This is a genomic window from Paenibacillus sp. A3, assembly GCF_001399685.1.
Lineage (GTDB): Bacteria > Bacillota > Bacilli > Paenibacillales > NBRC-103111 > Paenibacillus_G.
In genome coordinates this window covers 1-46,391 of the sequence record NZ_JTHN01000090.1, presented here as the reverse complement: position 1 = coordinate 46,391, position 46,391 = coordinate 1, and the positions used below count along the sequence as shown (strand labels likewise).

Annotated in this window: 49 protein-coding genes; 7 read left to right on the top strand and 42 right to left on the bottom strand. The window is 53.8% G+C overall.

The annotated features are described in order from the left end of the window. The 16 genes from QJ48_RS14145 to QJ48_RS14075 form a co-directional block, all read right to left on the bottom strand. Positions 1-215 (bottom strand): KH domain-containing protein (locus QJ48_RS14145; RefSeq protein ID WP_054974210.1); only part of this gene is annotated, 215 nt, incomplete at its 3' end. A 22-nt stretch (positions 216-237) separates the two neighbouring features. Further along, positions 238-510 (bottom strand): 30S ribosomal protein S16, encoded by a 273-nt coding sequence (gene rpsP, locus QJ48_RS14140; protein ID WP_010501096.1) that lies wholly within the window; start codon positions 508-510, stop codon positions 238-240. Positions 511-548: 38 nt separating this feature from the next. Continuing rightward, positions 549-1,916 carry a signal recognition particle protein gene (ffh, locus tag QJ48_RS14135; RefSeq protein ID WP_054974209.1) on the bottom strand — a complete coding sequence of 456 codons (1,368 nt, stop codon included), beginning with the start codon at positions 1,914-1,916 and terminating at the stop codon, positions 549-551. Between the two features lie 30 nt (positions 1,917-1,946). Continuing rightward, on the bottom strand, positions 1,947-2,297 hold the full coding sequence (locus tag QJ48_RS14130; RefSeq protein ID WP_054974208.1) for a putative DNA-binding protein: 351 nt from the start codon (positions 2,295-2,297) through the stop codon (positions 1,947-1,949). A gap of 168 nt (positions 2,298-2,465) precedes the next feature. Further along, positions 2,466-3,470, bottom strand: a complete 1,005-nt coding sequence (gene ftsY / locus QJ48_RS14125) for a signal recognition particle-docking protein FtsY (RefSeq protein WP_054974207.1) — start codon at positions 3,468-3,470, stop codon at positions 2,466-2,468. A gap of 32 nt (positions 3,471-3,502) precedes the next feature. Further along, the gene (smc, locus tag QJ48_RS14120; RefSeq protein ID WP_054974206.1) at positions 3,503-7,078 is read right to left on the bottom strand and encodes a chromosome segregation protein SMC; all 3,576 of its coding nucleotides are present in this window, start codon (positions 7,076-7,078) and stop codon (positions 3,503-3,505) included. 209 nt (positions 7,079-7,287) lie between these two features. Then, complete coding sequence (gene rnc, locus QJ48_RS14115) at positions 7,288-7,992, bottom strand: ribonuclease III (protein WP_054974205.1); 705 nt, start codon at positions 7,990-7,992, stop codon at positions 7,288-7,290. 106 nt (positions 7,993-8,098) lie between these two features. Next, positions 8,099-9,337, bottom strand: coding sequence for a beta-ketoacyl-ACP synthase II (gene fabF / locus QJ48_RS14110; RefSeq protein WP_054974204.1), 1,239 nt, complete (start codon positions 9,335-9,337; stop codon positions 8,099-8,101). A 134-nt stretch (positions 9,338-9,471) separates the two neighbouring features. After that, the gene (gene acpP / locus QJ48_RS14105) at positions 9,472-9,705 is read right to left on the bottom strand and encodes an acyl carrier protein (protein WP_010501107.1); all 234 of its coding nucleotides are present in this window, start codon (positions 9,703-9,705) and stop codon (positions 9,472-9,474) included. Positions 9,706-9,875: 170 nt separating this feature from the next. Continuing rightward, positions 9,876-10,616, bottom strand: a complete 741-nt coding sequence (gene fabG / locus QJ48_RS14100) for a 3-oxoacyl-[acyl-carrier-protein] reductase (RefSeq protein ID WP_054974203.1) — start codon at positions 10,614-10,616, stop codon at positions 9,876-9,878. A gap of 27 nt (positions 10,617-10,643) precedes the next feature. Then, positions 10,644-11,585: an ACP S-malonyltransferase gene (fabD, locus tag QJ48_RS14095; RefSeq protein ID WP_054974202.1), complete on the bottom strand. Its 942-nt coding sequence runs from the start codon at positions 11,583-11,585 to the stop codon at positions 10,644-10,646. A 104-nt stretch (positions 11,586-11,689) separates the two neighbouring features. Continuing rightward, complete coding sequence (locus QJ48_RS14090) at positions 11,690-12,682, bottom strand: beta-ketoacyl-ACP synthase III (RefSeq protein ID WP_054974201.1); 993 nt, start codon at positions 12,680-12,682, stop codon at positions 11,690-11,692. 2 nt (positions 12,683-12,684) lie between these two features. Continuing rightward, complete coding sequence (gene plsX, locus QJ48_RS14085; RefSeq protein WP_054974200.1) at positions 12,685-13,680, bottom strand: phosphate acyltransferase PlsX; 996 nt, start codon at positions 13,678-13,680, stop codon at positions 12,685-12,687. Continuing rightward, positions 13,664-14,272, bottom strand: a complete 609-nt coding sequence (fapR, locus tag QJ48_RS14080; protein ID WP_010501116.1) for a transcription factor FapR — start codon at positions 14,270-14,272, stop codon at positions 13,664-13,666. Before fapR ends, plsX begins: the two co-directional genes overlap by 17 nt. Positions 14,273-14,450: 178 nt before the next feature. After that, the gene (gene rpmF, locus QJ48_RS35915; protein WP_010501119.1) at positions 14,451-14,624 is read right to left on the bottom strand and encodes a 50S ribosomal protein L32; all 174 of its coding nucleotides are present in this window, start codon (positions 14,622-14,624) and stop codon (positions 14,451-14,453) included. 40 nt (positions 14,625-14,664) lie between these two features. Further along, complete coding sequence (locus tag QJ48_RS14075; RefSeq protein ID WP_054974199.1) at positions 14,665-15,192, bottom strand: DUF177 domain-containing protein; 528 nt, start codon at positions 15,190-15,192, stop codon at positions 14,665-14,667. Positions 15,193-15,333: 141 nt separating this feature from the next. Between QJ48_RS14075 and QJ48_RS14070 the strand changes: the two genes are divergently transcribed. Beyond that, positions 15,334-16,569: a nucleotidyltransferase gene (locus QJ48_RS14070; protein ID WP_054974198.1), complete on the top strand. Its 1,236-nt coding sequence runs from the start codon at positions 15,334-15,336 to the stop codon at positions 16,567-16,569. Positions 16,570-16,572: 3 nt separating this feature from the next. On the opposite strand, the gene QJ48_RS14065 is transcribed toward QJ48_RS14070, so the two are convergent. Continuing rightward, positions 16,573-17,658: a SepM family pheromone-processing serine protease gene (locus QJ48_RS14065; RefSeq protein ID WP_237762910.1), complete on the bottom strand. Its 1,086-nt coding sequence runs from the start codon at positions 17,656-17,658 to the stop codon at positions 16,573-16,575. A gap of 144 nt (positions 17,659-17,802) precedes the next feature. Here QJ48_RS14065 and QJ48_RS14060 point away from each other — a divergent pair, with 144 nt between their 5' ends. Further along, on the top strand, positions 17,803-19,071 hold the full coding sequence (locus QJ48_RS14060) for a nucleoside recognition domain-containing protein (RefSeq protein ID WP_054974196.1): 1,269 nt from the start codon (positions 17,803-17,805) through the stop codon (positions 19,069-19,071). A gap of 19 nt (positions 19,072-19,090) precedes the next feature. Here the strand turns inward: QJ48_RS14060 and coaD are convergent, their stop codons facing one another. The 3 genes from coaD to QJ48_RS14045 form a co-directional block, all read right to left on the bottom strand. Further along, positions 19,091-19,615, bottom strand: coding sequence for a pantetheine-phosphate adenylyltransferase (gene coaD, locus QJ48_RS14055; protein WP_054974195.1), 525 nt, complete (start codon positions 19,613-19,615; stop codon positions 19,091-19,093). Between the two features lie 30 nt (positions 19,616-19,645). Further along, entirely contained in the window at positions 19,646-20,215 is a 570-nt protein-coding gene (gene rsmD, locus QJ48_RS14050) for a 16S rRNA (guanine(966)-N(2))-methyltransferase RsmD (protein WP_054974194.1), read from the bottom strand. A 917-nt stretch (positions 20,216-21,132) separates the two neighbouring features. Next, a complete protein-coding gene (locus tag QJ48_RS14045) occupies positions 21,133-21,603 on the bottom strand; it encodes a hypothetical protein (protein ID WP_054974193.1) in 471 nt (156 codons plus the stop codon). Between the two features lie 340 nt (positions 21,604-21,943). On the opposite strand from QJ48_RS14045, the gene QJ48_RS14040 reads away from it, so the two are divergent. Continuing rightward, on the top strand, positions 21,944-22,180 hold the full coding sequence (locus QJ48_RS14040; protein ID WP_054974192.1) for a hypothetical protein: 237 nt from the start codon (positions 21,944-21,946) through the stop codon (positions 22,178-22,180). Positions 22,181-22,276: 96 nt separating this feature from the next. Here QJ48_RS14040 and QJ48_RS14035 read toward each other — a convergent pair whose 3' ends face one another. The 4 genes from QJ48_RS14035 to QJ48_RS14015 all read right to left on the bottom strand — a co-directional run bounded on the left by QJ48_RS14035 (position 22,277) and on the right by QJ48_RS14015 (position 25,596). Next, a complete protein-coding gene (locus QJ48_RS14035) occupies positions 22,277-22,918 on the bottom strand; it encodes a phospholipase D-like domain-containing protein (RefSeq protein ID WP_054974191.1) in 642 nt (213 codons plus the stop codon). 104 nt (positions 22,919-23,022) lie between these two features. After that, entirely contained in the window at positions 23,023-23,292 is a 270-nt protein-coding gene (locus QJ48_RS14030) for a YolD-like family protein (protein WP_054974190.1), read from the bottom strand. Positions 23,293-23,663: 371 nt separating this feature from the next. Further along, positions 23,664-23,864 carry a hypothetical protein gene (locus QJ48_RS14020; protein ID WP_054974188.1) on the bottom strand — a complete coding sequence of 67 codons (201 nt, stop codon included), beginning with the start codon at positions 23,862-23,864 and terminating at the stop codon, positions 23,664-23,666. Positions 23,865-24,249: 385 nt separating this feature from the next. Continuing rightward, entirely contained in the window at positions 24,250-25,596 is a 1,347-nt protein-coding gene (locus QJ48_RS14015; RefSeq protein WP_054974187.1) for a lytic polysaccharide monooxygenase, read from the bottom strand. Between the two features lie 679 nt (positions 25,597-26,275). Between QJ48_RS14015 and QJ48_RS14010 the strand changes: the two genes are divergently transcribed. Continuing rightward, positions 26,276-26,485 (top strand): YrzA family protein, encoded by a 210-nt coding sequence (locus tag QJ48_RS14010; RefSeq protein ID WP_054974186.1) that lies wholly within the window; start codon positions 26,276-26,278, stop codon positions 26,483-26,485. Between the two features lie 414 nt (positions 26,486-26,899). On the opposite strand, the gene QJ48_RS14005 is transcribed toward QJ48_RS14010, so the two are convergent. From QJ48_RS14005 to QJ48_RS13975, 7 genes are all read right to left on the bottom strand, one after another. After that, entirely contained in the window at positions 26,900-27,289 is a 390-nt protein-coding gene (locus QJ48_RS14005; RefSeq protein ID WP_054974185.1) for a VOC family protein, read from the bottom strand. Between the two features lie 46 nt (positions 27,290-27,335). After that, positions 27,336-27,770, bottom strand: a complete 435-nt coding sequence (locus tag QJ48_RS14000; protein ID WP_054974184.1) for a DUF350 domain-containing protein — start codon at positions 27,768-27,770, stop codon at positions 27,336-27,338. Between the two features lie 55 nt (positions 27,771-27,825). Beyond that, a complete protein-coding gene (locus tag QJ48_RS13995) occupies positions 27,826-29,109 on the bottom strand; it encodes a glutathionylspermidine synthase family protein (RefSeq protein WP_054974211.1) in 1,284 nt (427 codons plus the stop codon). A gap of 64 nt (positions 29,110-29,173) precedes the next feature. After that, a complete protein-coding gene (locus tag QJ48_RS13990) occupies positions 29,174-29,446 on the bottom strand; it encodes a hypothetical protein (protein WP_054974183.1) in 273 nt (90 codons plus the stop codon). 37 nt (positions 29,447-29,483) lie between these two features. Then, positions 29,484-29,927: a hypothetical protein gene (locus tag QJ48_RS13985; RefSeq protein ID WP_054974182.1), complete on the bottom strand. Its 444-nt coding sequence runs from the start codon at positions 29,925-29,927 to the stop codon at positions 29,484-29,486. 325 nt (positions 29,928-30,252) lie between these two features. Beyond that, positions 30,253-31,113: a DUF421 domain-containing protein gene (locus tag QJ48_RS13980; RefSeq protein WP_054974181.1), complete on the bottom strand. Its 861-nt coding sequence runs from the start codon at positions 31,111-31,113 to the stop codon at positions 30,253-30,255. Between the two features lie 126 nt (positions 31,114-31,239). Then, the gene (locus QJ48_RS13975) at positions 31,240-32,283 is read right to left on the bottom strand and encodes a hypothetical protein (RefSeq protein ID WP_054974180.1); all 1,044 of its coding nucleotides are present in this window, start codon (positions 32,281-32,283) and stop codon (positions 31,240-31,242) included. A gap of 259 nt (positions 32,284-32,542) precedes the next feature. On the opposite strand from QJ48_RS13975, the gene QJ48_RS13970 reads away from it, so the two are divergent. Further along, positions 32,543-33,052: an SRPBCC domain-containing protein gene (locus tag QJ48_RS13970; protein WP_054974179.1), complete on the top strand. Its 510-nt coding sequence runs from the start codon at positions 32,543-32,545 to the stop codon at positions 33,050-33,052. Positions 33,053-33,113: 61 nt separating this feature from the next. Here QJ48_RS13970 and QJ48_RS13965 read toward each other — a convergent pair whose 3' ends face one another. The 4 genes from QJ48_RS13965 to QJ48_RS13950 form a co-directional block, all read right to left on the bottom strand. Beyond that, a complete protein-coding gene (locus QJ48_RS13965; protein ID WP_054974178.1) occupies positions 33,114-34,118 on the bottom strand; it encodes a metal-dependent hydrolase in 1,005 nt (334 codons plus the stop codon). Between the two features lie 118 nt (positions 34,119-34,236). Further along, on the bottom strand, positions 34,237-34,719 hold the full coding sequence (locus tag QJ48_RS13960) for a hypothetical protein (RefSeq protein WP_054974177.1): 483 nt from the start codon (positions 34,717-34,719) through the stop codon (positions 34,237-34,239). Beyond that, positions 34,716-35,984 (bottom strand): DNA polymerase IV, encoded by a 1,269-nt coding sequence (locus tag QJ48_RS13955; protein ID WP_054974176.1) that lies wholly within the window; start codon positions 35,982-35,984, stop codon positions 34,716-34,718. The genes QJ48_RS13960 and QJ48_RS13955 overlap by 4 nt, the downstream gene beginning before the upstream one ends. After that, a complete protein-coding gene (locus QJ48_RS13950) occupies positions 35,981-36,352 on the bottom strand; it encodes a hypothetical protein (RefSeq protein ID WP_054974175.1) in 372 nt (123 codons plus the stop codon). The genes QJ48_RS13955 and QJ48_RS13950 overlap by 4 nt, the downstream gene beginning before the upstream one ends. A 292-nt stretch (positions 36,353-36,644) precedes the next feature. On the opposite strand from QJ48_RS13950, the gene QJ48_RS13945 reads away from it, so the two are divergent. Further along, entirely contained in the window at positions 36,645-37,184 is a 540-nt protein-coding gene (locus QJ48_RS13945) for a Crp/Fnr family transcriptional regulator (protein WP_054974174.1), read from the top strand. Positions 37,185-37,224: 40 nt separating this feature from the next. Here QJ48_RS13945 and hmpA read toward each other — a convergent pair whose 3' ends face one another. The 7 genes from hmpA to QJ48_RS13910 all read right to left on the bottom strand — a co-directional run bounded on the left by hmpA (position 37,225) and on the right by QJ48_RS13910 (position 45,810). After that, entirely contained in the window at positions 37,225-38,475 is a 1,251-nt protein-coding gene (gene hmpA, locus QJ48_RS13940) for an NO-inducible flavohemoprotein (RefSeq protein WP_054974173.1), read from the bottom strand. 201 nt (positions 38,476-38,676) lie between these two features. Further along, positions 38,677-40,032 (bottom strand): nitrous oxide reductase family maturation protein NosD, encoded by a 1,356-nt coding sequence (locus QJ48_RS13935; RefSeq protein ID WP_054974172.1) that lies wholly within the window; start codon positions 40,030-40,032, stop codon positions 38,677-38,679. 117 nt (positions 40,033-40,149) lie between these two features. Then, positions 40,150-40,437: a stage VI sporulation protein F gene (locus QJ48_RS13930; protein ID WP_054974171.1), complete on the bottom strand. Its 288-nt coding sequence runs from the start codon at positions 40,435-40,437 to the stop codon at positions 40,150-40,152. Positions 40,438-40,582: 145 nt separating this feature from the next. Then, complete coding sequence (recG, locus tag QJ48_RS13925; protein WP_054974170.1) at positions 40,583-42,637, bottom strand: ATP-dependent DNA helicase RecG; 2,055 nt, start codon at positions 42,635-42,637, stop codon at positions 40,583-40,585. Between the two features lies 1 nt (position 42,638). Beyond that, positions 42,639-43,490 (bottom strand): DegV family protein, encoded by an 852-nt coding sequence (locus QJ48_RS13920; protein ID WP_054974169.1) that lies wholly within the window; start codon positions 43,488-43,490, stop codon positions 42,639-42,641. A gap of 61 nt (positions 43,491-43,551) precedes the next feature. Next, on the bottom strand, positions 43,552-45,369 hold the full coding sequence (locus QJ48_RS13915; protein ID WP_054974168.1) for a DAK2 domain-containing protein: 1,818 nt from the start codon (positions 45,367-45,369) through the stop codon (positions 43,552-43,554). Between the two features lie 78 nt (positions 45,370-45,447). Further along, positions 45,448-45,810 carry an Asp23/Gls24 family envelope stress response protein gene (locus tag QJ48_RS13910; RefSeq protein ID WP_054974167.1) on the bottom strand — a complete coding sequence of 121 codons (363 nt, stop codon included), beginning with the start codon at positions 45,808-45,810 and terminating at the stop codon, positions 45,448-45,450. A gap of 192 nt (positions 45,811-46,002) precedes the next feature. On the opposite strand from QJ48_RS13910, the gene rpmB reads away from it, so the two are divergent. Beyond that, positions 46,003-46,191: a 50S ribosomal protein L28 gene (rpmB, locus tag QJ48_RS13905; RefSeq protein ID WP_010498258.1), complete on the top strand. Its 189-nt coding sequence runs from the start codon at positions 46,003-46,005 to the stop codon at positions 46,189-46,191. Positions 46,192-46,391 lie beyond the last annotated feature (200 nt).

Sequence of the window (46,391 nt, the reverse complement as noted above, 5' to 3'; positions counted from 1 at the left end):
ACCGAAACGCGTTTCGGTTCTTTCACTGCAGCGGATGTGACTACGGTGCGAAGCGCCTTGGCAATACGACCTTGCTTGCCGATTACCTTGCCGACATCGTCAGGGTGTACCGACAGCTCAAACGTAATGCTGCGGTCGTCCTCGACCGTATTCACGCGTACTTCTTCAGGATGATCCACCAACGCCTTGGCGATAACGGTAATAAGATCCTTCATCGTACCCTCCGAATCTTACAGATTACTTCTGCAGCTTAGACTCGTGAAATTTTGTCAAAATGCCAGCTTTGCTGAACAGGCTGCGAACTGTATCGGAAGCTTGCGCACCATTTTGGAGCCATTTCAGTGCTTTTTCCTCGTCGATATTCACAACGGCTGGTTGAGCAACCGGATTGTATGTGCCAATCTCTTCAATGAAACGACCGTCACGCGGGGAACGGGAATCCGAAACCACCACGCGGTAGAAAGGAGCTTTGTGAGCGCCCATACGCTTCAGACGAATGCGAGTTGCCATGTATATCACCTCCCCAATAGAGTTAAACATCGTTTATCTCAAAACGGGAATTTCATCCCGCGTCCGAGCTTCTTGAGGTTCTTCAGCTGTTTGGCCCCTTTGGGCCCCATCATGCCGGAGAACTGCTTCATCATCTTGCGCATATCTTCGAACTGCTTGATAAACCGGTTGACATCCTGCACGGAATTGCCGCTGCCCGCAGCCAGACGCTTACGCCGGCTCGGACTGAGCAGATCCGGATTCTGCCGCTCTTCTTTGGTCATCGACTTGACGATCGCGGCGACGCGAGCCATTTGCTTATCGTCGACCTTGACGTCCTTCATGCCCTTGATCTTGCCTGCGCCCGGCAGCATGTCGAGCAGTTGGTCCAGCGGACCCAGCTTCTTGACCTGCTCCATCTGCTCCAGGAAGTCGTCAAACGTGAATTCCGCGGTACGCAGCTTGCGTTCCATTTCCTTCGCCTTGTCCGCGTCGATGCTCGCTTGCGCTTTCTCGATCAGGGTGAGCATATCGCCCATGCCGAGAATCCGCGAAGCCATCCGCTCCGGATGGAACGGTTCGAGCGCATCCAGCTTCTCGCCCATCGCGGCAAACTTGATCGGGCAGCCGGTGACGGCTTTGACCGAAATCGCCGCCCCCCCGCGCGTATCGCCGTCGAGCTTGGTCAGCACGACGCCCGTCAGCTCAAGCTGCTTATGGAAGCTTTCGGCCACGTTGACGGCATCTTGCCCTGTCATCGCGTCGACTACCAGCAAAATCTCGTCGGGGCTGACCGCTTCGACGATTTGCTTCAATTCGTCCATCAAGCTTTCATCGATGTGCAGACGACCCGCGGTATCGACGATCAAATAATCGTTGTTATGATCCTTCGCATGCTGCAGCGCCTGCTTCGCAATCTCGACCGGGCTTACTTTGTCCCCAAGCGAGAACACCGGAACCTTCAACTGCTCGCCCAGCACTTGAAGCTGTTTGATCGCAGCCGGACGGTAAATGTCGCCTGCCGCCAGCAGCGGCCGATGATTTTGCTGGAGCAGCAGCTTCGCGAGCTTGCCTGTCGTCGTCGTTTTCCCTGCGCCCTGCAGACCGACCATCATAATGACCGTCGGCGGCTTGTTCGCCCGCGCCAGCTTGCTTTGCGTCCCGCCCATCAAGGCCGTCAGCTCTTTATTTACAATATCGACGACAACCATCGCCGGGGTAAAGCTTTGCAGCACTTCTTGTCCGATCGCCTGTTCCTTCACCTTGGCGATGAATTCCTTGACGACCTTAAAGTTGACATCCGCCTCAAGGAGCGCAAGCCGTACTTCCCGCAGCGCTTCGTTTACATCGTCCTCGGTCAGCTTGCCTTTACCTCTAAGCTTACTGAATACACTTTGCAGCCGGCTGGATAGTCCTTCGAATGCCACAGGTCGTCACCACCTTCCGGAGGGAATATGTTAGTCCAATTCGTTAAGCTTTTCCATGACGGCCTGAATCTCCATACGTTGAGGCTCCGGCAGACCGCCGCTAAGCGCCTCAAGCTGCCGCAGAAGCCGCAGCCGTTCTTCATGCTTCTCCAGAAGCCGCAGCTTGCCTTCATAATCCTCAAGTACCGATTCGGCCCTTTTAATATGTTCGTAAACCGCTTGACGGCTGATGCTGAATTCCGATGCGATCTCGCCAAGCGAATAATCGTCGTGAAAATAATGCTTCAAAAACATTTGCTGCTTTTCCGTCAGCAGCCGCTCATAGAAATCGAACAGCAGATTAATCCGATTCGTCTTTTGAAGGACATGTTCCTCCGTCATTCGTGCCTCACCCCCGTTAAGGTAAAACACTTTACAGCAAATCAACCTCACTTATCATACTGAAATTGAAGAGGGATGTCAAGCTTTTCTCCTTGTCAGGTCAAAAGCATAGATACAGCAGCAAAAACGGACAAGGCCCACCCTAAAAATGATCGGCAAAAAGCCGGCTTATTGACCGGCTTTTTCCTCTTCCTTTTCCGACTCAGCGATCCATTTGCTGAACAGCGCATGCACGAACTGATCGGAGTCGAACGCTTGCAGATCGTCCATCTTCTCGCCAAGGCCGACGAATTTGACCGGCAGCTTCAGCTCCTGGCGGATCGCGACGACAATACCGCCCTTGGCCGTTCCGTCCAGCTTGGTCAGCACCAAGCCGCTCAGACCGGATTTTTCGTCGAACAGCTTCGCCTGCTGCAGAGCGTTCTGTCCGGTCGTCGCATCGAGCACCAACAGCACCTCATGCGGCGCTTCCGGCACCTCGCGGCGGATGACGCGGTAAATTTTGTTCAGCTCTTCCATCAGGTTGACCTTGTTCTGCAGCCGGCCCGCCGTATCGCAGAGCAGCACGTCCACGCCGCGCGATTTGGCCGCATGCAGCGCGTCGTACATGACCGCCGCCGGGTCCGAGCCCGCCTGCTGCTTGATCACGTCGACGCCTACGCGGCGTCCCCATTCTTCCAGCTGCTCGATGGCTCCGGCACGGAACGTATCTCCGGCGGCAAGCAGCACTTTTTTGCCTTGGGATTTCAGCATATGCGCCATTTTGCCGATTGTCGTCGTTTTGCCGACGCCATTGACGCCTACGAACAAAATAACCGTGAGGCCGGACTCGGCCATGCGCAGCCCGGTTTGCTCCTGCCCTTTGAGCAGCGCGATCAGCATCTCGGACAAAATCGGCTGCAGCTCGCTCGGGTTCTCGATTTTGCGTTTGCGGACTTCGGCCCGCAGATCCTCGATCAGCTTCAGCACGGTGTTTACGCCCACATCGGCGCCGATCAGAATTTCCTCCAGCTCCTCGTAAAAATCCTCGTCGATTTTTTTGCGGCGGGAGAACAGATCTTCTACGCGCTCAACAAACACGTCTCTCGTTTTGGCCAAGCCTTCCTTGAATTTATTCGTCACCGTTTCGGCTTTGGTCGAAATCGCTTCTTTCAGTCGTTTAAAAAAGCTCACGGGGCACCTACCTCAATCTCAATATATCGGCATCAGCCGGCTTCCATAATGGCCTCGTCTTCTTCCAGACGGACGGATACGAGCTTCGATACGCCGCCCTCTTCCATCGTCACACCGTACAGCACGTCGGCTTCCTCCATCGTGCCTTTGCGGTGCGTTACGACGATAAATTGCGTCGACATCGAAAATTCGCGCAAATATTCGGCAAAGCGCGTCACGTTCGCCTCGTCCAGCGCCGCTTCGACCTCGTCGAGCACGCAGAAAGGCACGGGCTTGACCCGGATGATCGAGAAAAGCAGCGCAATGGCGGTCAGCGCCCGTTCGCCGCCGGAAAGCAGCTGCAGATTTTGCAGCTTTTTGCCCGGAGGCTGCGCTACGATCTCAATGCCCGTATCAAGCAAATTGTCCGGCTCCGACAAAATCAGGTCGGCCCGGCCGCCGCCGAACAGCTTCCCGAAAACGACGACAAAATGCGAACGGATCGCATCGAACGTGGAGCGGAATCGTCTTCCCATCTCCTCGTCCATCTCGCGGATCACGAGATAAAGCGCTGTTTTGGCCTCCACCAGATCGTTCTTCTGCTCCGCCAAAAACAAGTATCGCTCGTTAACACGCTGGTACTCTTCAATCGCCCCGAGGTTAACTTCCCCGAGAATGGCGATTTCGCGCTTCAGCTCGCGAACTTTATTTTGGGTGCCCGGAACATCCTCCGGTACGGGATAGCGCTCTTTCGCCAGCTCATAGCTGAGCTCGTAATCTTCGGAGAGCTTCTTGAGCAGGTTCTCCAGCTCCACGTCCAAGCGGTTCACCCGAACCTCCGTCTGATGGAGCTGTTCTTCGATCTGCCTCAGCTGGGTGCGCTGCTCTTTGGTTTTGCTTTCCTCGGCTTCGAGCTTGGCCATCCACTGCGCCCGCTCCGCGCGCTTCATATCCAGTTGCTCCGCGCATTGCTGCTTCTTCAGCTTCAAATCGTTAAGCTGCTCGATCTGCTGCACGGATTCCTGCTCATGATTCGCCATGTCCGAGTCGAGCTGCCGCTCCAGCTCGCAGTTCGTTTCCAGCTCGTGTTTGATCGTCTCCAGCTCATTGCGGGAACGGCGCTCCTGCTCGTGCAGCGACTGCTTCTCCTGCGATTGCGCCGCCACCTTCACCTTCAGATCCGTGAGCTGCGTTTGCAGCTCCTCTTTCTCCGACTCGCTCGCCTTACGGCGGATTTCGGCGTCGCGGATCGCCTGCTGCAGCTCGGCCTCCTGCCGCTGCAGCCGCTCCTGCGCCTCGAGAGCTTCCGTCCGACGGCGCTCCAGATCGCTGCGCTCGGCCGCCAGCGTTTCGCCGTCGGCGCCGTACAGCGCAAGCTGCTGGGCCACCTGCTTCGCTTCATGCTCCAACGGCTCAAGCGAAGCTCGAATCTGCTGCTCCTCGACCCGCCGGTTCTCGCCTTCCGCCCGCAGCTCGTCCAGCTTGCGCGTCGTTTCGCCGATTTCGCGGCGCAGCTCCTCCGCTTTGGCCCGGAAGCTTTTCAACTGGGTTTCGGACAGCGAAATGTCCTTATCCATGTCTTCAATTTGCCGTTGGCGGCTCAGAAGACTGGTCGTTTTCTTTTGTTGGCTGCCCCCACTCATCGAGCCGCCGGGGTTGACGACATCGCCCTCCAACGTGACCACGCGGTACCGGTACTGCACCCGGGCCGCGATCCGGTTAGCAACCTCCAGCGTATTCGCAATGATGACATTGCCGAGCAAGCTGCCGGCAATTTGCCGGTACGTATCTTCAAATTGCACCAAATCGACGGCTATGCCGACAAAGCCTTCCATTCCTTGAATCTGACGCTGTTCACCTTCCGGTATGGACCGGCTGCGAATAACGTCCAGCGGCAGAAACGTCGCCCGGCCGAGCTGACGGCGCTTTAGAAAGGCGATCGCATCCCTGCCGTTCGCTTCGTTATCCACGACGATATGCTGAAGCGCACCGCCCAGCGCCGTCTCCATGGCGACCTCCACATGGGCTGGCACCTTGACGAGCTCGGCCACCGCGCCGCGAATGCCGCGCAGATCGCCGCGGTCCTTCGCCTTCAGCACTTCCTTGACCCCATGCATAAAGCCGTCATAATCGTTCGCCATCTCGCGCATCGTATCGCGCCGCGACACCATGGAATCGATCTTCTGCTCCCACTTGCGGACGGCAGCCTGCGCCTCTTCCGAAAGCGTCTGCTTCGATTTCAATCCTTGGCTGAGCTCCAGATACTGATTCCGTACCTCCGCGATCGCGGCCACGGCTTCTTCAAGCTTCTTCTCCAGAGCCGCCTTGCGCTCTGCGATGCTCTCCTGCTGCTCCTGCCACTTGCGGTGCTCGTCGTCGAGCCGGTCCAGCCGGCGGCCGAGCGCTTCAAGCTGCTGCTCGGCATACCTCGCTTCATTGCGGGCATTGGCGGAATCGTTCAGCACTTCGAGCAGTTCGCCCTTCAGCCGCTCTTCCTCCGCGCTGCTGATGCCCCCCGTCACGCCAAGCAGCCGGTCTTCCTCGGCTTTCAGCTTGGCCTGCGTCTCCGCAAGCTCCGCTCCGATGGCGGCGATTTTTTCGCGCAACTGCGCAATTTCAGCCTCTTTATCAAGCACTCGCTGCTCCTGCTGGACGACGGCAAGCCGGATCTGGTTTTTATTGGAAGCGTAATTTTTTTTCCGCTCCTTCAGCACCTCGCCCTGGCCTTCGCATTTCTCAAAATCTTCACTGAGCTGAAGCAAATGCTGCTGCAATCCTTCAATCTCTTCCTCCAGCCGCCGCGTTTCCCAGCGTTCCTTCTCCAGCTCGGCGTCCTGCTTGCTGATCACGCCGGACAATTCGCGCTGCGATTCGCGAAGCTTCTCAAGCTGTGCGTTTGTCTCCGTCCAGCTTGCGTAAATTTGCTCGATCTGATGGACATACATCGCGATCTCGCTCGATTTGAGCTCTTCTTTCAGCTCTTTGAAGCGCACTGCCTTCTCTGACTGCACGCGCAGCGGCTCCAGCTGGTCTTCCAGCTCCGACACCAGATCGTGGATGCGCAGCAAATTTTGCTCCGTTTCCTGCAGCTTCTTTTCCGTTTCGCGCTTGCGCGATTTATATTTGACGATCCCCGAAGCTTCTTCAAAAATGCCTCGGCGGTCCTCCGATTTCGTGCTCAATATTTCTTCGATACGCCCCTGCCCGATAATCGAGTAAGCTTCCTTCCCGATTCCCGTGTCCATAAAGAGCTCGGTAATATCTTTGAGCCGGCAGGGTTGCTTGTTGATCATATATTCGCTTTCCCCGCTGCGATGCACGCGCCGGGTGACCGTCACTTCGCTGTAATCCAGCGGCAGCGACTGGCTCGCATTATCGAGCGTCAGCGAAACTTCGCCGTAATTGACGGCTTTGCGGGCATCGCTTCCGGCGAAAATAATATCTTCCATCTTGCCTCCGCGCAGCGACTTGGCGCTTTGTTCGCCAAGCACCCAGCGGATGCCGTCGGAGATGTTGCTTTTTCCGCTGCCGTTCGGCCCGACTACCGCCGTAATTCCTTGAACGAACTCCATCTCGGTCCGATCGGCAAACGATTTGAAGCCCGAGAGCTCGATACGTTTCAAAAACAACTTGGCTCACCTCTTACGGCTATTGTACCATATTCCGGACCTATAGTAGATACCGTCCGCAACAGCAGTCCGTCGATCTACACGCAGAGCTGCGATGTGACTTGCTATTTCTGACCGGATCGATGCCGGTTTTCGACAAACAGTCACGTTCTCCTGCAAAAAAAAGAGCGACGGCCCGCTGTACGGCCGTCACCTTCTGCGAACTTGCTTTATGGCTGTTCCACCTTGACCTCCAGCTTCGTGAGCGCTTCGGCGGCCGCATGCTGCTCCGCTTCCTTCTTGGAGCGGCCGAGTCCCCGACCGAGCATTTCCTCATGAAGATATACTTCCGCCGCGAACTCCCGCTCGTGCGCAGGTCCGCGTTCATCTACGATTTTGTATTCCAGTGGGCCCATATTATGCTGCTGGGTATGCTCTTGCAGAATCGTTTTGTAATCCGCCGTTAACAGACGCCCCTGCTGAGGCAGGCCCGGAAACATATGGCGGCTAAGAAAAGCGCGCACCGGCTCCAAACCTTGATCCAAGTAAAGCGCACCGATGAACGATTCGAACACATCTGCGAGCAGTGCCGGACGGGTTCGACCGCCGGTCAGCTCCTCTCCTTTGCCGAGCAGCACATAAGATCCGAATTCGAGCTGCTCGGCGAAGCCGACGAGCGAGGGCTCACAGACGATGGAGGCCCGCAATTTGGTCAATTCGCCTTCCGTGCGGTCCGGATACTTGTCGAACAAATATTCCGATACGGTCAGCTCCAAGACAGCGTCGCCGAGAAACTCCAGCCGCTCGTTGTCCTTGTGTTGGCCGATGCGATGTTCGTTCACGTAGGAAGAATGCGTAAATGCCTGCCGTAGAAGGTCGGGACGCCGGAACGAAATCCCCAGGTCCGCTTGCAGCTGTTTTAAGTTGCGATGCATATCTAATCACCTTCGTATAAGCAATTTGTTTCGTGGAGATTGAATACGTACAACCAACTCCACGAAACAATGTTATAGTTTAGCCAACGCCGTGAAGTCTATGCCCTTAAGCCTCGTACTTTTGCAGGATGACCGTTGCGTTGTGGCCGCCGAAGCCGAACGAGTTCGACATCACGATGCGCAGATCGGACGGGCGCGGCGTATTCGGCACGTAATCCAGATCGCATTCGGGATCCTGATTGTCGAGATTGATCGTCGGCGGGATAACGCCATGCTTCAAGGCCAGTGCGCAGATGAGCGCTTCCACGCCCCCCGCTGCGCCAAGCAAGTGACCCGTCATCGACTTCGTCGAGCTGACAGCCAGCTTGTAAGCGTGTTCGCCGAACGCCTGCTTAATCGCGGTCGTCTCCGATTTGTCGCCGATCGGCGTCGAAGTGCCGTGCGCGTTGATATAATCGATCGCTTCAAACGGAATGCCGGCGTCTTTGACGGCTTTGACCATGCAGCGGGCAGCGCCGTCCGGATCCGGATCGGTCATATGATGCGCGTCTCCGCTCATGCCGTAGCCGATCACTTCGCCGTAAATGCGGGCTCCACGCTTCTGCGCATGCTCCAGCGATTCCAGAATGAGAATGCCGGCGCCTTCGCCCATGACAAACCCGTCGCGATCCGTATCGAACGGACGGCTCGCTTTTTCCGGTTCGTCGTTGCGGGTCGACATGGCGCGCAGCGCGCAAAAACCTGCAACGCCCGTCGGGCTGATCGTCGCTTCCGCGCCGCCGCAGATCATGACGTCCGCATCGCCGTGCAGGATCGTCTTGAAGGCGTCTCCAATGGAGTGCGTACCTGTCGCACAGGCGGTAACGGCCGTGCTGTTCGGTCCTTTGGCTCCCGTAATCATCGAGATTTGCCCTGACGCCATGTTGGCGATCATCATCGGAATAAAGAACGGGCTGACCCGCTTCGGTCCCTTTTCGAGCAAAATTTTATGCTGCTCTTCCCAAGTCGACAAGCCGCCGATCCCCGAGCCGACATAAACGCCGACCCGTTCCGGATCGGTATCTTCTTTGACATTCAGCCCTGCATCCTTCAAGGCCGTTATAGTGGCGGCTACGGCAAATTGCACGAAGCGGTCCATGCGGCGGGCTTCTTTTTTGTCAAAATAATCTTCCGGATTGAAATCTTTAATTTCTGCGGCGATCCGTGTCGGATATTCGCTGACGTCAAACGATTCAATCGCGCTGACGCCGGACTTTCCGGACAGCAGATTGCCCCAAAAGGTTTCAAGATCGCGTCCAAGCGCGGACATCACGCCGAGACCCGTAATAACGACTCTTTGCTTCATGCTGTAATTCACCTCTATCGTAAATAACCTTCGTTATGTACTTCATTCGTAAGGGGTCAAGCTCGCTGGTGCGCGCAGTTATGCATGGAATGGAGATAAGTCCCGTTTATCCAAGAAAAACGGGACTTATGCGTTTACGTATGAGATTTTATGTACTCAACTACTTGACCTACAGTAGTGATCTTCTCTGCATCTTCATCAGAGATTTCCATATCAAACTCATCTTCCAATTCCATAACCAATTCCACGACATCGAGAGAATCGGCACCTAAATCATCTTTAAAAGAAGCCTCAAGGGTCACTTCCGCTTCGTCAACGCCGAGACGGTCCACAACGATGCGTTTTACGCGATCCAAAACGTCGGACATCCGGTTCACCTCCTCTTTGGTATTATACTTAACTTATGGACAAAATGCCATAGTAAAGCCTCGTTTAGTGCGAAAAAAAACTATTTTCGCCAAAAAATTCAATTTTTGCGGCAACTCTGGCAGTGCGATGCAAGTGCCCGCACCTCCGCCCATTGTTGCCGCAAGCCGCGCTACATATACATGCCGCCGTCGACATGAAGCGTCTGCCCCGTCATATAGGACGAATCGTCGGACGCCAAAAATATCACCGCTTTGGAAATGTCTTCCGGTTGGCCCAAGCGGGCCAGCGGAACTTGCGACGCAAGTTGCGAGCGCAGGTCTTCAGCGAGCTTGTCCGTCATATCGGTCTCGATAAAACCGGGAGCCACACAGTTGACGTTAATACCTCTCGAAGCAAGCTCTTTCGCCGCCGATTTGGTCATACCGATGACGCCGGCTTTGGCGGCTACATAGTTCATCTGACCGGCATTCCCCATCGCTCCGACAACGGACGAGATGTTGATGATCCGTCCCGAACGCTGTTTCATCATCGGGCGCGTAGCCGCTTTTACGCAGTTGAATACGCCTTTCAGATTCGTCTCGATCACTTGATCGAACTCCTCTTCCTTCATGCGCATAATCAGGTTATCCCGCGTAATTCCCGCGTTGTTGACCAAAATATCGATCCGGCCGAACGCTTCCAGGACGAGCTTGAACATCTCATCGACTTCCTGCACGGAACCGACGTTCGCTTTCACCTTAAACGACTTGCGTCCCAGCCCTTCGATGGCTTGCACAACTTCCGCCGCCGCCGCTTCGCTGCCCGCGTAGTTGACGACCACATCGGCCCCCGCTTCCGCGAGACCGATGGCGATGGCCCGACCGATGCCGCGAGAGGCGCCGGTAACCAGTGCTACCTTACCCGTTAGCATGCGCTAATCCCTCCCATGAATAATCGTTTATTCCGTCGTTTCCAGCTGAAATTTCTCGATGGCTTCCAGACTGTTGATGGAATACACTTTCGCACTGCGGTCGATTTTCTTGATCAGACCTGCCAGAACGGTGCCGCTGCCGATTTCGACAAACGTGTCCACACCCTGTCCGAGCAGCCATGCCACGCTGTCTTCCCACAGTACGGAGGAATGTACTTGATCGATCAACAGCTGCTTAATTTCCGCCGGCTCCTGCACCGGCAGCGCCGTCACGTTGGCTACGACCGGAACGGCCGCCGCTTTCATTTCGACGGATTCCAGCACGCCGCCGAGACGCTCGGAAGCGGGTTTCATCAACGAGGAATGAAACGGCCCGCTAACCTCAAGCGGAATCACGCGTTTCGCGCCAGCTTCTTTGCCGCGTTCAACGAGGGCCTGCACCCCTTCCTTGCTGCCGGAAACAACGATCTGCCCCGGGCAGTTCAGGTTCGCAAGCTCGACGACGGTTCCTTGCCCGCTGACGTCCGAGCACAGCTGCCGCAGCACTTCGCGCTCGGCGCCGAGCACGGCTGCCATAGCGCCTTGTCCGCTCGGCACCGCCTGCTCCATGAACTCGCCGCGTGCGCGTACCGTACGGACTGCGTCTTCAAAGCTCAGCACGCCTGCAGCCACAAGAGCACTGTACTCGCCAAGGCTGTGCCCCGCGGCATAATCCGGCTGAAGGCCATGGCGCGCGCGAAACAGCTCCAGATAGGCTATGCTGGTTGTAAGCAGCGCAGGCTGTGTATTAACGGTAAGCTTCAGCTCTTCCTCCGGACCATCGAAGACGATGCGGGTGAGAGGGAAGCCGAGCGCCTTGTCGGCCGATTCAAAAATGCCCCGCGCGGCGGCATCCGCTTCATAAACGTCTTTCCCCATCCCTACCGCCTGGGCCCCTTGACCCGGGAATACGAATGCGATTTTCCCCATATCCGATTCTCCTTTATTACCGACTGCCGACCTTCCGAACGAACCGGAAAGGCCGCTCCTGCTCGAAGCTATATTCAATCCTGGTTACCGGAAAGGTCTCCCGTCTACCACACCAAGACGGAAGCCCCCCAAGTCAAGCCCCCGCCGAAGCCGACAAGCACCAGACAGTCGCCTTCTTTGACCCGTCCGGACTCCGCTGCCTCCGCAAGAGCGATCGGAATCGATCCTGCCGACACATTGCCGTATTTGTGCAGGTTGATCATGCATTTGTCCTCGCTCAAATTCAGCTTCTGCAGCGCGGACTGAATGATGCGGATATTCGCCTGATGCGGCACGAGCAAATCCACCTCGGACTTGTCGATTCCCGCCTTGCGCAGCGCCTCTTCCGCGGCGCTTCCCATAATGCGGACGGCGAATTTGAACACCTCGCTGCCGGCCATGTAGATGAAATGCTGCTTGCCTTCCAGACTCTGCGGCGATGCCGGGCAGCGGGAGCCGCCAGCAGCGACGTTCAGCAGCGTGCCGCCCGCGCCGTCCGCGCCAAGCTCGAACGATTTAAACCCGCGGCCTTCCGGCACCTCTCCGAGCACGACCGCGCCTGCACCGTCTCCGAACAAAATACATGTGTTCCGGTCAGTGTAGTCCGTAATTTTAGACAAACACTCCGCGCCTACGACAAGCGCATATTTATACGTTCCGGTGGCGATGAAATTCGCGGCGTTGGCCAAGCTGTAGATAAATCCCGAGCAAGCTGCCGACAGATCGAAGGCGGCCGCTTTTTTGGCCCCCAGCTTGTCCTGCAAAATACATGCCGTCGACGGAAACGCCATATCCGGGGTAACGGTCGCCACGATAATCAAATCGATCTCTTCCGGCGCGATGCCCGCGTTCTGCAGGGCGATTTTCGAAGCTTCATAGGCCAAGTCCGACGATGCTTGCTCCGCGGAAGCAATGCGGCGTTCGCGGATGCCGGTACGGGTGACGATCCATTCGTCGTTTGTGTCCACCATTTTTTCCAGCTCGAAATTGGTCAGTACCTTCTCAGGCACATATTTTCCCGTTCCGAGAATGCCTACAGGCTTTAAGCTGCTATTCATAATTACTCGCTCCCGTTGCTGATTTCCGCAGAAATGCTGCGGACCAAATCGTTTTTCAAAGCGACCCGGGCTTGACGCACCGCATTTTTAAAAGCTACGCCGTTGGACGAGCCGTGGCTTTTGAGCACCAGACCGTTAATGCCCAGCAAAGGCGCTGCGCCATGTTCGGTGTAATCCATTTTTTTGCGGAATTGGCTGAGGCCCTTCTTCACCGCCGCCGCCGCAAGCTTCGTGTACCACGTACGCATAAATTGTTCTTTTAAGACGGAAAAGATGACCGAGGCCGCCCCTTCCATCGATTTAAGCATAATATTCCCCGCAAAGCCGTCGCATACGATGACGTCGCAAGGCTTCCGGAGCACGTCGCGCGACTCCACGTTGCCTATGAAGCGGATCGGCGCCTGCTCAAGCAGCGGAAAAGCCGCTTTCGTCAGCTCGTTGCCTTTCATCGCTTCCGTGCCCACATTAAGGAGACCGACGCGCGGCTCGGCCACTCCGTGCACCTTGCTTCGATACAAGCTGCCCATGATGGCGTACTGCACCAGATGCTCCGCCGTCGCGTCCATATTTGCTCCGAGGTCGAGCGCAAGAATCCCTTCCCCGTCAACCGTCGGCAGCATCGGCGCAAGCGCCGGACGCTCGATCCCTTTGATCCGGCCGACGACCAGGAGGCCCGTCGTCATCAACGCTCCCGTATTGCCCGCCGAGATCATGGCGCCTACTTCCTGCTCCTTCACCATACGGCCGGCGACGACCATCGAAGCGTCTTTTTTGCGTCGCACCGCTTTCACCGGCTCGTCATCCGCTTCGATCGTCTCGCTTGCGTGTCTCAACTCCAGATTCGCAAGCTTCTTGCCTTGAAGCAATGGCTCCAGCACGCTTGTATCTCCAACCAGCACAATCGTCGTATCCGGCCATTCTTCGGCCGCCGCGATCGCCCCATCCACCGCTGCCTGCGGCGCATGGTCTCCGCCCATCGCGTCAATCGCTATCCGCATGAAGCTCTCCTCCTTCATGCCGATCTTTGCTCGCATGATAAATGATGAAATTCCCTTGGAATACTACTTCGTCTCCGACGTATGTAAAAACTTCGACCTTCGCCTTGCCTTTGGAGATCGAACGGACATAAGCCTTGGCAATGCACTTCTCCTGCAGTTTGACCGGCCGTACGAAGCGGATGTCCGCAGCGGCGGTCAGCGCCACCTTATCGTTGATCAGCGCAACGGCCAAGGAATTGGCCTGAGAAAATATATGATGACCCCGGGCGATTTTCGTCCGGGAGAACACATGCTCTTCTCGAATTTCGAACATGGAAATGCCGCTCTTGTCGAGCTGCAGATCAATGACATCCCCGATGACTTCATGCAGCGGAAGCGAACGCACCTGATCGTACGATTGTTCCGCCATCAGCTTCATCCGCTCGCGCAGCTCGGGAATGCCCAGCTCGAGCCGGTCCAGACGGATCGTCTGGATGCTGACTTGAAACAGCTTCGTCAGCTCTTCATCCGTAATAAACGGGTTTTCTTCGATCGCTTTGGCCAACTGCTGCTGGCGCTGTCGTTTCGGAAGGCGTTCGATAACGAGCACCACCTTTTTTAGCTTGAACTAGGGAGGTCCCCACCTGATGCATATGACATGGCACTATCTCTTATGACCAAGTCACAAAGCAAAGTATACTGGATTCTGCTTGAAAAGGGAAGCGCAGGCAGACAAAAAAAATAGCACTGCACCTAAAGGTGGAGTACTATCTCTTTTGTCTGCAGGAAGATTATTGGCTAATAATCTCTCTTTTTTTGTATTGACCGCAAACCTTGCAAACTCGGTGAGCCAATTTCAATTCACCGCAATTGTCACACTTTACCATGCCCGGTACTTCCAATTTAAAATGAGTACGACGCTTGTCGCGGCGCGTTTTGGATGTTCTCCTTTGAGGTACTGCCATATTTCCCACCTCCTTCAACGAATTCAGCCTGCGTTCCTGGTTACGATCGGTCTTTAAAAAAATCCGCAAGTCCGGCCAAACGCGGGTCCACCTTCTCCGTCTTGCATTCGCAAGCCTTCTCGTTCCGGTTCGTTCCGCACACGGGACACAGTCCTTGACAATTTTCACTGCACAGCGGGATGAACGGCAGCGCCATCAGGACGCTTTCCGCCAAATAGGGCTTCAGCTCAAACCGGTCCTCGGAGACATACAGCACGTCTTCCTCGTCCTGGTCCTCATCCTCGGACTCTTCCAGCTCTTGCTCTTCGCCTTTCACAAACGTCTCATGAAACGGAATCGTCAAATGCTGTCCGACCGGGGACAAGCAGCGCGAGCACGATTGCTCCACATCGATGTCCAGTTCGCCGGTGACTTCGGCCGTGCCGGCCTTGTCCCGAGCTTCCAAACGCACCTGCAGCGGGCCGTACCCGAGCAGACTTCCGGACTTCGGCAGAATGTCTGTCATATCTTCCGTGCCTTCGATCCGGATCGTGCCTTTGGATGCCAAATCTTTCAAATGTATAAACATGAGTATCACCCCAAACAAACAAAGATTATTATATCGACTTCGGTTCCGTTTTGTCAACATTTTCAGTTCATGCTATAGTGATTAATCATAATCGTTCATGGCAAAAGAAGCTTGAAACCCTAACCGGGAGGAATCGTCCGCATGTCAACCGTCGGCCTTGTCGTCGAATACAACCCGCTGCATAACGGTCACTACTATCATTACCAACAATCGAAAAAGGTAACGGGAGCAGACAGCGCGATTTGCATCATGAGCGGGAACTTTCTTCAGCGCGGCGAACCGGCGGTCGTGAACAAATGGGCGCGGGCCGAGATGGCGCTCCGCATGGGAGCCGACCTCGTCCTGGAGCTGCCGGTCGCCTATAGCGCCCAGCCGGCGGAATGGTTCGCCTTCGGCGCCGTCTCCGCGCTCGACGCTACCGGGCTCGTCGACAGCCTCTGCTTCGGCAGCGAAAGCGGCGACATCGGTTGGCTCGAAGCGGCAGCCGATGTCTTGCAGGACGAGCCCGCTCCGCTGCGGGAGCTGCTGCAGCAGGAGCTGAAAGCCGGCGTCCCGTATCCGGCCGCCTACAGCCGCGCCGTAGCGCAGCTCGTACCGGGCGCGGACGAAAGCAAACTCGCCAAGCCGAACAATACGCTCGGGCTGCATTATCTGATCGCCCTGCGGCGGCTTCGCAGCGGCATCCGTCCGCAAACGATTGCAAGGACGAAAGCCGAATACAATCAGACCGACATCACGGACGGGCGTATTGCAAGCGCTACCGCTCTGCGCAAGCTGCTCTTTGAGGAACGTACTTTGCACGCCCTCCGCCCTTATGCGCCTGTGCCGACGCTGGATATTTTGGAGCGGGAATGGCAAGCCGGACGCGCGCCGGTCGATTGGGAGCGCTTTGCGAAGCCGCTGCTGCTGCAGCTCATGCACCATACTCCGGAGCAGCTAGCGACGTTCCATGAGGTCACGGAAGGGTTGGAGCACCGCATCCGGCAGGCACTGACCGAGACAACAGCTCCTGACGAGGGCTGTGTCGCTTCACTGCTGGACCGACTCAAAACGAAGCGCTATACGCGGACCAAGCTGCAGCGCACCTTGCTGCGCATTTTGCTGAATCACACCAAAGAAGAGCTCTCCGCCGAAACACTCGGCCAGGGTGTGCCGTACCTGCGCGTGCTTGGCTTCCGTCCGAAAGGAAGAGAGCTGCTCCGACGAATGAAAACAACGGCGAAGGTCCCCGTCGTCACCAAAGTAACGGACACGCTTTCGCCGCTGCTCGCGATGGATATCCGCGCTACCTCTGTCTATGCGCTCGGATATGAGACGCCTACTCCCCGCGATTGGTTCGCGGATTACTATGAACCGCCGGTCGTTGTGACCGATTAATACTTAACTTCCCGGTTTCGCCGGCAGCTTCGCCAAATAGTCCAAAGCCTCGTCCATCGTGGCCACCGGAACGACGGTCATCTTGGTCCCCAGTTCGTCGGCACGCTTCTTCGCGTCCGAATAATTGGGGATTGTCTGCCCGGTCGGAGCTTTATAATCTGTGGGACTGAAAAAGATTTCGGCACCCGCCCGGTCGGCCGCTACGATTTTATGCTGAATGCCCCCGATGACGCCGACATGGCCTTCCGGATCGATCTCTCCGGTTCCCGCAACCTTGTAGCCTTTTGTAATATCGCCGGGCGCCAGCCGGTTATAAATTTCCAGCGAAAACATCAGGCCCGCCGACGGCCCTCCAATGTCTCCCGCTTGAATGGTGACCTGCTGCTCTTCCGACTCGGCTTTCACGCTGTGCAATTCCGTCAATACGACCCCGAGCCCGACCCGCGAAGCTGCGGGTGCGGCGTTTGCCGGTTGTGCGCTTGGGTCGGCAGGCAGCGCGGCCAAAGCAATATCCTTCGTCTCGATTACGCCTTTGCGCTTGTAGCTGACCGAGACGGTCTCCCCCGCTTTTTTGCCTGTGACACCGCCTCGCACCTCTTCCATCGTTTGAATCGGTTTGTCGTCGATTTTCACGATCGTATCGCCGGCCCGAAGCACGTCATGCGCCGGGACATTCGGATACACCTGCTGGATGACGACGCCATCCTTGCTGATATGGTAAGGAATGTTCAGCCGTTTATACACCGCCTGAATCGCATCGGCCTGCGAGGTGATCATGACCACTTCCTGCCGCCGCGAATATTCCGCCTCGGTCTCATTGTTGCGGAGCAGCTCCCGCTTCAGGCGCAGCTCTTCGTAGGGCCGGATGTAAGACATCAAATAGCCGAATACGGTTGCGTCGGCCACCTGCACCGTGGTCAGCATGAACTTGCCTTTTTCCTCCGAGGCTTGTTTGACGTGAACCATCGGATGGATGTCCTCAGCCGTCCCCGGTTTAAAAATGTAGAGCGGCAAAGGCATAAAATAAACAACGTACAAAAGCGCTATCGCTGTAAAAACGGAAAAAACGACGCGTGACGCGCGTTTCATTTGTCTAGCCTCTCCCATTGATAGCTGTCCCCCCGGCCGTTCGCAAATGTCGTATCTCTATAGGTAGCGTACGCCTGCCAGGTCTATTCCATGCGGACAAAGCGTAAACATGTACCACTAACCCAAGCTGGAGTGATGAATCGGATGCAACGGTTACAGGTTCTGTTCTCCCCGCGCTTTACGACGCTGCTGCTCGGCGCCGCCGCGCTTGCTCTTGTCGTTAGCATCATCGCATTTCCCGACGAAGCGTTTCGCTCGTCGCTCCAAGGGCTGCAGCTCTGGTGGAAGCTGGTCTTCCCGGCCCTGCTGCCCTTTCTGATCGTTACCGAGCTGCTGCGCGGCATGGGCGTGCTGCACGGACTTGGCGTACTGCTCGAGCCGCTGCTCCGCCTTTTATTCAGGCTCCCGGGAGTCGCCGGCTGGATCGTCGCGCTCGGCTTCACTGCGGGCATGCCGGCCGGTGCCGCAGCCGTGGGCCAGCTTCGAAAGGATGGCACACTGACCCGCGACGAAGGAGAACGGCTGCTTTCGGTCTCTCACCTGCTAAATCCGGTCTTCCTCGTAAGCGTGGTCGGCGTCGGCTTTCTGCAAAGCGCGACCGCCGGACTTGTGCTTGCGGTCATCCATTATGCCTCTACGCTGCTCTTGGCCATGCTTCACCGCTTTCGCAGCGCCCCGGTACCTCATCCACTGCCGAAAACGAAAACGCGGGTCAAAGGTGGCCCAGGATGGCTCAGCCGGAGCTTCGACGCATTTCAAGACGCCCGGACGCGCGACGGCCGGACGTTCGGGAAGTTGCTGGGAGATTCGGTGACGACAAGCGTTCAGCAGCTTTTTTTGATCGGCGGGTGCATGATGATGTTCTCCGTCCTGCTTCACGCCGTTTCGCTTTCGGGACTTGTCTCCGCTGCCGCTTCCCTCGCCTCCGCACTTGGGCTTAGCCGAGACAACGCTCTGGCGCTTGCCCAAGCGCTTCTGGCGGGCTTTTTCGAACCGCATCTCGGAGCGTATGCCTTGTCGCAATATACAGAAGCAGCTTCGTCGGCTTTGCCGTTTGCGCTGCTCAGTCTGCTGCTCTCGTGGGGAGGCTTGTCCACGCACGCTCAGGTCAAAAGCTTGACTGCGGCTTCCGACTTGCGCTACCTGCGATTTCTGCGCTCCCGGCTTGAGCATGGCGGGATTGCTTTTGTGCTTACCTGCTTGACTTGGAAGCCGCTCACCGATTCGCTGGGCGGAGAGCAGCCCGTGCTTGCGCACTATACCGCGGTCCGCAGCGGCTGGTCCTTCGAGCGCGACAGTCTGTGGCCCTTGGTCAGCCCGATGATGCTGCAGTTCGGCACGATGCTGCTTGTCCTGCTCGTGCTTTCGGTATTTGCCGCTTTTCTCTTCCATCGCCGCCGCCATCAGCGGTAAGCTTTTCTTCTCTTCCGAACTACAAGCTTCCGCTGCCGTATTTGCCGCGTAACGCCCGCTCCACTTCCGGCGGAACCAGATCAACCACGGGCCCATGGAAACGGGCAATTTCTTTCACAATGCTGGAGCTTAAATACGAGTATTTCGGCGTCGACGTCATAAAGAACGTCTCGATGTCTTCACACAGCTTGCGGTTGGTGGAGGCCAGCTGCAGCTCGTATTCAAAATCGGAAACCGCGCGCAGTCCTCTGACGATGAGATGCGCGTTTTTTTGCTTCATATAATTAATGAGCAAATCCCGGAAGCTGTCGATCTCGACGTTCGGTAGGTCTCTCGTCACCTGTCGCAGCAGCTCCGTCCGCTCCTCCACGGAAAACAGCGGATTTTTGCTCGTATTGTTGAGCACGGCGACGATCAGCTTATCGAACACCTTAGCTGCGCGATGAATAATATCCAGATGCCCGTTCGTCACCGGGTCAAAACTGCCGGGATACACAGCCACCCGCATCCCGGGTTGATCGCCAATCTCGATAATCGGATTCATTGGTACAGTCAGCTCCCTCTATTGTCGAGTTTAAATCTCTTTACCCTCGGAGCGGGTGCGGTAAATCGTAATGGCCGTATCCCCATACTCGGCCCGCCTCAGCCACTCGAGCTTCCCGAAGTCCCCCTCATGGCGGTCCTCCGTGTCATGCTCGACCACGATCCGCGCCCCGTCGGCCAGCAATCCGCCCTGCTGCAGCTCCTCCAGCAGCTCTCCGATCACCTTCAGCTTGTACGGCGGGTCCAAAAACACCAGATCAAAACGCGCTTCCCGCTTGGAAAGCGCTTTGAGCGCACGCATCGCATCATTGCGGTACACTTCGGCCCGCTCCGTCAACCCGGTCGCCTGAAGATTGTGGCGAATCGTGTCGATGGCTTTTTTGTCAACGTCCGTGAGCACGGCGCGGTCCATCCCCCGGCTCAACGCTTCGATACTCAGCCCGCCCGTGCCCGCAAACAAATCCAGCACTTGTCCGCCGTCGAAATAAGGACCGATCATGCTGAATACCGCTTCTTTCACTTTGTCCGTCGTGGGCCGGGTCCCCATGCCCGGTACCGCCTTCAGCGGCCGCCCTTTGGCACTTCCCGATATGACTCTCATGCTGTATAGCCTTCTTTCCGCCAACTTAATATTGATATCGTATCACAAACGGAATCTTTTGCACAAAAAATCCAAAAAAATTTTGCCAGCGGATGTATATCTTTCTGCAAAAAGGATCATCCTTATATCATCGACATCCGAAAATGTCGTAGACAACCGCGGAGAAGACTTACGTTCCCCATAAGCTCTTCGTCCGGTTTCTCCTCTCCCATGAAAGGGGCTCGTCGTGAGACGGGCCCCGATTTTATTTAACACCCCTTGATTAATTAAGGGATTGTTTAATATCTGGCCGCTTTATTGGGGAAGCAGATAAGATAATAAAAATGGACGTCGCAAAACTGCTGCCAGTAACAGCAATTTGCATCGTCCCAGTAGGGCGTTTTACTTCTTTTTCTGTCCCAGACGCAGTCGTCCTTCTTCCATATTACGATAGGCGGGTTCTGCCTCCCGGATCTCACCTCGCTGATCATGTCTCCGGGTAATAAAGCCACCCTCTATACGTACCAACCCAACCACCATATTGTGGCCATAACGTTGTTTATATTTTTTCAAAATACCACTACACTTACCATACCAGAATTCAAGTTCCTCCGGAACATCGTTTTCGTTCTTGTATACATCTTCTACGGTATCAACATATAAGCCGACAGCAAGGCCAAAAATACAATCTTTTTCATATAAATCTCCCTTCTAAAAATAAAGTATAGACAATTTTAAAAGAAGAACACTGTACCAGCCTGTATTGGCAGCGGCATGATATTTATGATCCATTTGTTTTGGAGACAATGAATGAACTGACCGTAATATCATCCGTATACACGAGAGAACGATCGTACCGAAAACCATTTTAGATATCGCAAATAGATACATTTCGTATCATTGACAGCAGAGCACCCCGTTTACCAGGCCGTATCATTTCATTTCAATGTGCGTAAGTAACCTGAGCCGCTACATTCCTCCCAACCTCTCTGATAACATTGCATAGTAAGATAATACGAATTTGATTTCGGCGCAATCAGCTCTCCTCCGGCCTCGTCCCCCCTACGGACATTGAAAGAAGCAACTTGTTCTACTTGACCCTTATCATTGAGATATGAAAGTATAATTTCCGTGTATGAATGCTCAAAGGGTTCTTCCGTTCCATCATCCTTGTAATGGTATGAAATTACTTTCCCTTCGGGAACCTTGAGGTGAACAGTGTGCGCGTACTGTGCAAGTCCGGGCACCAGATCGGCCGCTTGACAGTCATAAAGGTTATCGCTGCAATCCCAATAGGTCTGATAGGGCCATGCCAAAGCTTCCCTTGTGCCCAAGCCCGTGAAACAAACTGCACTCAGAAGTATTGCGAATACCTTTTTTAACCCTTGCCCTTGAAAACTAAAGCTCATCTCAAACACCCTCCCGCATCTTCGGATTTGAAATCGTTAAGCTGCATACGTTATATCGGAAACGGACGGCGCCTTGCCCGTGTTCCTGCGTTCCGCAAACGATTGATGTAAATTATGGATTCATAGTTTAATATTACCTTTAAATATTTATACGTAAATATGCCTCTGGGAGTAGGCTTATAGTTTCAAATCAACCGTCGGAAAAATTTTGAAATAATAAGGCTAATAAAACGAGGCATCTTGCATAAATTACTCATTAATTTTGAAAATACAGGGTAAATATAAACTCTTTGGATGCCGATATTATATTGCTGGTATTTATTCTACGAGGAGGTACATCGTGTTATTAATTATTGCTTTGTTATTAATAATTGCCGGCATTATGTATTTTTTTCTCTCTTTCAGAAAATCTTACAATATTAAAGTAGTTAAAGGAGTGCAGCAGCCCGGAGAAACAGACCAACAATACGAACAGCGACTAAGGAAAAAACTTAAGAGGCATGGCATAACCCTATTCTTCTTGGGAGTTTTTTGTCTGGTTATGGACATCATTTTCAAAGTTTTAGATCTAACTTGAACAACCATCAGCTATCCTACTCAGAGCTATGGTTTATCAAACAAATTGTTTTTAAAATCAAAACTCCCAAACCATTCAGGTCGGGAGTTTCGTTAATTATTTTTTCGCGATTTTCTTCTCAATCGTCTTAAATCCCTTCGTATCATTCCACATCTTCTCGAATTCATCTGAAAATGTTTTTGCTGCCCCTTCCTCCCGAATTACGACCAGGACCTCATCGTTCGTTGTACTTGCTGCCTTGGAATAGTTATACGAGCCGGTGGTTACGACCTTCTTGTCTGCGATCGTCACCTTCAGGTGCATCAGGCCGCTGTGGCTGTTGATCTTCATCGGAATCCCGGAGCTGCCAAGGATCTTCAATGCCTCCCCTTGCGCCTTTCCTTCGGATTGAGCCTTGTCGGTAATTAAACGAACTGCTACGCCGCGTTTCTTTGCATCCCGGATAGCTGCTACAATATCCGGATGCGTGATGCTGTGGATCGCAACATCTAATGTCTCCTTCGCCGAGTTAATGACATCGCTCAGAACCTTTTCAGGGTGTTGATTTGCTCTAGTAAAAGCAAACTCTGTATTCGTAGTTACTGACTGTTTAGCTGCATCTTTTGGTGTATCTTGCGGTGTCGTAACCGGCGCGGTACTCTGCTCAGATGCCGCAGTAGCTTTTGGAGATTCTGCTTGCGTACAGCCTGCAGTCATGATCATTACTATCAGAGCGAGGAGTCCGAGATACTTATTCATGGCTTGTCTCCTTTACAATTTTTACCTATCGTATCACGAACTCGTGCAACTCCACAAATTCGACATTATGTAAAAAAATTCTCCCTAGCACGAGAGCCCAGGGATCAATCCCTTGGGCTCACCACTTCCATGATATCCAAATAAGGAACTTTCAGCGTATCGCCGTCACGCTCTATATGTACCAGCCGGGTTCGCGGGTCCATGTTGGTAATTCGTCCCCGCACCTGCTCATCCGTCCCCCATACGGTCAAAAAAATCTCGGCTCCCTCTTCTTGGGCCTCGAACAATCGGTTCCCCAGTTCTTCCAATTCAAACTCGTCTCTTGTTAGGCGTTGCGCAGCGTATTTCTTGCTTAATGTCGGTAAGCCTATCATGATTTCCAGCCCCTCTTCTATTTCATCATCAATCCATCCTATCTACTGCGGTGCCCTTTGCTCCAAGCCTTGTATGACCCGAAGCTCATCCCTGCGAACTTCTACATAACCATCCTTGACGAGGCAAAACACTATTTTTCGCAGTTGCTCCACCGTGCGCCCGGATAACCACGAAATCCTTTTGACATCAGGCCTTACCCATGCTGTTTTGTATAAATTCCACAGGATTCGAAGCACTTTCTTTTCAACATCTGTCATCAACAAAATTCCACCCCGATCACGTCTGCCAGTTCAATTAGCTGCCATTTACGTCTTAATTCTACTTCTATGTTCTGCTTTCGCCGGTCTGCAGGACCCTTCATTGCGTCAGCTCATGATACCCTCGATGACACGGAAACCTGCTTCACAGCTAAAATATTTTCGATCCGAATCACCCGCAGCGCTTGCCGTTGATGACAAAATGCTTTGACGACACCGTTCTCAACCGTCAAGACCTCAATTCTCCGCTGCTTGGTCTTATTGTCGATATCCAAATAAATAACTTCAATGATATGGCCAATATATCTTTCCATTCACGCTCGCCTCCAAATGAGAACATTTGTTTGTATTATATACGAACAAAATACGAACACGCAATAGTTCATTTGGTTTATACTGGATAATACAGCATAATGATGCACATCGGAGAGGAGATAACGAGGTTACGAAACAGAAGTGTGCATAATAGGAAATGAGTCCCAATTTGGACACTGGGTATTCTTATGAAAGGATTCGCACATCGGCCCCGAACGGAAGTTGGCCTTGTCCAAAACAAAAAAAAAGCTCCCTTTAAGCGCTGAGCTTGTTGAGAAAGAGGTCTATGAAATTGTGCCGGCAGATGTCTCGCTAAATAGAAAAAGGATAGCCCGCCAGAAGTTTGATTCTGACAAACTATCCTTGTTAATAAATCTTGTCCGATTACTTCAACAACCACAACGAAGCTGCGTTGGCGGGCTCCCAGCCGACTAGCGAGGTGTGGGCCTGACGGCATTCGTACGTTTTGCCGTTGTATGTGACAAGCGTGCCTACGGTGTAAGCCGTGTTCGGCGCCCATGCGGATACCGCCGGACCTGAAGCCGTCTTGGCATTTACGGCATTGCTGTCGGCCGATACGTTGCCGGCGGCGTCAACCGCGCGAACCGTAAACGTATAGGACGTATCGGGCGTCAGCCCCATAACCGTATATTCGAGCGTCGTCCCCGAAACCGTAGTCACTAAAGTGGTTCCACGATAGACCCGGTAGCCCGTTACCCCGACATTGTCCGTCGATGCGCTCCACATCAGATGAACGCTGGAGGAAGTCGGCGTGCCCATCACATGCAAGCCGGTTGGAGCCGTAGGCGCCTCATTGTCTACAGGTACGGCCGGAGTCGTCACCGTGACGGCATTGCTTGCGCTGGAGGCGTTGCCTGCGGCATCCTCGGCGCGAACCGTAAACGTATAGGATGTATTCGAGGTCAGCCCCGTGACGTTGTAATTTAAAGTCGAGCCCGAGACGGCCGCAATCAGCGTCGAGCCGTTATAAATTTTGTAGCCGGACACTCCGACGTTATCGCTCGATGCGTTCCATGCCAACGATACGCTCGTGGCTGTAAGGTTGGAAGCGCTTAAGCCCGTCGGTGCAGTGGGAGGTTGCGTATCCCCAGAATCTCCTCCGAAATTCACGTCGATGACATTATAGAATGCATTGGCCGTGTCGGCAATTTCCCAAACAGCCAGAATGACTTGATATCCGGTCCGGCTTGGGACGTTGCACGTATCGGAATAAGTGTACGGAGGCTTCTTTCCGCCGTAGTCTACCGAGCAGAACGGCGTGAGGTCGAACGAAGCCCGGCTAAGCGGGGCGTTCTGATCCCAGTTTTGTTTGGTGATGTAATACTTCCAGCTGGACGTGGCGTGAGGCGCAGTCAGCTTCCATGTAAACGTTTTCGTACCTGCCGTCATCGGGACCTTGGCCCAACGTGTAGCCGATTGCTGGTCAAGATCCGGAAAAGCTCCGCCTGCGCTGGCGATTTTGCCGTCGGCCGGTCCGGCCTGCGGAAACCCTTTAGGCGCTTCCAAGCTTTGCGGCTCATAAACAATCGCTCCGCAGTTCTTATTTTGTCCCAGCTTACACAAATAGGCGCGGCTGCCCGGCGATTCAACATAACCATGGGCAAAAGCCCGGTCCGAGAACAGCAACATGATAACGGCCATCAACAGCATCATGCCGCTGGCAACAAGCAGTTTGGATAGGGAATGGTGGGGTAAACGAAGCTGTATCATATATGTTACCTCCTTATTTTTGGGGTCGGTAAAAATACTACGATCAGGCATTACCCTTTCATTCGTTCGCAATCGTCAGCTCGATCAAACCTCCTCTCCATCTAATATAAAGCTGTGATCCCATGTGTGTGGAAGCTCTTGTAAGTATTGCATATCCTCCTTTCTATCCCATGTTTTTATATAAACTCGTAACGAGTCTATATATGCCGATATTCTACGAATGCCATCCATGTTCGATCTTGCTGTCGTTAGAATTGAAGGAGTCAAGTAGAGGAACGGACACTTTGCGTATGTCTCCCGTGTCCTGTAGCTTTCGAAAGATATGGCGCGATGCGGGGAACTTGATGTAAGCGATTGCGTTAAATGAACGCATGGCCGACGATCATAGCAGGACTATGTAATCCACTCATAGTACTTGGAATTATATGAATAGTAAATATATAGTAATAATAATATATTGCTTAAAAAATTACAATATAGTCCATGATCTAGCACGAATTTACTTTTCTCCACAAATTCAACAACATAGAACGACAGACCCAAGTCCTACTGCCTAATAAACGAAGAGCGCAATCGAGCCCTTCTTTCGATAAAGGCAGCTCTCCTGCGCAGTTGCAATCAAAGACAGAGCTTGGTAGATTTAGTTTAAGCCAAAATACGCAGCCGGGAGCGAATGACGATGAGTTTTACTTTAGACAGAATCGAGAATAAAATCGAATTTTTCGAAGCCTACGATTTGAAAACGCTCGAAGCCAAAATCGACGCGCAAATCGAGAATAACAAAGCGCTGCTGCTGGATGCTTTCTCGATCAGCCATCAAGTAGTTTTCGATCCGAATGCCGGGAAAATGCTGTACAGCGCCGTTGTTCATTTTAAAGTCAAAAAATAACGAATTTTCCCAAGACAAAAGCTTCAACACACAAAGAAACCATCGGCCCCTCCGGCCGATGGCTAGGTTTCAAATAAACAACGCGATGCCGTCCATGACCAGTCTGAACCAGCCGATCATCGACAGCCACAGCGGGACGCTCACCAGCACCCCGAACATGACTCCTACCGAAAATCTTCCTTCCATACGCCGCACCTCCATCATTGTCCCCTTGCGCTCAAGAGCCGCTGTGATGATAAGGTAAGCTTAACAAAGTTATGTTTGGAATCTTTTAGGTCCTTGTTAGATTTTAATGAGCTTTTTGAACTAAGTCGAACTAAACTTACAACTTTTTACCCATTTTTATACGTAACCAAACCCCGCTTGCAAAAAAAGACCCGTGCGCAGCGCACGAGTCTTGCTTCTTGAGTTACTCTATTTTTCGTACAGCTCCAGGGGCAGCCGGTCCGGATCGAAAAAGAACGTAAATCGTTTTCCCGTGGTCTCATCGACACGAATCGGCTCCACGGCGATTTCTTCGGCCTCCAAAGCCTTGACGGCTACTTCGATGTCGTCAACCTCGAAAGCCAGATGCCTCAGACCTCTTGCTTCCGGATAGCTTGGCCGCTCCGGCGCATTCGGGAACGAGAACAGTTCGATCTGGTGACTGTCGCCGACCCGAAGATCGAGCTTATACGACTGGCGTTCCGCCCGGTACGTTTCCCGAATGATCGTCAGTCCGAGCACGCGGACGTAAAAATGCTTCGACTTCTCGTAGTCCGAGCAAATGACCGCGGCATGGTGAATGTTGTTCAGCTTTAGCATGACGTTGAGCACAGCCTCCTTCGGAACCAAACTTTATGTCGTCCGATCAATAGCTGATTAACGAAGCCAGCAGCAGACCCGACGCCAGACTCAAACAAAACGAGAAAATACCAACGGACACATTGCCCTTCGGAATTTCGGCCAGCACTTTGAACGGTGTCAGCAGTTCGAACAAGTAAAACACGATAATCTGGAATGCGATCCCGATGAGTCCCCAGATGATTAAATCGACGAGACTGACCGAATGATATACGGCGGACGCGAGAACGAGCACTTGACCGATAATTTTGCCCCCAAGATCGTAAGCCGCAGCTTTGGCGGCGGACGCTTTAGACGGATCGGACAAATCGCCGCCCTCCCGGATGAGCGCAAATTCATTGTACGGCGTCGTCAGGTTGAAAAACAAAATGCCGAGTCCCATAAGCGGGACGGTCACGCCCAAATACATTAAAAAGTTAAGAATATTCCCAAACTGATCCAACGAACTCCAACTCCCCAATAAATGTTGTAATGTCCGGCTGTTCTTATCTGCAGGACTACCCTATGACCGACGAAGGCAAATAAAAGGATAAATTGTTCGTGATGCTTCCACCGACGCGCGCAATGACGGCGGAGCTCCGGCCACCGATCAGAAAGCAGCCCCAGAGCAGCCGGCCGTCGTACGGGCCGGTTAACGTTTCCACCCGGATGCGGGGCAGCTCGGCATATTGCTGGTAGACCATCGGCTGATCTCCGTATTCGTCTTCCCCGCTCGCCTCCGCAATATCCCCGCTTCCCGCATAGATCGTGACCCCGCTGCCCTCGCGTCCCAGAATCGGTTTCACCACATAAGGCGTGCCTTCGGGGAAGCACGGCTCCATAAACGTCGGCAGCATGTAGGCTTCGATCGTCTCATGCTCCTCTTCCGTGTAAAACTCCCCCGCTTGATGCAAATTCCAGATCAGCGCCTGGAGCGCCTTCGTCTGAGCGGCGAACCCCGAGGGCGGATTAATGATCGCCAGCTTGCCGTCCGCTATTAATTCCAGCACATGCTCACCGGTCGGATAGCCGTCCGTATCCCGGTCTTCAGCCAGCTTCTCGATCGCATGCAGCCGGTACAACACATCGATCGGACATCTCTCCGCTTTTTCGTCATCGGCATTGGCCTGCGCCCATATCCGGTCTCCCTCCACGCGGAGGTCGGACAGCGCTGCAAATTCAGCGCCGGCAATCCCGGATTGCTTCAGGAGATAGCGAGTCGTTCCGGCATCCTCCTCATGCCAATCCAGCGAGCTGAAGACGACATGCTCGGACGCATAGCCCGCTTCGCGATACAGGTCGAGCATCCGCTTGAACGCCTGGAGGAAATCCCCGCTGCAGCCTTCGTTCGGATCTTCTTCGCCATAGGCGGCGCACACCCGGCCGTTCGCATGAAAGGCTTCGACGATCCCTGTCGGCGTATCGCTGTTAAACTCAAGCATCTTGAGCCCTTGCGGCGTCAAGGCAAAATCGAACCGTCCGATCAGCGTCGGTATGTTTTCATCAAAACGGAGACGGATGGCACCGAACGATGCGGGAGGCAGTCCCAGTTCGGCCAAAAGCTCCGGCTCGCCCTGCTGGACGATCCGGACGGTCTTGGCATAGATGCGTCCTAACGCTTCGGCGGCTCTGCGCATTTCTTCCAGTTGCGCCCGCTCCAACCGGTACAAACCGGCGAGCGCATATTCCTGATCGTATAAGCGGTCCCATGTAAATATTCCTTCTTGGCGCAGCGGCCCATAGATTGCTTCCCGGCGTTCCGCATAAGAAGCGTCCGGCCGCAGCGTCTTTGCCATGCTCATGCCCGCACGCTCCTCTCTGATCTTGCTGTTGATGGACATCGGACTGTCCATGACACCTCTGACGCTAGGAGCTTGAGCTGCCGCTGCCGCCGATGCCTCCTTTGCTGATCCCGGAAGAGCTGCCCGAAGACGCTTTATAGGAGCTGCCGCTCGATCCCGAGCCGCCATAGTAACGTCCTCCGGAGGACGAACCGCCGCTGCTGTCGTCACAGTAGCCGTCCCCGTTACGATCGGTGCACTTCGAGTCGGAGCAGCCCGCCGTACTGCCGAGCACCAATGTCGATGCCACGAACAGCGCTACCAGTTTGCGTGTCCTGCTGCTTTTTTGCTGTTCCATTTTTCGTCACTCCTGTTTTTCCCGGTTTGAATTGCGGCTACACCGGCACGGCGTAATATACATACGTCTCCCGGTCTTCGTCGATTTCGGCGGAAGTACGCTGCCATTCCCGGCCCTCCGCATACAAATAATTCGCCTGAAGGTTCAGCATCGCCTCTAGCGTATCGGGAAATGTAAACGTATGCACCAGCCGGTAATCCGCCGTCCATTCGCGGTATTCCCTCAGCTCCATGCGTACGCCGCGGGGACCTTCCGGCTTGCTCCATAACATCGTCCGCTCGTCAAGCGCTTCCTGCACATAAACGACATAACATTCCGGCTCCACAGCGCACGAAGTTTTTTCATACACCTTGCCGTCCTTAATAAAATAGTCGCACGCAAAACGCAAAGCGACCTCGTCCCGGCCGATACGGTCATAGTAATACAGCAGCGGAAACGTCTCGCTGCCCTCGGCATACAAACGGTATTCCAATCGTGTCATCTTGCTTCAGCACTCCTTTTCTCTCTCTCGGAAACGGGCCCATCTCACGAAGATTCACCAAACATATACGCACAACGGCGAAAAAGGATTCGCAGTCGGCCATTGCGGTTTGTTCCCCTGCCCGGAAGCTGCTCCAAAATCGATTATAGGTTTCTGACACGGTACGTCAAGCAAAATTTGCCCCGGATTCGCGAAACAACAAAAAAAGAGGCCTATGCCTCTTATCTAGGAACGTATCGAAAAATGTTAAGAGAGTGTTAAAAAAGCCTGCATAAGCATGAAAAAACGCCGCGCCAATGAAGAAATCCATGGCCCAGCGCTTCGCTTACCGCATTAATGAAGGTTTGACGTCCTGTATCATTTTTTCCAGCCGCTTCGAGCACTGCCCGTACATGTTTTTGGCTTGCTGGTCCTTCGTCGTCAAAGCGAACAGTTCAAGGTCCGCTTCGCATTTTTTTAAGACCGCCAGCAACGAAGCTTTCTGCTGCGGCTCGGGAACCAGCAACTGGTCGTCGTACAAATCCACATACAATTGTCCGTAAGAATCGACTTGTCCAAGAAACACATTTTCCACCGTTACCCCTGTTTTTTCCAATTCGGTTTGGAGCCACTGCCGGCTCATCCCCAACGTCGCCAGCGGTTCGTCCATAATGTTGCCGTCCATAATAACGGCCTGCGGTTCCTGTTCGGGCCCGACCTTGATTCCCAAGTGGGCAGGAGTTAATGGCTGATGCTCTTTTTTGAGAAGAACGTTAACATCGCCGCTGGGCTCCATAATCGCAAATTCCACATCCGCCGCTTTAAAAACACTTCTCTTCCTCAATTGTTCCAAAAGCTCATCGGTGGTGAGACGTTCCTTCTTCATATTATCTTCGAGGATTTTTCCGTCTTTGATAAGAACCGTCCCTTTACTGTCGATCCAATTCCTTGCCGATTTGCTTTTTAACTGCAAAAATTCGATGCCCAAGGAGGCGATCACCCACACCGCTAAAGATACGATTCCTAAATACCAGTTGGCTTCCAGATCCAACGAGATATAGGCCGCAAGGCTTCCGATCGTGATCCCTGTAATGTATTCGAAAAACGAAAGCTGAGACACTTGCCTTTTGCCCAAAAGCTTCGTCAACAAGAAAAGCACGATAAGCGACAGCAGGGTCCGAAAACTGATTTCCAACCAATCGGGCATTCCTTTACCTCCATTCCGAGTCAGAACTGAGATGTATCGAATACCCAAATTATTTGCGGTTGGATGGATTTTTAAAGAACTTAAATTAAGGGTTTGAGACCATAAGTATCCGCGCGAATAGAGCAGCTAATGTTCGGGCATCCTTTTAAACGCCAAGAAAAGAAGCAGGATCATCCCGAGATAGCCGAACAGAGGATACAGATAAGAAAGCAGCGGAGTATAGCCGATCTGACTGATCAGAAAGCTTCCGAGCAGAATCGCTAACACCAGCCATTTGGTCGGGAGAACGAACATGCTTTGAATTTGACGCGCGATCCCGAATACGTTTCCGATGATTGTCGTAAAAATTTCCCCGTAGATGACCAGCAGAAACAAGATGTGAACCGCTCCGCCAAGGTCCCGAATAATTTCGGCCATCGGAATATCGAAGTCTGCAATTTCCGGCATTTTGGAATTCATAGCCCAATGGCTGATCAGCAACATGAATCCAAGAGCCACGCCCCCCCAGAAGCCACCCCATTTCAAGGCGCTTTCGTCCTGTACCTCGCTGCCGAGAGGCACCATCACCGCTTGGACAAAGGCAAAATTCAATGCGGCGTAGGCAAACGGACTAATCAACCACGTTAGATCGGACCTTGGCAGGCTCTGCCAACGGATGCTTGGAACCGTCCCGCTATCGCCGACCACCTGAAAGGCAATGAGAAGCATGAATAAAAGCATTAAAGGCACGACCAGCGAGTTTACCGCCAAAATTCCCTGCATATCTTTGGTCATCACCAGATAACAAAGGGTGATACTGATAACAATGCCCCACTGATACGGCAAACGAAGCTGTTCTTCAAAGATGGACCCGGCGCCTGACAGCATCACGGAAGTCATCCCGAATAAAATCGCAAACGTCACAGCATTGGCCACCTTGCCAAACAGACTGCCGAAAAGATAGATGTTAAGCTCCTGATAAGAAAATGCTTTAATTCTGTGCGCCAAAACCATCATCCGGGTTCCGATCCACATAAAAAGAAACGTACTGATCAAGATGCCTCCGGCTCCCCATGTCCCGTAAACCGTAAAAAACTGCATAATCGACTGTCCGGAAGCGAATCCGGCTCCCACCACTGTCCCAGCATATGTAGCTGCAATTTGCAAGATCGAGACCCATTTTTTATCCATAAAACCTCCGGGGCAACCGCATAACATCATCTTATTCTTCATTTTATGTTCGGCAGGCTTGTATATTCCCGTTTTGTCCGCTTCCTTGGGACAAACTTTTCATCATCTTACGGTTCGCTCACACGTTAAAATTATGTTTCAAATATTCCTTGACAGGAATATTCTCGACAAGGTATATTTAAAACAATAAAACGGTACAGACAAACGAAACAAGACACCCGGGTTAACGCGTACCGAAAAGAATCTTAGGAGGTTTGAGATGTCGAACCCAATGACGATCAAGGCAGAAGGTCAGGAACTTATTCTGGAGCGCGTGTTCAATGCGCCGCGTGAGCTTGTATTTAAAGCGTTTTCACAGGCGGAGCATCTCAAACACTGGTGGGGACCTCGCGGCTGGACCCTTACAGTGTGCAACGTTGATTTTCGTCCAGGCGGCATCTGGCATTACTGTATGAAATGTATCGATAAGAACCAAGGCGATTTTTACGGATTCGAATCTTGGGGCAAAGCCGTCTATCAGGAAATCGTCGAAGCGGAGAAAATCGTCTACACGGATTACTTCTCGGATGCCGAAGGCAATGAAGCGGAAGGAATGCCTGCGCCTCTCATTACGCTGACTTTCATAGAGTTCGAAGGCAAGACGAAGCTTGTCAACCGGGGCCAATACCCTTCTGCCGAAGCGCTTAAAACCGTTCTCGATATGGGGATGGAGCAAGGAATTACCGAAACGTGGGATCGTCTCGAAGAGCATTTGCAATCCATTCAATAAATTTTCAAAGCCGTCCGGCCTGGGGCCGACGGCTTTGTTTTTACATTGCACAGCACCGAGTTTATACTGCGCGGTTATACGTCCGTTCCGTATGGCTGCGGTTGCCCCGCCAGCCCAAATAGCCGGATACGATATTGCCGTCCCGGTCAAATTCAACAATGGCTTTGAACGGGTAAAAATCGCCGAAACGGAACCGCAGATCCGTCCAAATGTATCGGAACGTCTTTTCCGTCACCATCTGTTCCTGACGGATATGCTGCGCGATCGAAAAGAACGTGTCGGCGGCCGGGCACAACCGTTTTAAGGTATCCCGGTCCGGCACTTCGAAAGCTTGTTTAGGCACGTTGTCGGAGTGTTTCTCCAGTCGTTCGGTTTCCCGGTACCGATGCCCTCTCCATTCGCCCAGAACCAGCTCCGAATCCGTCTCCGCGATCGCGGTCCACCGGTTGAAACGGAACGTAGGCAGGACGCTGACAGCCGTTGCGTTCTCATAGCGAACCGACATGAGCCGTACGTATCGGCGGTGCATCACGAACCTTAGGGCAATGTAGACGACAGAGCAGCCATTTATCAGCATGAACAGCGGACCAGGCGAGACTATGCCCATCCACCAAAGTGCAATTCCCGCAAGCTGAGCAATGAATAGAACCGGATCGAAGACCATGAGAACATCCCGCGAAAGACGTTTCTTTGAAAAAGGAAGCAGGGCCTGTGTTCCGAACGTGTTCAGCGCATCAAGACCGACATGGACAAGCACGGCGAGGAAGCTCCACAGCCAAACCCAACCCCACGCAAGCCCGCTGAAGAAAGGCATCATCCCTAGCGTGACGACGCTTGGCCATAAAAACCAAGCCATGACGGAATGCGTAAGTCCCCGATGCTTTTTCAGATAGACGGCATCCCCTTTGGTCAGCTTGTGGACATAGTCGATATCCGGCAATTCGGAAGCGATCGTCGTTCCGATCGTCACGGCTAATGCCAGCGCCGGGTCGGCTCCAATCTCCGGTACGAAGCGGGCCATGGCTCCCAGCCCGAGACCGATGAGGAAATGACTGGCCGTATCCATATTCAATTCCCTCCTTCTAAAACAATTACTTAAACTACCGTTCTCGACTTCTAAGTATAGCGCAGAAACGGTCTGCTCCGAAGCGGGACTTGATGGAAAAGACGGAAAAAGAGGCGATTCACCGGTTGTTTTTTACCAGCTTCTGAAGCGCTGCGATAAGATTTTTCGCATAAACTCCAATCTGCATGCTGATCTCATCCCGCATAAAGTCCTTGGTCATCATAAATCGGTCCTCATGGCCGCGGCAAATATAGCGATAATACAGCACAGAATCATCCTTCCCATCCTCGAACACTCGGATATTTCTTTCAACAAGATCTTTTTTGGACTGCTGCACATCTGCTCTTATCGTGTTAGCCAGTACTTTAGCGGCAGCGGAATACAGAGGCTTCAGTGTTTGAGACGACATTTCGACTTCCACGCTTTTCTTTTCCACAATTTTTAGCACAACGGGTAAAATGATAGATTTCCGCATCATCTCGAACTCTTTTTTTGTTGGAGGTGCAGTCTGCGGGAGAGCGGACATAGATTGTTCTTTATGCTGCGGAAGCATCATCCGGCTTGACTCCCACAATCCGTTGCCTTGGAGTTTCTTGCTCATTTATAATGCCCTCCGATTTTATGAGACCTCTCCAATGCTTGCCCGGAAGCTGTCCGCGATGACGCTCTTACGATCGCGGCGCTGCCGTAGCGCTCCTTGATTTGGTCCGTCACTTTATCCAAGGCTCTGGCTCGCACTTGATCTTCAAAAAGCGTCAATTGATAGGTCTGATCATCAATAAGGTTGCTAAGCGTTACGCCCATCCTGCGTATCGGCATTTTATCCCAGTACCGGTAAAATAACCGCTTGGCTGCCTCGTACACGGCGTTGGTGTTATTGGTAGGGTCAGGCATCTTCATTTGTCTCGAAAAGCCTGTAGGGGCTTCATAAGGGCTGCACATGCAGCTGACCGAAACGACCCAGCCCATATACCCCTTACGCCTGCAATCCCGGCAAACTTCTTCCGTCAGCTCCAAGAGTATCGTCTCCGCCTCGCTGTTTTGAGTATAGTCTCTAGGCAAGGTCATCATGTGGCCCACAGATTTAGGAGGGGTATGAAACGTGCCGGGCGTGACAGGAGAATCATCCAGACCGTTGGCCGTCCGCCACATCACCTCGGCGTGAATATCGCTTTGTTTCCCAAAACGGACCCGAAATTTTTCTTTTAAACGGGACAACGGTGTCCTCGCAATATCGCCAATGGTATACATTCCGAGCCGTGCAAAATGCGTCGTCATCCGGGAGCCGACGCCGAACATTTTATGTACCGGCTCCGGCCAAAGCCGTGTCTCCAGCTCCGATTTATGCAATGTACATATACCTGTCTTGCTTTTCTTTGCCCATATGTCCGTTGCGATTTTGGCAAGTATTTTATTTGAGCTAATACCGATTCTTATCCAGACGCCCGTTTGTTGAAGTACTTTTTGTTGTATAGATTTCGCAATGATCACGGGATCGCCAAAAATATGGAGACTTCCCGAAACATCGAGGAACTGTTCGTCGATCGAAAATATTTCGACAAGATCGGTATACTCCTTATAAATTTGAGTAATCATGAGGGAAACATCGATATAATGCTGCATACGAGGCCGCATGACGACGAGATCCGGGCACTTTTTCAAGGCTTCGCCTAACCGCTCAGCCGTAGTCACCCCGAAACTTTTGGCGATGGGACAGGCAGCTAATATAATACCTGATCGGCGTGCCGGATCACCCGCAACAACAACCGGCTTGTTCTTGCACCATGGATGCTCCGTCTTTTCTACGCTGGCGTAAAAGCTCTGGCAATCCGCCAAAAAAATAGTTCTTTCGCTTTTTCCCATCATTGTGACCGCCTCCGTAAGTTCGCCAGCATGGTCATAAGCTCTGCTTTTATCAGGCTTCTTAACATCTTAAAATGATGGATATAGCCGCGGATTTTATATTCGACGTCGATTCCAAGTCCATTCATTTCCGTCTTGATTATTTTAATATCGTGTGCCTTCATTTTGCGTTTGACGGTTTGCATTTCCGCATACACGGAGTTTTCGATGTCCTTTAAGTAAGAAATGACATGATTGTAGACGATTTTGTTCCGATACATGGTCAGTTCATCGATATCTCTTGCTAGCATATCGAGTAAAATAGGAAGCAATGTAAATTCCTTGATGATTTGAATATCTTCTTCCGTCTCGACTCTTGGGTTAGTATTCATCTTCACACCACCATGCGAACATACATTCTTGTTTGTATTATATACCGAACATACGTTCTTTATGCAAGATGAATTTCTTGGAAATTGCGGAGCAGCAGAAGCCGTCGTCGCCGAAAGAAACCGATGAACCCGCCCGCTTGCAGCCGCGCGTACGAAAAAAGGACACCCGAACGTCCTCCTCTAGTTCAGTTCACTATGAGCATATCCTCGGATCGTGCTATAATCGGAAAAAGAAAAGCGTCCCGCCTCGACAGAGACGGAACGCTAAAAATGGAAGCAAAGGTGAAGACGCATGCTGCTGCATAAAGGCGAAACGTTGTTTCGCCAAGGAGAAACCGGACCGCTGTACCGCATCAAGAGCGGCCTGCTTAAGATTGTCCGCATTCATGAGGACGGAAATCCGGTTCTGGTCAATATTATCGTTCCGGGCGAAACGATTCCTCATCATTCCTTAATCAGTCCGAAAGAATATTACGGGACCGCGATTGCGCTTATGACCTGCGAGATCGAAACGCTTCCCGCTCAAGAATGGTACGCCAAGCTCCAGCGGGAACCGCAAACGTGCCTTGAGATCGCCATGCTGCTGGAAAGCAAGCTGCGGATGATGCAGCAGCGAATCGATCAGCTGACGCAGATTACGCCGGCGGACAAGCTGGCGAAGCTGCAAACCTGGTTCGAAGCCTATATTGCCCCGGCCCGTTTGACCGATCTGCTGACACAGGAAGAAATCGGCCAGTTTATCGGGCTGCGCCGCGAGACGGTCAATCGTCTGCTTCGCGCTCAAGCAAGCAACCGCACCGCTTTGCAGGCCCGGGACGATAACAAGCGCTGACCGCTAAGCATACAGTTCCTCTGTTGATCCGAACCGCATTTTAGCGCTGTGCCGGAGCCGTTGGTTCTCCGGCTTCCTCCAGCGAGCCCGACGGTCCGAAAAACTCGTAACGCGCGTCCTCCTTGCGTACGCCCCATGCTTGCAGCATCCGGTTGACCGTCTTCATGAACGGCACCGGTCCGCAGAAATAGAACGCCGCATCCGGCGAAGGAACGACGGATTGCAGCCACTCCAGATCGATATAGCCCTCCTTGTGGAACGTACGCTCCGCCCGATCGGCAGCGGTCGGCGATTGGTAGCAAAAGCGGTACGAAAAGCCCGGATGCCTGCGAGCCAGCTCTTCCACCTCGGCGCGCATCGCGTGCGTCTCGCCGTTCAGGGCTGCGTGAACGAACGTGACCTGCCGGTCCGGCGCCGTTTCGCCGAGCGTTTTCAGCATACTGAGCAGCGGAGTCAGACCGACACCGCCGCTCAGCAATACGACCGGGCGCGCGTCGGAGGTGTCGAGCGTGAAATCCCCGGCGGGAGCCGTCAGCCATAGCGTGTCGCCTTCGCTCACGTGCTCATGAAGGAAGACGGACACTTTGCCCGCCGGGCGGTCCGGCGCGCTGTCCTCGCGTTTGACGGAGATGCGGTAATACGGCTTACCCGGCGCATCGGACAAGCTGTACTGCCGGATATGCGTATACGTCTCGCCGGGCATCTCCGGCTTTACGCTGACATACTGCCCGGGCTCGAACGAGGCAATCGCGCCGCCGTCAAGCGGAACCAAATAAAACGACGTAATGACGCTGCTTTCCTTTTGCTTGCGCTCCACCCGAAACGCGCGGAATCCTTCCCAGCCGCCCGCCTGCCGTTCGGCATGATCATACATTTCCGCCTCTACGCCGATGAAGGCGTCGGCAATGATGCCGTAGGCGGTTTCCCACGCCTGAAGCACCTCGTCCGTCGCTGCCTCGCCGAGCACCTCCCGCATGGCCGTCAGCAGCGTCCGGCCCACGATCGGATAATGCTCGGGCTTTACTCCAAGGCTCCGGTGCTTATGCCCGATCTGCTTTACCACAGGCAAAATGGCAGCCAAATTATCGATATGCACGGCGGCGGCATACACGGCATTAGCCAGCGCCGTCTGCTGACGTCCCTGCTTTTGGTTCGTATGGTTGAAGACGTTCAGCAGCTCGGGATGCTCGGTGAACAAAATTTCATAAAATCGCTTCGTTACTTCAGTTCCCTTCGACTCCAGAAGCGGGGCCGTCGATTGAATAATGCGGATCGTCTGTTCGTTTAACATCGTTATCCCTCATTTCATAAATAGCGGATTTCGTTACCTTCATGAGAAAGTATACAAGGACGCCCGGAACGTTTTTGTGATCTAGATCACATCAAAACAAAACGATTTGTGGCAAGACAGACAGCCGGTCGGGATGTTGATTTCTCCGACCGGCTGTCCGCTTGCCGAGTTATTTGATTCCGAGATTGTATGCTTCATAGGCTAAAAGCCCGTCTTCGACGTATCCTTCCCTTGATCGGCCAGCGTTTCGCCGTTACCCGTACCGGCATTGCCGTAAACCGTGTTATTTTCGCAGCGGCTGCTAGCGATCTGGATGGCGGCCGTTGAACAGCGGGACAGCATATTGCCTGTAACGAGATTGTGCCTGCTGAAGGAGCCGTCGCCATTCCCGGATGTTTCAAGCGTAATGCCGGTTTGTACCCGGCGCACATCGTTGCCCGTCACCGTAGTGACGTCGCTGTTCAGCAGGACGATGCCGCGCTCCGTCTGATCGATTTTGTTGCCGGAAACGATGTTGCCGAACGGCCGTTCGTCGTCTGCCGCGCCGTCGCCCGTCAGCGAGATGGCGGATTCTTTTGCCCTGGAAATGATATTATGGACGATCACGTTGTCCGTACAGTAATCGCGCAGCACGATGCCCTGCTTGCTCGCAAAAGCGCCGTTTTCCAGCCCTTCCGCCGATAAGATGTTGCCTTCGATCCGATGGTACGAGCTCGGCTTCAGCTTGGAGGATATCACAATAAAAGCATCCTCACATTGCTGCGCCACGTTATCGGAAACGATCGAATACGAGCTGCCTGCGGAAATATAGATGCAGGGCCTTTTCAACAAACGGAACCGGTTGTCCGTCAGCCGGAAATTCGCCGCCGACTCGGCAAAGATCCCATAGCCTTCGTATAAGCTTTCGGAGGCGAATAGCTGGAAGAACGAGCTTCCGCTGACCGAAACGTGCCGGCTGTCGTTAAACCATACGCCGTTTACGATGGTGGTGAAATGACAATTCCGAACGGTGACGTGCTCGCATTTTTCGAAATAAACGCCGCGTTCCGTCAACTTAACGTTAATCGGAGAAATAGAGCCCATGCCTTCGAAGCCAAGTCCCTCGACCGCATTTTTCTTCGTGCCGAGCCCCATCACCATGGATAGATTCGGCTCCGCCGCCTTCAGTATGGAGGCGCCCGGCCCGTCTCCGACCAAACGCACATTCGGCCTCAGCATAATGGAGGATCTCAGAATGTAGCGCCCGGGCGGAAAATAAACGGTCCCTCCCATGGGTGCCGCCGCTTCGACGGCCGATTGAATCGCCGGCGCGTCGTTTTGATCAAAACGACCCAAGCCCTGTGCTCCGTAGGTTTTCACGTTGATCCAGGCGACCGATTCCGGGCGAAACCCCGGATTCTGCATCGGATTGGGCATCGGCTCTGCCGCGGCCGTGCCGCTCCAGCCCGTACCGGCGGCCAGAATTATTCCGGCCGTCGCCGTGCCCATCGTGGCCAGCAGCTCGCGGCGGGACATTGCTTTGTCTTTGGATGAAGATGAAGATTCCGAAGTCGACATATCGTATATCGTTCCCCCTTCCACAATCTAGCAATCTATCAGCATTATAGCTTTCTCCGCTGCATTTGACAATTGGGCCGGAGCCCGGCGTTCCGACAAAAAAAAGAACATGCCCGCTTAGCGGAACATGCTCCACAGTTTAATCAGATGAAACGCATTGTTCGGATCGATTTTTTGCGAGATAACGAACTGAACGAGCTGCTCGGTCTGCTGCTCGGTGACTCTTTCACCCAGCACCTTCGTCAGCATGCCAACGAACCGACGAACCTTCACGCGGTCCTGCAAATCGTACTTCGTAACGCCCTGCAAAATCATTTTGACCCGTTCTTTCGTCTCCGGATTTTTCATCTTCAGCTTGATCCGCTCGACTTGCGCAGGGTCAAAGCCGTACTGCGTATAGCTCATGCCGCACACCTCCGCGTTCTTGCAAATAGGACTTACAACCACCATACAGTAGTAAGTCTATGTCGGAGAGCTTGGCCTTGTGTACCTATTTCTTCCGCTGTCTTTCCCTCTCGCCCCGCAGGCGAAGCGTCAAGCAGGCTATCGTCTAATCCAGCATCTCGCTTTCGAAGATGTGCTCGCGCTGCAAATAGTGACGGAGCGGCACGTAATCGGCCTCGGTCCAGAAATCCGGCTGCTTGACAAGCTCGGCCGCATCGTCTCTTGCCTGTTCCATCACCTCGAAATCGGTCACCATGTCGGCGAGCCGGAAATCCGGCACCCCGCTTTGCTTCGTACCAAAAAAATCTCCGGGGCCCCGCAATTCGAGGTCACGGCGCGCAATCTCGAAGCCGTCGTTCGTGTCCGTCATCGCCTTCAGCCGTTCCTTGCCGACTTCGTTCTTCGGATCGGCAATCAGCACGCAGTACGATTGGTGCTCGCCCCGTCCGACCCGGCCCCGCAGCTGGTGAAGCTGCGATAATCCGAACCGGTCGGCGTCATAGACGATCATCAGCGTCGCGTTGGGCACATCCACGCCGACCTCAATAACCGTCGTCGAGACCAGTACATGAAGCCGGCCTTGGCTGAACTCGCGCATCACATCGTCCTTCTCCGCCGGGGCCATCCGTCCGTGCAGCAGCCCGACTTTATACTCCGGAAAAGCAAATTGAAGCTGCGCGTGCACGTCAATCGCGTTCTGCACGTCGAGCTTCTCGGATTCTTCGATCAGCGGACAAATGACATACGCCTGCCGCCCTTCGGCTACCTCGCGGCGAATAAAGCCAAGGACGCGCTCCAGCATATTGTGCGTGACCGCATACGTCTGAATCGGCTTGCGTCCCTTAGGGAGCTCGCGCAGCGTCGAGACGTCCATATCGCCAAAAGCGGTAATCGCCAGCGTCCGCGGGATCGGCGTCGCGGTCATCGTGAGCACGTCCGGATTCATCCCTTTGCGGCGCAGAATGCTGCGCTGCTGTACGCCGAAGCGATGCTGCTCGTCCGTAACGACGAGTCCGAGCCGGCGGAAAAACACATCCTCTTGAATGAGCGCATGCGTACCGACAACGATGTCGATCATCCCCATCTGCAGCGAGCCGAGCACATCCCGGCGCTGACGCTCGGTCAAGCTGCCCGTCAGCAGCGCCGTCTGAATGCCGTACGGCTCGAACAAGCGGTCGAGCGAACGTTTGTGCTGCTCCGCAAGAATTTCCGTCGGCACCATCAGCGCGCCTTGATAGCCGGCTTTGACGACGGCAAAAAGCGCCACCGCCGCGACGACGGTTTTTCCCGCGCCTACATCGCCCTGCAGCAGGCGGTTCATACAGAAAGGCTGCTGCAGATCATGAAGAATTTCGGCCAGCACGTTTTTCTGGGAAGCCGTCAGTGTGAACGGCAGCGCGCGTACAAACGCGCGAACCGCCGGCAAATCTACGGGGTGCGCGACCCCGTCCGCCCGCTCGTGATTCAGCGTGCGGTACGCCTGCATCTTGAGCTGGAACAAGAACAGCTCCTCATACACCATCCGGCGTCTCGCCCGCTGTCCCTGCTCCATACTGCCCGGCAGATGCAGGAGAGCGATCGCCTGCTTGCGGGGCAGCAGATTGTATTTGCGCAGCAGCTTGCCCGGAAGCACCTCGGGAATGAGGTCGCCGAATTGCAGCAGCGCCTGCTTCGTCGTCTGCCGGAACCATTTTTGCGTGATCGAGCCCGTCACCGAATAAACCGGTTGTAGCGTGCCGGTCTGCGACGTACCGCGGCCCGGGAATTCGACCTCCGTCACGGTCAAGTGCAGCCGCTTCTGGTCCCATTTTCCGGTCAAGACGATGTCCGTACCGGCTGTCAGCTTGTCCTTCAAAAAATGCCGGTTAAACCAGACAGCCGTAATGAAGAGCGGATCGACCACGATTTTACAGGTCATGCGCGATTTGGTGCGCCCGTACATTTGCACTTGGGGAACCCCAGCGACCGTGCCCTGCACCGTAATCCGATCTCCGTCCTTCACCTGCGTCAAATCGCGAAGCGTGTAATCCTCGTAGCGAAAAGGATAATAATCGAGGAGCTCTCCGACGCTCGAGATGCCGAGCGCAAGCAGCTCCTCCGGCTTCTTGCCTTTGACGCCGGACACCTTCGTGACCGGAAGCGAATAAAGATCCAAGGTCATATCAGACCGGTATGGCAAAGGCCGCTACGGTTCTGGGTCCGACATGCGCTCCGATGACAGGCCCGATATGCGTGTATTGCACGCTGTTTACATCAAAATGCTGCTTCAGCAGCGAGAAAAATTCCTCCGCCGTCTCACGGCCGGTCGTATAAGCCATGATCAAATCGATCGGCTTGCCGGCAAAATCCTTCTGCAGCAGCTCGACGATCCGGTTCATCGCTTTCTTCTGTCCACGAACTTTATCGACGGAGTACACGACTCCGTCATCGTTGACCGACAGGATCGGCTTAATATTAAGCAAGGAGCCGAAGAGCGCCGCAGCCTTGCCGATCCGTCCGCCCTTATGCAAATACTCGAGCGTATCCACCAAAAAATAAAGTCTGATGTTTTGGCGCAGCGACGCAATCCGTTCCAAAATTTCCGACTTGCTCTTCCCCTGCTTTGCCGCCTCCGCGGCAGCTATGACGAGCATGCCGATGCCACAGGAAGCCGTACGGCTGTCCACCACCTCGATATCCGCCTTCTCGTCGATCATCGATTTCGCCACGAGGGCGGACTGGTAAGTGCCGCTCAACTGCGATGACAAATGAATCGAGATGATCGAGTCGGCGCCTTCGTCCGCCAGCCTCTCGTATACTTGGATGAAATCGGCCGGCGACGGCTGCGATGTGGTCGGAAAAATACCAGACGAGGCCAGCTTGTCATAAAATTGCTCCGGACCCATGTCAACTCCGTCGCGAAATGCCTCCGAGCCGAACAATACTTTAAGCGGCACCACCTCAATGCCGAGCCGCTCCCGCAGGTCGGCCGGAATATCCGCCGTACTGTCCGTTACAATACGAACCTGGCTCAATAGCCTCCCTCAATTCTTTGCAAAATTTTGATCTATAAGACATAGCGTCGAATCGAATCGCTTACTCTGCGGAAATAATGTAGTAATAGAGCGGCTGTCCACCGTCCTGCACTTCCACTTCTACCTCTTGATACGTTTGTTCGACATACCCGACAAGCTCCTCGGTCTGCTCCTGCACCGCGTCCGCTCCGGTATACAGGGTCACGATCTCCGCACCCGCATCCAGCATGGAGTCAATCAGCTTTTTGCAGGAATCGACGAGGTCCGGAGCCGAGGAAACGATGCGGCCGTTGTGAATGCCGATATAATCGCCCTCTTTAATCTCGATCCCATCCATTTGCGTATCGCGTACGGCATGGGTGATTTGACCGGCCTGTACCTGCTGCAGCGCCTGCTGCATTTCGTCGATGTTTTCTTCGGGAGCTGCCTCCTCCTGGAAGGCAATGACAGCGGCAATGCCTTGCGGAATCGACTTGCTCGGAATAACGACAACCTGCTTATCTTCGACAAGCTCCACGGCCTGCTGAGCAGCCAGGATGATGTTCGAATTGTTCGGAAGCACGAACACGGTTCTCGCTTCGACCTCGCTGACGGCGCGGACGATATCTTCGGTGCTCGGGTTCATGGTCTGTCCGCCATGCAGAATCCGGTCGACGCCCAAGCTGCCGAAAATACCGGAGATGCCTTCCCCCGCAGATACGGCGACAAAGCCATACGGCTTCAGCTCGCGGGACGGGGCATTCGCCGCAGGGACGGACGGCTCGCCGAGTTCGAGCTCCCTGGCCGCGTCCAGCAAATGCGTCGCCTTGGCCAATGCCGCGACCGCGCCGGACGCTCCGGCCTCCTCCATCAGAAGATGGGTATGCTGATCGCGCATATTTTCAATTTTGATACGGCTGAGATCCCCATAGTTCTGGGCCAGATTCATAACGCTGCCCGGGAATTCGGCGTGGATATGCACTTTGACCAGATCGTCGTCGGCCACGACAAGCAGAGAATCGCCGAAGGCGGACAGCTCCTCGCGGAACAGGGCCTCGTCAAACTTGCGGCCGTTCAGCTTGCCCGGGTTCAGCGTCACCATAAACTCCGTGCAATATCCGAACTCGATATCCTCCGTCGCCAGCTTCGCCTGCGCGCGCTCATGACCGGTAAAATCAAGCGGCGTCGCCACGGGCTCAAGCGTCTCCTCGAGCGGCTGCACCGCGCCAAAAGCGACGTACGGCATATCGGCTGGTTCCTCCGCCGGCGCTTCCTCCTCCATGTCCAGAACGGACACAAAGCCCTCGTAGATATACACAAGCCCCTGTCCGCCCGAATCGACGACGCCCACCTGCTTCAGCACGGGAAGCATGTCCGGCGTTTTGGCCAGCGCCTCTTTCGCTTGATCCAGCAGTTCCGCTATGACGACAGCGACATCGGGCTGCCGCTTGGCGGTCTGTACGCCCTGCCTTGCCGCTTCCTTGGCTACGGTCAGAATCGTACCTTCCACGGGCTTTACGACGGCCTTGTAGGCCATATCCACGCCGTTCTGGAACGCTGCAGCCACCTGCTGGGCGTTGGCCGAAGGCAGGTCGGATACGGCTTTGGCGAAACCGCGGAACAACTGCGACAGAATCACGCCCGAGTTGCCGCGGGCGCCCATCAGCAAGCCTTTAGCAAGCGCTTCCGCTGCTTTACCCAAGTGGTCCGACGGACGGCGGCGAAGCTCTTCCACCCCGGAAGTCAAGGTCAAATTCATATTCGTGCCCGTATCGCCGTCCGGTACCGGAAAGACGTTGAGCGCATTGACCCGCTCCGCGTTCGTCGTCAGCCTATGCGCTCCCGCTTCTACCATTCGGATGAAATCTTGTCCATTCATTTCTTTTAAGCGCTTACTCAAAAAGACCGTTCCCCTTTCGCTATAACCCTGTCGGCGATCCATAACATGTTTCGGCCACAACCGCTGTCATCACAGGTCTCATTCCGCAATCCTCACGCCTTGGACAAAAATGTTCACGTTAGCCACTTGAAGACCCGCCACTTCCCCGAGCATGTATTTTACTTTGCTCTGCACGTTATGCGCCACGACCGAAATTTTCGTGCCATAGCTGACGACGATATATAAATCAATAGTCAGGACATCCTGCTCGTCGCGGTGAACCTCGACGCCCCGGCGCAAATTGTCCCGGCGCAGCAGTTCGGCAATACCGTCCTTGAATTGATTGCGCGAAGCCATCCCGACAAGTCCGTAGCAGTCCAGCGCCGCCGAACCCGCAAGGACGGCGATTACTTCGTCCGTAACGTAGATTTTTCCATATTCTGAAGCCAGTTCGATTGTCATCTCCATACAGCTCCTTCGATCCCAAAATTAGCATGGACTACGAATCATTGTACTATATTCGCCGCAAGAAATAAATAAAACTCGGGCTGCAGGGGAAGAAAACGAAGAAGCTGCGTTGACGGCGTTTGGGCCGCTGTGATATGATGTTTAAGTGTGTTTTTGAAGCGTGTATGCTTTAAGGAGGTGTAATCAATGTCCCGCAAATGTTTTATCACAGGTAAAGGCCCGGGTACCGGCAACCATGTATCCCACGCGAACAACAAAGCGAAACGCACTTGGGGTGTCAACGTTCAAAAGGTTCGCATTCTGGTCGACGGCAAACCGAAACGCGTTTGGGTGAGCACGAAAGCTCTGAAATCCGGAAAAGTAACTCGCGTGTAATCTGCGTTCGCAGACAAAAAGCACCTGGCTCAGGTGCTTTTTTTAGTTGATAAGCATGAATTCGCATCAACCTTAACAAAACGCGCTTGTCTTGCTGACAAGGACGGCTGAGCCGTTGATCCCGGGTGTGGCGCCTGCCCTAGCCCGGCAGCCGGGCCTAAGTATGATCGAGCGTACCTTCAGTTTTTGCTGAATGTATT

Coding starts and splice junctions, on each gene's coding strand:
- rpsP (WP_010501096.1), bottom strand. CDS start 510: ATGGCAACTCGCATTCGTCTGAAGCGTATGGGCGCTCACAAAGCTCCT.
- QJ48_RS14130 (WP_054974208.1), bottom strand. CDS start 2,297: ATGACGGAGGAACATGTCCTTCAAAAGACGAATCGGATTAATCTGCTG.
- rnc (WP_054974205.1), bottom strand. CDS start 7,992: ATGCATCGCAACTTAAAACAGCTGCAAGCGGACCTGGGGATTTCGTTC.
- fabF (WP_054974204.1), bottom strand. CDS start 9,337: ATGAAGCAAAGAGTCGTTATTACGGGTCTCGGCGTGATGTCCGCGCTT.
- acpP (WP_010501107.1), bottom strand. CDS start 9,705: ATGTCCGACGTTTTGGATCGCGTAAAACGCATCGTTGTGGACCGTCTC.
- fabG (WP_054974203.1), bottom strand. CDS start 10,616: ATGCTAACGGGTAAGGTAGCACTGGTTACCGGCGCCTCTCGCGGCATC.
- fabD (WP_054974202.1), bottom strand. CDS start 11,585: ATGGGGAAAATCGCATTCGTATTCCCGGGTCAAGGGGCCCAGGCGGTA.
- QJ48_RS14090 (WP_054974201.1), bottom strand. CDS start 12,682: ATGAATAGCAGCTTAAAGCCTGTAGGCATTCTCGGAACGGGAAAATAT.
- plsX (WP_054974200.1), bottom strand. CDS start 13,680: ATGCGGATAGCGATTGACGCGATGGGCGGAGACCATGCGCCGCAGGCA.
- rpmF (WP_010501119.1), bottom strand. CDS start 14,624: ATGGCAGTACCTCAAAGGAGAACATCCAAAACGCGCCGCGACAAGCGT.
- QJ48_RS14075 (WP_054974199.1), bottom strand. CDS start 15,192: ATGTTTATACATTTGAAAGATTTGGCATCCAAAGGCACGATCCGGATC.
- QJ48_RS14070 (WP_054974198.1), top strand. CDS start 15,334: ATGTCAACCGTCGGCCTTGTCGTCGAATACAACCCGCTGCATAACGGT.
- QJ48_RS14065 (WP_237762910.1), bottom strand. CDS start 17,658: ATGAAACGCGCGTCACGCGTCGTTTTTTCCGTTTTTACAGCGATAGCG.
- QJ48_RS14060 (WP_054974196.1), top strand. CDS start 17,803: ATGCAACGGTTACAGGTTCTGTTCTCCCCGCGCTTTACGACGCTGCTG.
- coaD (WP_054974195.1), bottom strand. CDS start 19,615: ATGAATCCGATTATCGAGATTGGCGATCAACCCGGGATGCGGGTGGCT.
- rsmD (WP_054974194.1), bottom strand. CDS start 20,215: ATGAGAGTCATATCGGGAAGTGCCAAAGGGCGGCCGCTGAAGGCGGTA.
- QJ48_RS14045 (WP_054974193.1), bottom strand. CDS start 21,603: ATGAGCTTTAGTTTTCAAGGGCAAGGGTTAAAAAAGGTATTCGCAATA.
- QJ48_RS14035 (WP_054974191.1), bottom strand. CDS start 22,918: ATGAATAAGTATCTCGGACTCCTCGCTCTGATAGTAATGATCATGACT.
- QJ48_RS14030 (WP_054974190.1), bottom strand. CDS start 23,292: ATGATAGGCTTACCGACATTAAGCAAGAAATACGCTGCGCAACGCCTA.
- QJ48_RS14020 (WP_054974188.1), bottom strand. CDS start 23,864: ATGGAAAGATATATTGGCCATATCATTGAAGTTATTTATTTGGATATC.
- QJ48_RS14015 (WP_054974187.1), bottom strand. CDS start 25,596: ATGATACAGCTTCGTTTACCCCACCATTCCCTATCCAAACTGCTTGTT.
- QJ48_RS14010 (WP_054974186.1), top strand. CDS start 26,276: ATGAGTTTTACTTTAGACAGAATCGAGAATAAAATCGAATTTTTCGAA.
- QJ48_RS14005 (WP_054974185.1), bottom strand. CDS start 27,289: ATGCTAAAGCTGAACAACATTCACCATGCCGCGGTCATTTGCTCGGAC.
- QJ48_RS13995 (WP_054974211.1), bottom strand. CDS start 29,109: ATGAGCATGGCAAAGACGCTGCGGCCGGACGCTTCTTATGCGGAACGC.
- QJ48_RS13990 (WP_054974183.1), bottom strand. CDS start 29,446: ATGGAACAGCAAAAAAGCAGCAGGACACGCAAACTGGTAGCGCTGTTC.
- QJ48_RS13985 (WP_054974182.1), bottom strand. CDS start 29,927: ATGACACGATTGGAATACCGTTTGTATGCCGAGGGCAGCGAGACGTTT.
- QJ48_RS13980 (WP_054974181.1), bottom strand. CDS start 31,113: ATGCCCGATTGGTTGGAAATCAGTTTTCGGACCCTGCTGTCGCTTATC.
- QJ48_RS13975 (WP_054974180.1), bottom strand. CDS start 32,283: ATGGATAAAAAATGGGTCTCGATCTTGCAAATTGCAGCTACATATGCT.
- QJ48_RS13970 (WP_054974179.1), top strand. CDS start 32,543: ATGTCGAACCCAATGACGATCAAGGCAGAAGGTCAGGAACTTATTCTG.
- QJ48_RS13965 (WP_054974178.1), bottom strand. CDS start 34,118: ATGGATACGGCCAGTCATTTCCTCATCGGTCTCGGGCTGGGAGCCATG.
- QJ48_RS13960 (WP_054974177.1), bottom strand. CDS start 34,719: ATGAGCAAGAAACTCCAAGGCAACGGATTGTGGGAGTCAAGCCGGATG.
- QJ48_RS13955 (WP_054974176.1), bottom strand. CDS start 35,984: ATGATGGGAAAAAGCGAAAGAACTATTTTTTTGGCGGATTGCCAGAGC.
- QJ48_RS13950 (WP_054974175.1), bottom strand. CDS start 36,352: ATGAATACTAACCCAAGAGTCGAGACGGAAGAAGATATTCAAATCATC.
- QJ48_RS13945 (WP_054974174.1), top strand. CDS start 36,645: ATGCTGCTGCATAAAGGCGAAACGTTGTTTCGCCAAGGAGAAACCGGA.
- hmpA (WP_054974173.1), bottom strand. CDS start 38,475: ATGTTAAACGAACAGACGATCCGCATTATTCAATCGACGGCCCCGCTT.
- QJ48_RS13935 (WP_054974172.1), bottom strand. CDS start 40,032: ATGTCGACTTCGGAATCTTCATCTTCATCCAAAGACAAAGCAATGTCC.
- QJ48_RS13930 (WP_054974171.1), bottom strand. CDS start 40,437: ATGAGCTATACGCAGTACGGCTTTGACCCTGCGCAAGTCGAGCGGATC.
- recG (WP_054974170.1), bottom strand. CDS start 42,637: ATGACCTTGGATCTTTATTCGCTTCCGGTCACGAAGGTGTCCGGCGTC.
- QJ48_RS13910 (WP_054974167.1), bottom strand. CDS start 45,810: ATGACAATCGAACTGGCTTCAGAATATGGAAAAATCTACGTTACGGAC.
- rpmB (WP_010498258.1), top strand. CDS start 46,003: ATGTCCCGCAAATGTTTTATCACAGGTAAAGGCCCGGGTACCGGCAAC.